Source organism: Nocardia seriolae NBRC 15557 (assembly GCF_007990715.1).
GTDB lineage: Bacteria > Actinomycetota > Actinomycetes > Mycobacteriales > Mycobacteriaceae > Nocardia > Nocardia seriolae.
On the sequence record NZ_BJWY01000055.1, the window covers coordinates 1 to 42,734 of the forward strand.

At 68.8% G+C, this 42,734-nt stretch carries 30 protein-coding genes, 1 tRNA gene, 1 other RNA gene and 2 pseudogenes; 14 read left to right on the plus strand and 20 right to left on the minus strand.

What is annotated here, in order from left to right:
- Positions 1–5: 5 nt before the first annotated feature.
- On the minus strand, positions 6–1,250 hold the full coding sequence (locus NS2_RS17945) for an ArsB/NhaD family transporter (RefSeq protein ID WP_147207221.1): 1,245 nt from the start codon (positions 1,248–1,250) through the stop codon (positions 6–8).
- A gap of 76 nt (positions 1,251–1,326) precedes the next feature.
- Between NS2_RS17945 and NS2_RS38470 the strand changes: the two are divergent.
- The 5 genes and pseudogenes from NS2_RS38470 to NS2_RS17970 all read left to right on the plus strand — a co-directional run.
- Positions 1,327–1,644, plus strand: a pseudogene (locus NS2_RS38470) (toll/interleukin-1 receptor domain-containing protein); the annotation flags it as partial.
- Between the two features lie 124 nt (positions 1,645–1,768).
- Positions 1,769–2,350, plus strand: coding sequence for a WD40 repeat domain-containing protein (locus NS2_RS17955; protein ID WP_033088641.1), 582 nt, complete (start codon positions 1,769–1,771; stop codon positions 2,348–2,350).
- Positions 2,305–3,243, plus strand: coding sequence for a WD40 repeat domain-containing protein (locus tag NS2_RS17960; RefSeq protein ID WP_036548963.1), 939 nt, complete (start codon positions 2,305–2,307; stop codon positions 3,241–3,243). Before NS2_RS17955 ends, NS2_RS17960 begins: the two co-directional genes overlap by 46 nt.
- Before the next feature lie 189 nt (positions 3,244–3,432).
- Entirely contained in the window at positions 3,433–4,863 is a 1,431-nt protein-coding gene (locus NS2_RS17965) for an FAD-binding oxidoreductase (protein WP_045438126.1), read from the plus strand.
- A complete protein-coding gene (locus tag NS2_RS17970; RefSeq protein WP_033088638.1) occupies positions 4,860–6,176 on the plus strand; it encodes a class I SAM-dependent methyltransferase in 1,317 nt (438 codons plus the stop codon). The genes NS2_RS17965 and NS2_RS17970 overlap by 4 nt, the downstream gene beginning before the upstream one ends.
- Positions 6,177–6,191: 15 nt before the next feature.
- Here NS2_RS17970 and NS2_RS17975 read toward each other — a convergent pair whose 3' ends face one another.
- The 5 genes from NS2_RS17975 to NS2_RS17995 form a co-directional block, all read right to left on the minus strand.
- Complete coding sequence (locus NS2_RS17975) at positions 6,192–7,691, minus strand: alpha/beta hydrolase (RefSeq protein ID WP_033088637.1); 1,500 nt, start codon at positions 7,689–7,691, stop codon at positions 6,192–6,194.
- 90 nt (positions 7,692–7,781) lie between these two features.
- Positions 7,782–11,300, minus strand: coding sequence for a serine/threonine-protein kinase (locus NS2_RS17980; protein ID WP_261772290.1), 3,519 nt, complete (start codon positions 11,298–11,300; stop codon positions 7,782–7,784).
- 351 nt (positions 11,301–11,651) lie between these two features.
- Positions 11,652–13,805, minus strand: a complete 2,154-nt coding sequence (locus tag NS2_RS17985) for a 3-hydroxyacyl-CoA dehydrogenase NAD-binding domain-containing protein (protein WP_036548973.1) — start codon at positions 13,803–13,805, stop codon at positions 11,652–11,654.
- Positions 13,806–13,916: 111 nt separating this feature from the next.
- On the minus strand, positions 13,917–15,128 hold the full coding sequence (locus NS2_RS17990) for an acetyl-CoA C-acetyltransferase (protein WP_033088635.1): 1,212 nt from the start codon (positions 15,126–15,128) through the stop codon (positions 13,917–13,919).
- A gap of 255 nt (positions 15,129–15,383) precedes the next feature.
- Positions 15,384–18,242: a DNA polymerase III subunit gamma and tau gene (locus NS2_RS17995; protein ID WP_033088634.1), complete on the minus strand. Its 2,859-nt coding sequence runs from the start codon at positions 18,240–18,242 to the stop codon at positions 15,384–15,386.
- Positions 18,243–18,635: 393 nt separating this feature from the next.
- Here NS2_RS17995 and NS2_RS18000 point away from each other — a divergent pair, with 393 nt between their 5' ends.
- Positions 18,636–19,469 carry a hypothetical protein gene (locus tag NS2_RS18000; RefSeq protein WP_033088633.1) on the plus strand — a complete coding sequence of 278 codons (834 nt, stop codon included), beginning with the start codon at positions 18,636–18,638 and terminating at the stop codon, positions 19,467–19,469.
- 105 nt (positions 19,470–19,574) lie between these two features.
- Positions 19,575–20,873, plus strand: coding sequence for an ammonium transporter (locus tag NS2_RS18005; RefSeq protein ID WP_033088632.1), 1,299 nt, complete (start codon positions 19,575–19,577; stop codon positions 20,871–20,873).
- 61 nt (positions 20,874–20,934) lie between these two features.
- On the opposite strand, the gene NS2_RS18010 is transcribed toward NS2_RS18005, so the two are convergent.
- Positions 20,935–21,984 carry a neutral zinc metallopeptidase gene (locus NS2_RS18010; RefSeq protein ID WP_261772291.1) on the minus strand — a complete coding sequence of 350 codons (1,050 nt, stop codon included), beginning with the start codon at positions 21,982–21,984 and terminating at the stop codon, positions 20,935–20,937.
- Positions 21,985–22,331: 347 nt separating this feature from the next.
- Here NS2_RS18010 and NS2_RS18015 point away from each other — a divergent pair, with 347 nt between their 5' ends.
- From NS2_RS18015 to NS2_RS18025, 3 genes are all read left to right on the plus strand, one after another.
- Positions 22,332–23,933, plus strand: a complete 1,602-nt coding sequence (locus NS2_RS18015; RefSeq protein ID WP_033088630.1) for a DUF2207 family protein — start codon at positions 22,332–22,334, stop codon at positions 23,931–23,933.
- Between the two features lie 117 nt (positions 23,934–24,050).
- Entirely contained in the window at positions 24,051–24,959 is a 909-nt protein-coding gene (locus NS2_RS18020) for an immunity 49 family protein (RefSeq protein WP_033088629.1), read from the plus strand.
- 251 nt (positions 24,960–25,210) lie between these two features.
- On the plus strand, positions 25,211–26,482 hold the full coding sequence (locus NS2_RS18025; protein ID WP_033088628.1) for an ROK family transcriptional regulator: 1,272 nt from the start codon (positions 25,211–25,213) through the stop codon (positions 26,480–26,482).
- 200 nt (positions 26,483–26,682) lie between these two features.
- Here NS2_RS18025 and NS2_RS18030 read toward each other — a convergent pair whose 3' ends face one another.
- The 10 genes from NS2_RS18030 to NS2_RS18075 form a co-directional block, all read right to left on the minus strand.
- On the minus strand, positions 26,683–27,834 hold the full coding sequence (locus tag NS2_RS18030) for an LLM class flavin-dependent oxidoreductase (RefSeq protein ID WP_033088627.1): 1,152 nt from the start codon (positions 27,832–27,834) through the stop codon (positions 26,683–26,685).
- On the minus strand, positions 27,834–29,492 hold the full coding sequence (locus NS2_RS18035) for a dipeptide ABC transporter ATP-binding protein (RefSeq protein WP_228102585.1): 1,659 nt from the start codon (positions 29,490–29,492) through the stop codon (positions 27,834–27,836). Before NS2_RS18035 ends, NS2_RS18030 begins: the two co-directional genes overlap by 1 nt.
- Complete coding sequence (locus tag NS2_RS18040) at positions 29,489–30,400, minus strand: ABC transporter permease (protein WP_036550592.1); 912 nt, start codon at positions 30,398–30,400, stop codon at positions 29,489–29,491. Before NS2_RS18040 ends, NS2_RS18035 begins: the two co-directional genes overlap by 4 nt.
- The gene (locus NS2_RS18045) at positions 30,393–30,596 is read right to left on the minus strand and encodes a hypothetical protein (RefSeq protein ID WP_143161507.1); all 204 of its coding nucleotides are present in this window, start codon (positions 30,594–30,596) and stop codon (positions 30,393–30,395) included. Before NS2_RS18045 ends, NS2_RS18040 begins: the two co-directional genes overlap by 8 nt.
- Positions 30,589–31,677: an ABC transporter permease subunit gene (locus NS2_RS18050; RefSeq protein WP_081986012.1), complete on the minus strand. Its 1,089-nt coding sequence runs from the start codon at positions 31,675–31,677 to the stop codon at positions 30,589–30,591. Before NS2_RS18050 ends, NS2_RS18045 begins: the two co-directional genes overlap by 8 nt.
- A complete protein-coding gene (locus NS2_RS18055; protein ID WP_045438129.1) occupies positions 31,674–32,552 on the minus strand; it encodes an amino acid ABC transporter permease in 879 nt (292 codons plus the stop codon). The genes NS2_RS18050 and NS2_RS18055 overlap by 4 nt, the downstream gene beginning before the upstream one ends.
- 45 nt (positions 32,553–32,597) lie before the next feature.
- A complete protein-coding gene (locus tag NS2_RS18060) occupies positions 32,598–33,146 on the minus strand; it encodes a flavin reductase family protein (protein WP_045438131.1) in 549 nt (182 codons plus the stop codon).
- A 141-nt stretch (positions 33,147–33,287) separates the two neighbouring features.
- Positions 33,288–34,019, minus strand: a complete 732-nt coding sequence (locus NS2_RS18065) for a DUF8020 domain-containing protein (RefSeq protein WP_033088623.1) — start codon at positions 34,017–34,019, stop codon at positions 33,288–33,290.
- Positions 34,020–34,172: 153 nt separating this feature from the next.
- Positions 34,173–34,889: a DUF8020 domain-containing protein gene (locus tag NS2_RS18070; protein ID WP_033088622.1), complete on the minus strand. Its 717-nt coding sequence runs from the start codon at positions 34,887–34,889 to the stop codon at positions 34,173–34,175.
- Between the two features lie 118 nt (positions 34,890–35,007).
- The gene (locus tag NS2_RS18075; protein WP_096490350.1) at positions 35,008–35,586 is read right to left on the minus strand and encodes an HhH-GPD-type base excision DNA repair protein; all 579 of its coding nucleotides are present in this window, start codon (positions 35,584–35,586) and stop codon (positions 35,008–35,010) included.
- A 73-nt stretch (positions 35,587–35,659) separates the two neighbouring features.
- On the opposite strand from NS2_RS18075, the gene NS2_RS18080 reads away from it, so the two are divergent.
- Entirely contained in the window at positions 35,660–36,535 is an 876-nt protein-coding gene (locus NS2_RS18080; protein WP_081986015.1) for a methyltransferase domain-containing protein, read from the plus strand.
- 78 nt (positions 36,536–36,613) lie between these two features.
- Here NS2_RS18080 and NS2_RS18085 read toward each other — a convergent pair whose 3' ends face one another.
- A complete protein-coding gene (locus NS2_RS18085; RefSeq protein ID WP_033088621.1) occupies positions 36,614–37,903 on the minus strand; it encodes an aspartate aminotransferase type Ic in 1,290 nt (429 codons plus the stop codon).
- Positions 37,904–38,038: 135 nt separating this feature from the next.
- Positions 38,039–38,133, minus strand: an RNA gene (gene ffs, locus NS2_RS18090) — signal recognition particle sRNA small type.
- Positions 38,134–38,233: 100 nt separating this feature from the next.
- Here ffs and NS2_RS18095 point away from each other — a divergent pair.
- Entirely contained in the window at positions 38,234–39,304 is a 1,071-nt protein-coding gene (locus NS2_RS18095; RefSeq protein WP_071812268.1) for a hypothetical protein, read from the plus strand.
- Between the two features lie 76 nt (positions 39,305–39,380).
- Positions 39,381–39,466: transfer RNA gene (locus NS2_RS18100), tRNA-Ser, on the plus strand.
- A 56-nt stretch (positions 39,467–39,522) separates the two neighbouring features.
- Here the strand turns inward: NS2_RS18100 and NS2_RS18105 are convergent.
- Positions 39,523–40,968, minus strand: a complete 1,446-nt coding sequence (locus tag NS2_RS18105; protein ID WP_052086596.1) for a WS/DGAT domain-containing protein — start codon at positions 40,966–40,968, stop codon at positions 39,523–39,525.
- Between the two features lie 97 nt (positions 40,969–41,065).
- Here NS2_RS18105 and qcrB point away from each other — a divergent pair.
- A pseudogene (gene qcrB / locus NS2_RS18110) lies at positions 41,066–42,731 on the plus strand (cytochrome bc1 complex cytochrome b subunit).
- Positions 42,732–42,734: the final 3 nt, after the last annotated feature.

Consider the following 42,734-nt stretch of genomic DNA (forward strand, 5'->3'; position numbering starts at 1 on the left):
CGACACTAGCCGGTGGCTAGCAGGCCCGCGGTGGCGGCGGCGGTCGCGGCCACCGCCGACACCAGACCCGTCAGCACGAACCGGCGCATGGGCACCTTCACCTCATGGGTGCGGCAGAACTCCAGGCACAGCAGGGTGGCCAGCGAGGCCCACGGCGTCACGATCGGGCCGATATTCGTCCCGATCAGCAAGGCCAGCAACTGATTCCGCTCCCCGTGCGGGATCACCGCCTCGCCGGCCGTGTACGCGGGCAGGTTGTTCACGAGATTGGACAGGCCCGCGCCCGCGCCCGCCGCCCGGAACGCGCCCAGCGCGCTCGAATCATCCCCGATGAGGCGATCCATCACACTCGACAGCCCGTGCGCGGACAGCGTGGGCACGACCAGGAACAGCCCGGAGACGAAGACCACTAGCTGCCAGGGGAACAGCGAGAACCGCAGCGCCGCGCGGTCGTAGCGCGCGAACGCCGCCACCGCGATGGCCGCGGCCACCGTGGCCGCGATCGCTATCCGATCCCCCACGAACGGAATCGCCAGCACGAACAGCACGCACGCGCCCCCGGACGCGTACAGCAGCACCCGCTCGCGCATATCCGCCGGTCGAATCGGCTCCGGCACCACATACCGCTCGACCCCGCGCTGCGACCTGCGCCAATACCACCACCACAGGCACACCATGGTCATGGCGATCGAAAGCAGTTGCGGCAGCCACATTCTCGCCGCGAACCCGGTCGCGTCCAGCGCCACCCGGTCGGCCGCCAGCAGATTGGTCAGATTCGACACCGGCAGCAGCAAACCGGCCGTATTCGCCAGCCACAGCGTCGTCATGGCCAGCGGCAGCGGCGGAATCCGCGCGGGCACCGCCAGCGCGAGCATGACGGGCGTCCGCAATACCGCCGTGGTGTCCAGGTTCAGGACGGTCGTGGTGGTAGCCGCGAACAACACGCAGAGCAGGAACAATCCGGCATAGTTCCCGCCCGCGACGATCGCCAGCCGATGCGCGATCACATCGAACACCTTCGCCCGCCGCGCCAGATTCGCCAGCACGGTCACACTGCCCAGGAACAACAGCAGCGGCGCGATCCGCCGCATATTCGCCGCCGCATCCGCCCGCGGCAGCAATCCGGTTGCCACACAGAGCAACCCGACCACCAGCAGACCGATCCGCACCGTGTCCAGGACGCTGAGCCGCCAGCGCAGGACGATACGAGCCCGAGCGGAGGACGGGCCGGACTCCTGCTCTTCGGGCATTGGGAAATCTTCGCATGCTCGGGCGGGTCACGGGATACTGGACGGCGTGACGCTGTGGGGTGGGCGGGCGGCGCGGGTGCTCTTCACGAGTTATTCGCCGGCCGATGAACGGTGGGCTATCTGGCTGGCCTGGCAGCTGGAGCATGAGGAGGGCCGGTACCGAACGGTCTTATCGTCTTGGGATTTCGATCCGGGGACGAATTACGGGGACTTCATGCATCGGGGGGTGCGGGAGGCCGATCTGGTGGTGGCGATGCTGACGCAGAACTATGTGTCCTCGCGGCACGCCAATCAAGAGTGGCAGTCCGCCTTGGATGTGGATCCGGGGAAGCTGCTGGCCATTCGGGTCAGTGACTGTTCGCTGGAGTGGCTGCCCTCCGGGGTCGGGTGCCTGGATCTGCTCGGTATCGGGGATGCGGGCGAGGTGCGGCGGCTGGTGCTGGACCGGGTCGAGCGCATGCTCTCGGAGCAGCGGCCGACTGCCCCGGCCGCTGGCCTTCAGCCCCGACGGCGGCACCGTGGCCATCGGCTGCGATTCCGGCAGCGTGGTGGTCTACGGCGCCGATACCGGCCGGACGCTGCGCACCCTGCACGGCCATCGGGACCGCACCTTCGCGGTGGCCTACACCGAGAAGGTGCTGGTCACCGGTTCGGCCGACGGCACCGTGCGGATCTGGGACGCCGCCAGCGGCGCGATCCGAAAAGTGCTGTCCGGACACGAGCGCTGGCCGTGGCCGCTCGAAACCGATACCGCGGGAACACTGCTCGCGACCGGTGACGCGGCGGGCACGCTGCGGCTGTGGGCGCTCCCCGACGGCGAGCAGGTGCACGAGTTCCCGCCGCCGGGCGGGGTGCCGCAACGCGTCTACAGCATCGCCTTCCACCGCGATCGGGTGGCCGCCGTGTATCACGATGGCGCGGTGCGGATCTGGCAGCTCGCCACCGGCGCCGAGGTCGGCGGCTTCCAGGGCGCGGCCGGGCCGGTCCGGCGCGTCTGCTGGGATCCGATGGGCGCCCTGCTGGCGGCCGGGGGCGCGGACGCCGCCCTGGGCCTGTGGGATCCGGTGTCTTCAGCCCGGCCGCTCCGACGCAGCTGGTGACCGTCGGCAATGCCGGGCGGCTGCGGGTTTTCGATATCGAGGCGGACACCGCGGAACGCGATATCACCGTCGATTCCGCCCCGGTCTGGGCCATCGCCTACGACCCCACCGCCCGCTTCATCGCCACCGCCAATGACGACGACACCGTCACCCTGTGGACCCGCGAGACCGGCGGCGAGCACGCGGTCTGCGCCGAGCATCGGGGGCGGGTGCGCTCCATCGCCTTCGACGCGACCGGCGCGCGCATGGCCACCGGCTGCGACGACGGCCATGTCCGGATCTGGTCGGTGGAATCCGGCGAGCTGGTCCGGACCCTGTCCGATCCGGATTATCGGGGCGGCCCGGGCGGTCATCGCGTCTACGGGGTGGTCTTCCACGACGAGCGGCTGGCCAGCATCTCCTGGGACGGCACGGTCCGCATCTGGAGTCTGGCGGGCGGCCCGCCGCTGCACCGGCTGGACCTGCATCGCGGGCGGCTGTGGTGCGTGGCCGTGGATCCGGGGTCGGGTCTGCTGGCCACGGCGGGCGACGATCTGGTGATCCGGCTGTGGGACGTCACCACCAGCAGGCACCTGCACACCCTGCACGGGCATCGAAACCGGGTGCGCTCGTTGACCTTCGACCCCGCCGGGCGGCTGCTGGCCAGTGGCGGCAACGACGGCTCGATCATGCTGTGGTCCCTGGCGGAACCAGGTACGGCGCCCCGCCTGCGCGCCACCCTGCTCGGGCTGCCCGAGGGCTGGGTGGCGTTCACGCCGGACGGCCGCTACAAGACCGAGGGGCTGACCGCGGGCCAGTTCTGGCACGTGATCGGCATGTGCCGCTTCGAACCCGGTGAACTGGACCCGTATCTGGCCGAGATCTGCCAGATCGAGCCGGACGAGCCCCTGTGATGGGTGGCGGCACACCGCAATTCAATTGTTAGCTGGAGTAACAATCATCACGACGACAGGGGGAATAGACTCGCAGGATGGCAGGTAAGGCTTGCCGACACGCATGCAAACTGTGCGTGAAAAACCGCCCCGCCGGTGCTCCCCTGCTGGCCGTACCGGTCGGTGCACGCTAGGTTTCCGAGGGTGGCAGTGAGTCTGTTGGGGAAGGCCGGCCGCGCACCGGCCGCACAGGAATCAGGTTTCGCCGCGCATCAGGCCGGAGTCGATCGGCTGCTGGCCTCGTACCGGGCCATCCCGCCCGATGCGAACGTCCGCCTGGCCAAGAAGACCTCGAATCTCTTCCGGGCTCGGGCGCGCACCACCGCGCCGGGCCTCGACGTCTCGGGATTGACGCAGGTCATCGCCGTGGACCCGAAGGCCCGCACGGCCGACGTGGCGGGCATGACCACCTACGAGGACCTGGTCGCCACCACCCTGCCCTACGGGCTGGCGCCGCTGGTGGTGCCGCAGTTGAAGACCATCACCCTGGGCGGCGCGGTCACCGGGCTGGGCATCGAGTCCACTTCCTTCCGCAACGGTCTGCCGCACGAATCGGTGCTGGAGATCGACGTGCTCACCGGGGCCGGGGAGATCATCACCGCGACCCGGGACGGCGAGCACGCCGATCTGTTCCGCGGATTCCCGAATTCGTACGGCACACTGGGGTATTCGACGCGGCTCAAGATCGAGTTGGAAAAGGTTCAGCCCTTTGTCGCGCTGCGGCACATCAGGTTTCACGACCTGCGGGAACTGGAAGCCGCCATGGTCGCGATCATCGCGGACCGCGCCTGGGACGGCGAACCGGTCGACTACCTCGACGGCGTGGTCTTCACCGCCGACGAGAGCTACCTGGTGCTGGGCCGCCAGACCGACGAGCCCGGCCCGGTCGGCGACTACACCGGCCAGGACATCTTCTACCGTTCCATCCAGCACGACGCGAAGCAGCCCAAGCGGGATCGGCTGACCATTCACGACTACCTGTGGCGCTGGGACACCGACTGGTTCTGGTGCTCACGGGCTTTCGGAGCGCAGAACCCGAAGATCCGGCGTTTCTGGCCCCAGCGGTACCGGCGCTCGAGCTTCTACTGGAAGCTCATCGCGCTGGATCACAAATACGCGATCGGCGACAAGATCGAAGCGCGGCACGGGAATCCGCCGCGCGAGCGGGTGGTGCAGGACATCGAGGTCCCCATCGAGCACACCGCGGATTTCGTGGAGTGGTTCCTGCGCGAGATCCCGATCGAGCCGATCTGGCTGTGCCCGTTGCGATTGCGGGACGGCGAGGGCGAACGCCCCTGGCCGCTGTATCCGCTGGAGCCCGGCCGCACCTACGTCAATCTTGGCTTCTGGTCGGCGGTTCCGACCGTGCCGGGACAGCCCGAGGGCGCGGCCAACCGCGCCATCGAGCGCAAAGTGTCCGAACTGGACGGTCACAAATCCCTGTATTCGGACGCCTACTACGACCAGGATGAGTTCGCCGCCCTCTACTACGGCGGCAGCACCTACTCCTCCCTCAAGAAACGCTACGACCCGGATTCTCGTCTACTGGATCTGTATTCGAAGGCGGTGCAACGCAAGTGACCACATTCAAGGATCGTTCCGAGGTGTTCGCGGAGCTCGGAACCAAACTCAGCATTGCCGAGATCTTCGAGACCCTGCTCGACGGCCCCGTGCCCATCCGGCTGAGCTGTTACGACGGCAGCACCGCCGGACCGCAGGACTCGGAGTTCGGGCTCGAGATCCTGACCCCGCGCGGGGTCAACTACATCGCCACCGCGCCGGGCGATCTCGGCATGGCCCGGGCCTACATCTCCGGCGATCTGGCCGTCACCGGCGTCGCCCTGGGCGACCCCTACGAGCTGCTGAAGGCCATGGCGGGCATGACGTTCCGCCGCCCCACCGCCATGCAGCTGGTCGTCATCGCCCGCTCGCTGGGCTGGGAGCTGCTCAAGCCGGTCGCCCCGCCGCCGCAGGAGGCCATGCCGCGCTGGCGGCGCATCGCCCTGGAAGGGCTGCGGCACAGCAAGACTCGCGACGCCGAGGCCATCCACCACCACTACGACGTCTCCAATACGTTCTACGAGTACGTGCTGGGCCCGTCCATGACCTACACCTGCGCGACCTACGAGGATCCGGCCTGGACCCTGGAAGAGGCCCAGGAGAACAAGTACCGCCTGGTCTTCGAGAAGCTGAATCTGAAGCCCGGCGACCGGCTGCTCGATATCGGCTGCGGCTGGGGCGGCATGGTGCGCTACGCCGCCAAGCAGGGTGTCAAGGTCATCGGCGCGACCCTGTCGGCCGAGCAGGCCGAGTGGGCACAGGCCAAGATCGCCGAGGAGGGCCTGTCCGACCTCGCCGAGGTGCGCCACTCCGACTACCGCGACGTGCGCGAGGGCGACTTCGACGCGGTGTCCTCCATCGGGCTCACCGAACACATCGGCGTGCACAACTACCCGGCCTACTTCGAGTTCATCAAATCGAAGCTGAAGGTCGGCGGGCTGTTCCTGAACCACTCCATCACCCGGCCGGACAACACCCGGATCACCAAGGCGGGCGACTTCATCGACCGCTACGTCTTCCCCGACGGTGAGCTGGCCGGCTCGGGCCGCATCATCACCGAGGTCCAGAACGTGGGTCTCGAGGTGCTGCACGAGGAGAACCTGCGCCAGCACTACGCGCTCACCCTCGCCGAGTGGTGCGACAACCTGGTGAAGAACTGGGACGCGGCCGTGGCCGAGGTCGGCGAGGGCACCGCCAAGGTGTGGGGGCTGTACATGGCGGGCTGTCAGCTCGGGTTCGAACGGAATGTGGTGCAGCTGCACCAGATTCTGGGCGTCAAGCTCGGTGCCGATCAAGTCTGGACGGCACCGCTGCGCCCGTGGTGGAAGGCATAACAACTCTCGTAGCTCTCAGGGGTTCCCCCTGAAACCCCCGAGGCCCACAACCGGAATGCCCAATCTGGCTGTCAGCCACGGGAATGAGGAGGTGAAGGCCGCAGCGGCGAACTGCCAGGTGTGCCCACCGACGGTGGTGTACACCGTGCAGTCGATGCCGACCTTGCGGCCCTCATCGCACAGCTGCCCGGCCGCGCCCTCCTCGTCGGTGTCCATGACGCCGTCGCGGCCGCCTTTGCCGATCCGTTCCTCGGCCACCTTCGGCTGGCCGGGATAGCGATTCTGCTGCCGGCCATTGGCATTGGCGTCATTGCCGTTGCTATTGCGCTTGGGCGCGGTCAGGTCGTCGAAGAGGCCGACGACATCGGTGTACGGCCCGTGCTGCGCCATCACCGTCTGCGGGTCGAATTGCGCCCAGGCGTCGGCGTTTCCGCCGTAGAGGCGCTTGATGGTCTGCTCCTTGGTGCCCGCCGTCGGCCCCAGGTCACCGGCGATATCGACGAAGGTGCCGAACTGCTCCGGGTGCATGACGGCCAGATCCACCGCGCAGGTGCCGCCCATGGACCAGCCGACCACGGCCCAGCGCGCCGGGTCCTTCGCCACCCCGAAGGCCGACTCCAGATAGGCCGGAACATCATTGACGAGGTGGTCGGCGGCATCACCGCGCGGGCCGTTCACGCACTCGGTGTCGTTGTTGAAGCTGCCCCCGGAGTCCACGAAGACCAGCACCGGTGTCACGCCATTGTTCTTCGCGGCGAAATCGTCCACGGCGGGCATGATCTGGCCGCTGCGCACCCAGTCCGCCGGGGTATTGAATTCGCCGCCGATCATCATGACCGTCGGCAGCGCGGGCGGCCGGTCGCCGGCGAACCAGGCGGGCGGCAGGTACACGTATTCGCTGCGATGGCGGAAGTCGCTGCCGGACTCCGGAATATCCACCTCGACGATCCGGCCGGAACCCACATCGGTATCGCGCAGCCCCGCCAGTTCGTCCTGATCCACCTGATGCGGCAGCGGATCGGCATTGGCCGCATCCCACGCCGCCTGCACCGTCGGGTAGTAGCCGACCCACTGATTGAGCACCACGCCCGTGTACAGCAGGGCCGCCGGCACGGCCAGGATCGCCGCCGTGCGCTGCCACCACGCCCCGGTCCACAGCCCGAGGATCGCGGCCGCCAGTCCGGCCCCCGTCGCACCCACGCAGGCCCACAGCAGCACCGGAGCCGGATCCGAGGCCAGCCCCTGATTGTCGGTGTAGGTCCACGCCGCCCAGGCTGCCGCGCCGCCCGCCGCCGCGCACACCGGCATCCACAGCAGCCACCACCGCCGGGTGAACCGCGCGAAAGCCAGCACCAGCAGCAGCACCGCCACGAATGCGGCCACCTGCGGCACCCACCCGTGCAGCAGTGAAATCCCGTGGTGGAAGCCCGGATACCCGGTCCGGGCCGCCGGGGCCCGCGGCGCGGGCGGCGGGCCGAGCGGCGGAGACTGCACCCCGAAGGGAAGCGACGGCATCGGCTCGCGGGGTGAGAACACGACGGCGATTGTCGCCGCTGTTCCTCGGGAAACGCTGTGAATCAGCTCCGCGAAGGCTGATCGACCGCGCTACAGCAGCGAGTCCAGGAACCGCCGCGGCACCTCCCGCCCTTCCACGTCCGCGCCCAGCGGCATCTCGTGCCGCAGTGTGCGCAGGATATTGAGCACGCCCGGCCCGGCATCCAGCAGCGGCCGCGACCAGCCCAGGGCCGCACAGCGAATCACCACCGGCGTCAGCACCGCGATGGATTCGCCCAGCCACCCCGAGACCGAGAGGCACTCAGCCAGCAGCAGCGCGGAGTCGAGTTCGGCGCGGGGCCGGTGCTGTTCGCGAATGCGTGAGTGCAGCGCCCGCGCCCGTTTGACGGCCGTGTCGTCGGTGCCCAGCGGAGCCAGATCGTCGGCGGCCCGGTCCTCGCCGCGGTAGTGGCGGGCCAGCAGCGCCCGAATGGTGGCGATCTCCTCGGCCTCGGCGGCCAGGGCGGCGGCGCCCGTGGCATGGCGCAGGGCGCGGACCGGGGGGTCGGTGACCAGTCCGGCGGTCAGCGGATCCGCGGGCAGGCCCAGCCGGAAACGCTCGGCGCGGACCTGGGCGGCCAGCCGGACGAGCTTGCGCTCGGCCGCGATTCGAGCGCCCTCGTCGAGCCGGGCGGCCGCGGTCTCCAGGTCGCCGCGCACCGCCTTCACCCGGGCGCCGCCCACGAAGATGGTGACCAGGAAGTCGACCGGACCGACCCGGGCGGTGAGTTCGTGGCTCTGGTCCAGCAGCCGCTCGGCCCGGTCCAGATCGCCGCGGCGGTAGGCCACCTCGCCCAGCAGCGCGGCCGCCACCCGCACCGAGTGCGATCGGGAGCCCGCGCGGTCGCGGGCGGTGCGCCAAGCCTGCTCGAAATACCCGGTGGCGGCGTCGATATCGAGCTGCTCGTAGGCGGCGTCACCCTGCGCGCACAGTCCGAAGACCTCGCCCAGCGGGTCGGCCGAGCGGGCGTGATACGGCGCGGCCCACTCCTGCATGCTGCGCGCGCCCTCGAAGTCGAAGTCGCACAGCCGCACGAACGAGGCCAGATTCGCGGCCGTGGACACCGTCCAGGGCGGCAGCTCGTCGGCCAGCTTCAGGCATTCGGCGATCGTGTCCAGCACCCCGTCGGTGCGATCCCGGGCCACCTGGTCGGCGGCGGCCAGCACAGCGGCCTGGCAGCGCTGGTGCACCGCCTCGGTGTCGTCGTTGGAACTGCGCGCCAGCATGTTCGACAACCGGCCCAGCGCGGTGCGCGCCGCGCCCGACTGCTGCAGGTTCACATTCGCCCGGGCTAGCGCCATCAGCAGCTTGGAACGCGAGGCCACCTGCTGCACCGGCAGTTTCGACACCGTCCCGAACAGCGTGGCCAGCCGGGAGCTGTCGATCAGGTCCATGCCGCCCTTCTCGACCAGATCCAGCGCGTAGTTCAGATCGGTGGCGGCCAGCGCGTGATCCACCGACTGGCGGATCAGATTGTGCGCGGCGAACCAGCGGGACGCCTTGCCGTGCAACTTCTTCAGCTGCCCGGCACGGTCCAGGCGGGCGCGCAGCTGCTCGGCCATGATCGGCTGCATGCGATACCAGCTCGGATCCTCGACGAGCCGGTGCACGAACAGCTCCCGCGCTTCGGCCTGATCCAGCAGCTCGGCGGCATCCTTCGCGCCGGTCAGCTCCTCGGCCAGGGAGGCGTTCACCCGCTCGGGAACCGCTATGGCACTGAGGAATTCGAGCATGCGCGGCTCGATGGTGTCGAACACGTTCTCGGTCAGGTACTCGCGGATCGCCTGGTTGTCGCCGGAGAGCCCGGCGATCAGCCGATCCACGTCGCCCTCCGCCGCGTCCCGCGCTACCCGGTTGCGCAACGACAGCCCGGCCAGCTGGATCGCCGCGGGCCAGCCGTCGGTGGCGGTGTGGATCTGCTCCACCTGGCGATCGCTGAGCGGCAGGCCCATGCGCTCGATGAGCATCTGCCGGGCCTCGGGCGCGGTCAGCCGCAACTGCGGGGACCCGATCTCCACCAGTTCGTCGGCCACCTGCAGGCGGCTCAACGGCAGCCCGGCCCGCTCCCGGCTGGTGATCACGAAACGCAAATGGTGCGAACAATTGTCGAGCAGCGACTCCATGGCCCGCTGCGCCCCGGCATCGGTGATGCGATGCCAGCCGTCCACCACCACGACCACCTCGTCGCCCGCGGCCTGCACCTCGTCGATGAGCGCCGACACCGCGTACGGCACCGCCTCGGCGGGCCGCTCCTCCAGCAGTTGCTCCAGCCCGGCGCCGATCTCCGGGCGCACCTTGCGGATGGCTGCGATGATGTGGGCCAGCAGCCACACCTCGTTGTCGTCGTCGCGGTCGATGCCGATCCAGGCCACCGCGACCCCGCGCGCGGTCAGCTCGGCGCACCACTGGGCGGCCAGGGTGCTCTTGCCGAATCCGGCCGGGCCGTGGATCACCGCCAGGCGGCGCGGCCCGCCCGCGCGCAGGATCTCCAGCAGCCGGGGACGCGGCACCGGCTCCCGCGCCGGGGTCGGCGGCCGGAATTTCGTGACGGCCGTGGGCGGCAAGGTATTTCCGGTGGGCAGCGCATGTCCGGTGGGCTGGGACCGGGTGCCCGGCGTTCCCATGGGTCGCAGCGTCAGCGACGGACTGCGCGGCGCGGTCACCACCGTATGCGTCCGCTGGCGCGTATACGCCTGCGTGGCAGCGGAATCCGAGCCCTCCCCGGCCTGCTCCTCGCCGTCCAGCAGCGCCATCTCGTCCGGCACGTGCCCGTGCTCGCCCTGCACGGTGCGCAACAGGTCGCCGAATTCCACGGCGCTGCCCGGCCGATCGCCCGGGTCCGGCGCCATGGCGGCCTCGATGGCCGCCGCCACATCTGGCGGAATATCCAGCTCCCGCGGGTCCGGAACCGGCTGGCTGGTAATGCGCAGGAACTGGGCGATGACCTTCTCCCCCGCCTGGCGTTCGTAGGCGGCGTGCCCGGTCAGCAGGGCGAACAGGGTGGAGCCCAGGCCGTAGATGTCGGAGCGCACCGTCGGCTCGTCGCCCTTGAGCACCTCGGGAGCGGTGAAGGCGGGCGAACCGGTGATCAGGCTGGTGGAGGTGCGGAAACCGCCTGGGATGCGGGCGATTCCGAAATCGGTGAGCTGCGGCTCGCCGTAGCGACTGAGCAGCACGTTGGCCGGTTTCACGTCCCGGTGCAGCACCTGCGCGCGATGCGCGGTCTCGATGGCCCCCGACAGTTTCACCCCGACCCGCAGCGAGTCCACCCAGGACAGCGGCCCGCTGTCGCGCACCACCTGTTCCAGCGATCCCCGTGTGGCATAGGGCATCACGATGAAGGGCCGCCCGCTCGGCGTCACGTCCACCTGCAGGATGTCGACGATATTCGGATGGCCCGACAACCGTCCCATGGCATGTTCCTCGCGCAGGAACCGCTCCAGGCCGTCCTCGTCTATCTCGGTGGACAGCACCTTGACCGCCACCACCCGATCCAGGGACCGCTGGGCACAGCGATACACCACCCCGAACCCGCCCCGCCCGATCTCCTCCGCGTCGAACAACCCCATCGCGTCGAGTTCATCGGTAATGGCGATGGGAAGGTATGCCTGCGTGGAGTTTTCGGGAGGGGTCTGCTCACTCCGCGAGCCCCCTGGGCGCGCCTGTGGGTTCATCTGGACCACCTCGAACTGCCACCGTCCAACCGGAACGAGCGCGTACCGAACGTACGGGCTGTTTCCGGTGTTCTACCCGCGCCTATTCCAACGTAGCGCGGACTCCGGCCACGTGTGCATGATTCCGCACCCTTGCGGGCCGCTCGCCCCACCCCGTTCATACCCCGTCTATCGCAAAGACCCGGGCCGCGATAACGCGACCCGGGTCCTCGATTTCAAAGCCTCAGCGGGGTGACCGCCTCCGGCCTACTTGCGCAGCGAGGCCGGAACCTCGAACCGGCTGCCGAACTTGGCGGCCAGCTCGTCGGCACGGGCCACGAAGGCCTCCTGGCCGCCCGGGTAGCCCACGATGAACTGGTGGGTGCCACCGGTCCAAGCCGGGAAGCCGATGCCGAAGATCGAGCCGATGTTGGCGTCGGCGGTCGAGGTCAGCACGTTCTCGTCGAAGCACTTCTGGGTCTCGATGGCCTCGGCGAACAGCATGCGGTCCTTGAGGTCCTGCAGGGTGACACCCTCGGGCAGCGCGGTGGAGGTCTTGAAGGTGGAGCGCAGCTCCGCCCACAGACCGGTCGCCTTGCCGTCGACGTAGTCGTAGAAGCCCGCGCCGCCGGCCTTGCCCTTGCGGTCGAACTCGCCCACCAGCTTGTCGAGGATCTGCGCGGTCGCGCCGGAGGCGGCGTCGATTTCGCCACCGGCGGCCACGATGGCCTCGGCGGTCTCCTTGTAGATCTTCTGCATGGTGGTGAAGTTCAGCTCGTCCGACAGCTTCAGCGGTGCCGCCGGGTAGCCCGCCTGCAGACCGGCCTGCTCGATGGTCTGCGGGTCGACGCCCTCACCGAGCATCATGATGGCTTCGTTGATGAACTTGCCGATCACGCGCGAGGTGTAGAAGCCGCGCGAGTCGTTCACCACGATCGGGGTCTTGCGGATGGCGAGGGTGTAGTCGTACACCCGGGCCAACGCCTCGTCGGAGGTCTTCTCGCCCTTGATGATCTCGACCAGCGGCATCTTGTCGACCGGCGAGAAGAAGTGGATGCCGATGAAGTCCTCGGCCCGCTTCACGCCATTGGCCAGCAGGGTGATGGGCAGGGTCGAGGTGTTGGAGCCGAGCAGCGCGTCGGCGTCCACGATGTCCTCGATCTCGCCGAAGACCTTGGCCTTGAGCTCCGGGTTCTCGAACACGGCCTCGATGACGAAGTCCACGCCCGCGAAGTCGGCCGCGTCGGCGGTCGGGGTGATGCGGTCCAGCAGGGTCTTGGACTTCTCCTCGGTGGTCTTGCCACGCGAGAGGGCCTTCTCCTCGAGCTTGACCGAGTAGTCCTTGCCGTGGTTGGCGGCCTCGATGGTGACGTCCTTGAGGACGACGTCGATGCCGGCCTTGGCGGTGACGTACGCGATGCCCGCGCCCATCATGCCCGCGCCGATCACGCCGACCTTCTTGATCTCACGCTTCGGCACGTCCTTGGGACGCGAACCGCCGTTGTTGATGTGCGACCGGTCGAAGAAGAACGCCTGGATCATGTTCTTGGCGACCGGGCCGGTCAGCAGGGACACGAAGTAGCGCGACTCGATCAGCGAGGCGTTGTCGAAGTCGACCTGGGCGCCCTCGACCGCGGCGGCCATGATGGCCTGCGGGGCCGGCATGTTCTGGCCCTTGAGCTGCTTGCGCAGGTTGGCCGGGAAGGCCGGGAGGTTGGCGGCCAGGGCCGGGCTGGACGGGGTGCCGCCCGGGATCTTGTAGCCCTTGACATCCCACGGCTGCACGCCGCCCTCGGGGTTGGCCTTGATCCACGCCTTGGCGGCCGGGACCAGCTCTTCCACGGAGGAGACGACCTCGTGGATGAGGCCGGTGGCCTTGGCCTTCTGCGCGTTGAACTTGTTGCCCTGCAGCAGAACACCCATCAGGCCGTTGGCGATGCCCAGCATGCGGGTGATGCGGGTGACGCCGCCACCGGCCGGGAGCAGGCCGAGGGAGACCTCGGGCAGACCCAGCTGCAGGCCCTTCACGTCGGCCGCGATGCGGTGGTGGGTGGCCAGGGTGATCTCCAGGCCGCCGCCCAGCGCCGCGCCGTTGATGGCCGAAACCACCGGCTTGCCAAGGGTTTCCAGGCGACGCAGGTCGCTCTTGATGAAGGTGAGCTCCTCCATGATGGCCGCGGCGTCCGCCTTGGTGGTCTGCATCATGTTCTTGAGGTCACCGCCGGCGAAGAAGGTCTTCTTCGCGGAGGTGATGACGACACCGGTGATGTCGTCCTTCTCGGCGACCAGGCGGTCCACGGTGGCCCGCATGGAGTCCTTGTAGAGCTGGTTCATGGTGTTGGCGCCCTGGTTCGGGTCGTCCATGGTCAGCACGACGATGCCGTCGGCGTCCTTTTCCCAGCCGATCATGTTCTCGGTCATAGTTTTTCGTGTCTCCCTTGAGAAAAGTCTCTGTCGAATTCGGCGTGAGCGGGGCCCTACGTGGTTACGCAGGCTGCCGCCTCCGGGCCCTGACGCTCGCGCCGCTGGGCGTCAGACGCGCTCGATGATGGTGGCGACACCCATGCCGCCGCCGATGCACAGGGTCAGCAGGGCGTAGCGGCCGTTGCGGCGCTCCAGCTCGTCGACCATGGTGCCGAGGATCATGGCGCCGGTGGCGCCCAGCGGGTGGCCCATGGCGATGGCGCCGCCGTTGACGTTCAGCTTCTCGTCCGGGATCTGCAGGTCCTTCTGGAACTTCAGCACGACGGAGGCGAAGGCCTCGTTGATCTCGTAGAGGTCGATGTCCTCCGGCTTCAGGCCGGCCTGCGCCAGGGCCTTGTGCGCGGCCGGGGTCGGACCGGTCAGCATGATGGTGGCGTCCGCGCCGGAGGTGGCGGCGGCGACGATGCGGGCGCGCGGCTTCAGGCCCGAGGCCTGGCCGGCGGCCTCGTTGCCGACCAGCACCAGGGCGGCGCCGTCGACGATGCCGGAGGAGTTACCGCCGGTGTGAATGTGGTTGATCTTCTCGACGTAGGTGTAGCGCTGCATGGCGACGGCGTCGAAACCGCCCATCTCGCCGATGCCCTCGAAGGCCGGCTTCAGCTTGCCCAGGTCGGCGGCGGTGGTGCCGCGGCGCATGTGCTCGTCGTTGTCCAGCACGGTCAGGCCGTTGATGTCCTTGACCGGGACGACCGAGCGGGAGAAGTAGCCGTTGTCCCAGGACTCGGCGGAGAGCTCCTGCGAGCGGACGGCGTAGGCGTCCACGTCGTCACGGGTGAAGCCCTCGATGGTGGCGATCAGGTCGGCCGAGATGCCCTGCGGGACGATGTAGGCGTCGTAGCTGGTCTTCGGGTCCATGAACATGGCACCGCCGTCGGAGCCCATCGGGACACGCGACATGGACTCGACGCCACCGGCGATGACCAGGTCGTCGAAGCCCGCGCGAATGCGCGCACCCGCGAGGTTCACGGCCTCGAGGCCCGAGGAGCAGAAACGGTTCAGCTGCACGCCGCCGACGGTGTCGGGCAGGCCCGCGGTCAGCACGGTGGTGCGGGCGATGTCCGCGCCCTGGTCACCGACCGGCGAGACGCAGCCAAGGATGATGTCCGAGATGCGATCCTCGTCCAGGTTCGGGAACCGGTTCCGCAGCTCCTCGACCAGACCGGTGGTCAGATCGATCGGCTTGACCGAGTGCAGCGCCCCGCCACGGTTCTTGCCGCGCGGGGTGCGGATGGCCTCGTAAATGTAGGCCTCTGTGGTCATATCGGAGTTTTCCTCTCTTGGGTGCGCCGTCACCGCGTTGTGCGGAGCGGCCGCGGGTAACCTCGCCGACCGGCCTTACGGTCCGATCGCCTAGACGCTGTACAAACAGCGTCCCGAGCAGGCTTGTTGACGCTCCAGTAGCCCGTACGCCTGGGCATACCCTAGAACCTCGCGAAACCGATACTCACGGCCACCCGATCATAGTACCGAACTATGCGAACTCCGGTTAACTTAATCTGCCCCGCAGGCGAACTGTCAACCCTCGAGAGGTGTGGCCCCCAACTCCGACCGCAAAAGCGCTAGGGCCACCTCATCCGGGTCGCGGCGCTCCTCCGGAGGCACCGGCTTGGCCGACTCCTCCAGCATCTCCCGCTCCTCCTCCGGCGTAGTAGCAGGTGGGACGCCGTCATAACCTACCGGCGAGTAGTCCCCCGGCCCCGGATCATCCGGAAGGTCCGGCCCGTCAGGCAGCGGAATATCGTCCTCCGGCGGCGCGAACCGCGCGGCACCGGAGTCGAACGGATCCCCGCCCGCCGGACCCGAATCCGCAGGCGGCGTCGCGGGCTGCGCGGGCGCCGCCGGCGCCGCGGGTGCGGGACTCCCCCACCCGCTCGGCGCGGGTTCGGCCACCGGGGCCGCCGCCGCGGCCTTGGCCTGACTCGGCCGCGAGAACTTCTGCGCCGCCTTCTTCGGCGCGGCAGGCGCGGGCGCGGCAGCGGCGGGCCCCCGACCGGCAGCCACCTGCACCGCACCACCCGACCCGGCCCCGCCGACCTCCCACTTCACCCCGTGCTCACGCCCCAGCACGGCCTTGACCGCCGACTGCACCGCCTCCAGGTACTGCGGCTGCGACAACCGCTGCGCCAGCGGCGCGTGCTGATGCGCGAAGACAATCGTCTCCCCTTCGACCCGAGCCACACTCGCCCCGGACAACAGCGCATGCACCGCCGCCCCGAACTCCCGCACCTTGGCCCGAATATCCGCCCACGCCGCCTCGATCTCCGCCAGCACGGCATCGCCCCCGGCGGCGGGGACCTCGACCGCAGCGACCGCGGGCTCGGCGGCGACGGGAGCGGCAGGCTCGGCGGCGACGGGAGCCACAGGCTCGGCGGCAACTGGATTCGGGTGGGAAACCGGCTGCACCGCAGCGGGTTCGAGCGACACTGGGGCGGACGGCTCCGATGCCGCGACAGGGGCGGAAACCTGCGGTGCCGCCTGTTCCACCGACGCCTCGGGCGATACCGGCTCGCGGTCCGCTGCCGTGGCACCGGCCGAAAGCTGTTGCGCGGCTGCCCGTTCCGCCGGATGCGCGGCGCTGACCTGGCGTACCGCGGCGGGAGCGGCGAGCCCCTGCGGCGATTCGATCATATCGGGCGCAGTAGCGGCTTCCGGCGCGGCGACCATCGGGGCAGCGGCCGGTTCGGCGCTCGGCTGGGCCACGAGCGCTGAGGCTTCCGCCGCAGGCGCTGAGGTTTCCGCAGCCGGAGCAGTTTCCACAGTCGGAGCGCCTGCGGTGGGACCGAGTTCCGGCGGCCGGACCGTGGTGTTACCCGATGCGGCTGAAGCCGCGGGAGCCGCGACATCGCTGGACGCCGCGGCCGATTCCGTTGCGGGCGGCACAGATTCGGTCGGTCGCACCGGAGGCTGCGAGGCGGAATTCGCTGCAGCCGACGCGGGCGGCACCTGAGTTACCGGCGCGGGCGCCTGATTTGCCGGTGTCGGTGCCTCAGTTACCGGGGCAGGTGCCTGAGCGACCTGCGCGGATGCCGTTTCGGCAACGGGAGACACTGGTGCGCCGGACTTTTCGGCGCGCATGGCGGCCAGAGCCGCAGCACCGCGACGGCCCTGAGGTGCGGCGGCGGCCGCGGAGGCGGCCGGGGTCGCGGGGGCCTGCTGCGGAGCGACCTGGGCATGCTGCTGGGCGGGTGCGGCCTGCCGCGGGGCGGAGGTGATTGTGCCGCCGGCGATTCCGCGTTCGAGTTGTTCGAGGCGTTGGAGGGTGGCGGTTTCGGCGGTGGAGGCTGCCGGGAGGAGCATGCGGGCGGCGATCACCTCGAGGAGGAGGCGGGGGTTTGTCGCGCCGCGCATGTCGCCGAGGCCCTCGTGCAGGAGTTCCGCGTGGCGGGCCAGGGTGGCGGGACCGAGGCGCTCGGCCTGGGCGTGCATGCGGTCGATGACGTCGCCGGGGCCGGTGACCAGGTTGCGGTCGGTGGCGTCGGGGACGGCGCGCAGCAGGATGAGGTCGCGGAGGCGTTCGAGGAGGTCGGTGGCGAAGCGGCGGGGGTCGTGGCCCGCCTCGACCACGTGGTCGATGGTGCTGAAGAGGGCCGCGCCGTCGGAGTCGGCGAGGGCGTCGATGGCGTCGTCGATGAGGGCGACGTCGGTGACGCCGAGCAGGGAGACCGCGCGGGGGTAGGTGACGCCCTCGGGGCCCGCGCCCGCCAGCAGCTGGTCGAGGACGCTGAGGCTGTCGCGCGGGGAACCGCCGCCCGCGCGAATCACCAAGGGGTACACCGACTCCTCGACCTGCACGTTCTCCTGATCGCAGATCTTGCCGAGCAGGCCGCGCATGGTGGCGGGCGGCAGCAGCCGGAAGGGGTAGTGGTGGGTGCGCGAGCGGATGGTGGGCAGCACCTTGTCCGGCTCGGTGGTGGCGAAGACGAAGATCAGGTGGGCGGGCGGCTCCTCGACAATCTTGAGCAGCGCGTTGAAGCCCGCGGTGGTGACCATGTGCGCCTCGTCGACGATGAAGACGCGGTAGCGGGACTCGGCCGGTGCGTAGAAGGCGCGGTCGCGCAGTTCGCGGGTGTCGTCCACACCGCCGTGGCTGGCGGCGTCGAGCTCGATGACATCGAGGTTGCCGGAACCGCCCGGGCCCAGCGCCACGCAGGACGAGCAGACCCCGCACGGCTTGGCGGTCGGGCCCTGCACACAGTTCAGCGAGCGCGCGAGAATGCGCGCGGACGAGGTCTTGCCGCATCCGCGCGGACCCGAGAACAGGTACGCATGACTGATCCGCCCGGTGTCGAGCGCGATACTCAGGGGATCGGTGACGTGCTCCTGACCCACCACTTCAGCGAACGTTGCCGGTCGGTACTTCCGGTACAGAGCCACGGGGGAAGGTTACCGGCCCCCACTGACACGCAGTGATTCGCTGTCGAGCCATCCGTATTGTGACGTAACTCACATGCAATCCGAGGCTCGGTAGATACCGACCGGACTGGACTCGAAACCCTGCCTGATCTTTTCAGCTAATTCTTAGCGTATTTTTAGAGAGGAATTGCCGAATGCGCCTCACCTGCAACATCACCAGATACAGACTTGCGTTCTGTTTCAACTCCACAGAGCGGACATAACGATCCGGCCAATCGATGCAGCAAGATCGCAATCGTTTAGCTACCGTGGACATCGGCAACTTCGGTAGCCAAACCTTCATCAGGTTGGTTGCCCCGGCCGGTCCCTCATCCCGACCGGGGCACAACCAAATCTCCCGGAGGAAATGCCCAAGTGCCGTCGCATGACCTCATCGCCACCGCCTGGCTCTCCAGTACCGAATTCGCCGGCGACAACGCCGCTGCCGGTCTGCTCAGCCGCGCCATCAGCCCGCACGATTACGACATCAAGCGCGATTCCCTACCGGTATCCGCCGCCGCCGATCCGGCCACCGCGGGCGCGATCCTGGAATTGCTGCAGCGCGGTCAGGTCCCGACCTTGGCCGCCATTCGCACCCTCATCGTGCAGAACGACATGCGAGCCGAGGCCGAGCGCATCGAGCGGCTGGGCCGCCGGGCGCAGCGCAGCATCGACGACTTCGGGCGGGCGCTGGCCAAGCTCACCGACGAATACTGGCTCGCGCACGGCACCGGACCCACGCGCCGCGACATTCTGCTCACCGAACCGATCATCGCGCTGATCCGCGACCGGGTGGGCGAGATTCCGCCGACCGCCATCAAGCATCTGTGGCTGATCGAGCGGGCCCAGCGCGCGGGCTGGATCGCCTACGACGCCACGCCCCGATCCCTGTGCGCCGGAAGGCGTTTCCATGCCGCGCGGTACGGAAACCGGGTGTCACTGCGGCCGGTGAACACCATCGGCACGCTGGTCGCGGCCTATCTGCGCGACCAGGTCGCCGAGCACGGACGGCCGCCGCGCTGGTCGGTGCTGGCCTACGAATTGCGCGACGACCGGGGTCGGCGCGTGTTCAACGACACAGCCGACGCCCGGGCCCAGCAGCAGTGGCTGGTGACCGCCGAGTGGATGGCGCTCGAGGACGGCAATCCGGTGCCCGGCCCGCGCGGATTGCGCGCCCTGGCCAAAAAGGTCAAGGAACGCCGCAGCTAGACGTGTTACGGGCAGGTGTCCGAACTCGAATATTTGTAACAGCGGCTTAACGTGAGGATTCGGTAACTTCCACGAAACGCGATCGCGCGTGGAAGGAGTTACCGAATGCCGACACCCCACCTCGACCCGGCGGCTACCGCCTGGCTGTTGGCCGCCACGGCGCTGGTGCTGTTGATGACCCCCGGGCTGGCGATCTTCTACGGCGGCATGGTGCGCTCCAGCGGTGTGCTCAACATGCTGATGATGAGCTTCATCTCGATTCCGCTGGTGACCGTGGCGTGGCTGCTGGGTGGATACAGCGCGGCGTTCGGAGATGACGCGGGCGGCGGAATCATCGGCGACCCGGGACATTTCGGGCTCGCCGGGATCGATCCGAACACACTGCACGTGGTCGATCAGAACAGCGGGGCCGCGGTGCCGGAGCTGTTGTTCGTCACCTTCCAGCTCACCTTCGCGATTCTGACCGTGGCCCTGATCAGCGGCGCGATCGCCGACCGCGCCAAGTTCTCGGCGTGGATGATCTTCGTGCCGGTGTGGGCGCTGATCGTGTACGCGCCGATCGCGCACTGGGTGTGGACGCCGGACGGCTGGCTCACCAAGCTGGGCGCGCTGGACTACGCGGGCGGCCTGGTGGTCGAGATCGCCTCGGGCGCTTCGGCGCTGGCCATGGCGCTGGTGCTGGGTCCGCGCGTGGGCTTCAAGACCGATGCCATGCGGCCGCACAATCTGCCCTTCGTGCTGCTGGGCGCGGGCCTGCTGTGGTTCGGCTGGTTCGGCTTCAATGCCGGTTCGGCCCTGGCCGCCAACGGCATTGCCGCGGCGGTGTTCCTGAAAACGCTGGTGGCGGGCTGCCTGGGCATGCTGGGCTGGCTGGTGGTCGAGGCGCGGCGCGACGGCAAGCCGACCACCTTCGGCGCGGCCTCGGGCGCGGTGGCCGGACTGGTGGCCATCACGCCGTCCTGCGGGTCGGTGACCACGATCGGCGCGGTGGTCGTGGGTCTGGTCGCGGGCGTGGTGTGTTCGTTCGCGGTGAGCTGGAAGTTCAAGGGCAACTACGACGATTCGCTCGACGTGGTGGGCGTGCACTTCATGGGCGGCATCATGGGCACGCTGCTGATCGGCCTGCTGGCCTCCGCGGTGATGACCGGCGGCGCCAAGGGCCTGTTCTACGGCGGCGGGCTGGGCCAGCTGGGCAAGCAGGCCGTCGGTGTGATCACGGTGGCGGCCTTCGCCTTCGGGGTGACCTACCTGCTGGGCAAGGTGCTGGACAAGACCATCGGTTTCCGGATCACCAAGGAGGACGAGGTCGGCGGTATCGACTTCGCACTGCACGCGGAGACCGCCTACGCCGAGGGCGTGCACGGGCACGCACCGCACCGGGCGGGCAAGCCGTTCGACCACTGAGCGGTTCCCCGAATGTCACGAGCCCCGTCGCGAAAGCGGCGGGGCTCGAGTTCCTTCCGGGTCAGTTCACCTTGCTCGCGGAAACGCTGAAGGTGTTGCACTGCATGGCGCGGTCCTTGTCGTAGCCGATCTCGACCCAGCCGCCCATGTTCTGCGCGGTGCCGTGATCGCGCATATCGCCGGGCGCGTCGCCGCGGTGGTAGGCGTCATTGCGGGCCACGCCGATCTGGGCGGTGGTGAGCGAGCCGCCGTTGTTCGAGGACGACAGGTACATGCCGTCGAAGCACTGGGCCTGAAGTTCGGTGCGGCGCGACAGTTCCAGGCCGAGATCGCTGCGCGCGCCCGCGTCCCGGCGCTGGTTGTGCACCTTGCCGAGAATGCCCGCCTGAGCCTGGACGTGGTGGCCGTATTCGTGGGCGAAGACCGACAGGTAGACCACCCAGTTGTTGCCGAACAGATCGGTCTGCAACTGGCTGATCGGCATATAGATGGTCGTATCGGCCGAGCAGTAGAAGGCCGCGAAGTTATTGCTGCTGCCCGTGCACAGGGTGGTGATGCCCTTGGTGTCGGCCGAGACCTTCAGCTTCGGTTCCTCGAACGGCAGATTCATCTTGTCGAACAGCGGTTTCCACGCCGAGTGCAGGCAGTCGGCGGCGGTTTCGAAGAATTTCCGCGCCACGTCGACCTGGGTACCCCATTGCGTATAGGCGCATTTGGCGGGCAGCAGGGTGTAATCGGCATTGGTGAGCAAGGGATTGTTCGCGGTCTCCTGCACGCCGCGATTCTCGCTGCCGGAATCACCGGAGTAAGTCGTCTTGACGTTCGAGCCCGCGGTGACCGTATGCAGCCCGGTCGTGATGGCCGAGCGCAACAGTACGGCGGCGACCACCAACACCAGGATCGTCAGCAGGGCCCCGACGCGGCCGCGGCGCGGCGGCGCGGGACGGACCATCGGAATGGCGCCGGTCGGCGGCGCGACCGCGGGCGGCGGCATCGGCGCGCGATAGCCGGGTGCGGCCTGGCCGTAACCGGACGGCGGCGGAAAGCCTTGCTGCGGTGGATAACCCGGTCGGGGTGCGGCACCGGGCTGTGGATAACCGGGGCGGGGCATACCGGGCTGCTGTGGATAACCGGGCTGCTGTGGATAACCGGGTCGCTGCGGTGGATACCCCGGCGGGTTTCCCTGCGGGCGCTGCGGCGGCACCGCCGGAAAGCCCTGCGGCGACGCCGGGAACTGCGGATTGCCTTGCGGCGGGTAGGGATTGCCCGGCGGCTGATGGGGATTGCCTTGCGGCGGCTGGTTTCCGCGCGGGCCCCGACCCGGGGGCGTCGATCCGTGATCGGACGGTGGGCGAGTCATCCCCCGCACCCCCTCGTTCCTCAGAGATAACCTGCCGGCTCCATAGACCTGCGACTTGCCGCTGAGGAAGGATAGCAAGCTGGCTAGAGTAGCCAGTCATGCAGATTTTTCGGGGGGCCGCTCTCGTCGCGCTGCTGCTCGCGATGGCGGGTGTGGCGGCGCCGGCCGCGCGGGCGCAGTCGGCCGGTGTGGATATCACCGCCGATGTGAATCTGGGCGATGACGGACTGCTGCGGGTCACCGAGACCGTGAAAGTGCCCGAGGGCGGCGAGTTTCGGCAGATCGTGCCGCTGCGGGTGCGGGTGGGCTCGGGGGTGCAGCGCAATTTCGAGGTCACCGAGGTGTCCGCCGACGGGGACGGCGAGGCGAAGGTGGCCGACGACCGGTTCAGCATTACGGCGCGGCCCGGTTCGGCGACCTTCAAGTACACAGTGCACAACACCGTCACCGATGCCACCGGCGCGCAGGTGTTCCAGTACACCGGGGTGCTGAACACCGATGTGGCGTCGATCAATGTGACGGTGTCGAGCCCGAGCTTCCGCATGGGCGTCACCAAGTGCACCATCGGCCCGCCGGGAAATCCCCAGGACTGCACCGATATTCGCGTCGAGCCGGACGGTTTCGCGCATCTGGAGAAGACGGATCTGCACAAGGGCGACATCCTGGATGTGACGCTGCAGCTGCCGCCGCACACAGTCAAGGCCAATGCCGATGTCCGCGATGACAACGCACCCGGCGTGTTCTCGCTGACCGCCCCGGTGTTCGCCGCCTTCGCGGCGCTGCTGGCGGCGCTGGCCGCGGCGGCCGGTTACGTGGTGTGGTCGCGGCGTTCGGGTCCGGCCGGGACCGAGGTGCTGGATCCGCTGGTGCGCACCGGTGATCGCGTCGAGTTCACCTCCCCGGACGGCATGCTGCCGAGCACGGCCGGGCTGTTGCTCGACGGCCACGCCGACGTGCCGGACATGGCGGCCACGGTGGTGGATCTGGCGGTGCGCAACTATCTCGGGGGGAGTGCGGCCGGCGAATCGGATTGGCGCTTCGCCCGGTTGAATCCGCCCGACGGCCAGTTGACCGCCTACGAGCGCACCGTCTACACGGCCCTGATCCCGGAGGGCGCGGATTCGGCGCTGCTGTCCGAGCGCCGGGGCCGGATCGATGCGCGGGCCGTGCGCACCGCGCTGATCGACGACGCGGTGGCGGCCGGGGTATTCGTCGACCGGACCCGCCGCGGTATCGAATTCTGGCTCGGGGCGGGCCTGATCGCGCTCGGTGTGATCGCGACCGTGGCGCTGGCGCTGGGCCCGCAGCGACACGCGCTGGTCGGGGTCGCCATTGCCCTGGGCGGGGTGGCGGCGGTACTGCTGCCCCGCTATCTGCCCGCCCGCACGGCGCTGGGCCGGGAGCTGACCGGGCAGGTGCGGGCCATGCAGCGCGGCCTGGACGCGATTGCGCCGCAGCGGGTTCCGGCCGCGGATCAGGAGCTGGTGTTCTCCCGGGCGCTGCCGTTCCTGGTGGCCGCGCGCCGGGGTGACCAGTGGGTGCGCACTTTCCGCGAACTGGATCCGACCGCGGACGGCAGTCCGGGCCTGTACTGGTTCGGCGGCTTCGAGGACGATCGCCGGTTACACCGATTCGGTGCGCACTTCCCGTATTTCATCACCGCCGTCGAGGGTCTGTTCCGACCCGCCGACCAGCGCTGAAAAGCGGGGACCGACCGATACACCGACCGATGTACGGGACGCGGAGGTCCGATATTGTCGCGTCGTGAGCAATCTCTCAGCAATAGAGCGGGCCACGCCAACATTCCCAGCGGTCCCATGATCGATCGCCATCTGACACTGAACGCCCAGAATCTCAGCTATCCAACAGCTATCCGCAATACCGATGCCGGATTCGGGCGGGCGGTCCGAGTGCGGACCACCGCGCTGCGCCAGGAGTTCCTGACGCAGCATCCGCAGGCGGTGCTGGCCGACGTGGCCTGGTGTTCGCGGGCCATCGCCGGTTATCTCAGCCTGGACGATCCGCACGGCGATTCCGCTCCGCTGCGGCAGGCGGCGGCGGATGCGGCCGCGGCGCAGACGGCCCGGCTGCGCTCGGTCGCGCGGCCCGCCGGGCAGGAGCCGATCGAGGTGACGCTCGACGGCACGGCGTGGGTGGTGCCCGCCGGGGGCGGTGCGGTCGTGCCGCCGACGGTGGCGGATCTGCTGAACGGATTGTGGCCCGCGCTCGTCACCCGCGACCGGGAACAGCTGGCCCTCCTGCTGGGCGCGCCCGGCGCTCCGGGCTACCCACTGGCGGCGACCGCCCGCACCGGGCACCCGGCCGAAGCCTGCCTGTACCTGTGGGCCGATGCCTGGCAACGGGTGTGGACCGGCGACCCGGCGGCGGAGACGGTCATCGTGGACGGCATCGAGGCCGCGGTCGACGCCCAATCCCTCGCCGCCGACGACTACGCGCTGACCATCGCCTACTCCGCGCTGTGTCTGCTGGACGCCGTATTGCGCGGCGAGGCAGCCGAATTCGAGACCGCACTGGTGGAGGGACTGGAGTTCCATCGGCGATTCTGGGACACTCCGCAGCGGTGGCTGGATCCGGAGGGCTTCATCGCCTGGCCGCTGCTCGCGGTCACCTGCCTGGCCGTGGATCGGGGCCTGCGCCCGAGCCTCACCCCCGCGTATCTGCCCCCGGGATTGCTGTACGGCTTCCATTCGGCGCGATCGCAATGATACTTTGATCCCATGTCTGCCAGTCGCCCACTCTCCGCGCCGCGGGTCACCTATGTGACCGTCGCGCTGGGCGTTCGGCTGCCGCGGCAACGGGAACTGTGTTGTCCCCGCCGTTCCGCAGCCGAGTTCTGAGCCCGATCCGTCAGGGGCCACCGCCCCGTTGTATCCGGGTTCCTCGCTGCACAGCTGATACCTCCGTGTAGGCATTCGTCCCCCTGTCGACAGGTGGGACCGCAGCAAGGATTCCAAAAGTGTCCAGCCCCACACTCGAACGTCCCCACAGTTCCGGCTCCGTCGCCGCCCGGCTGGCTCCGGCCCGCCCGGCCGTGCCGCCGGAGCTCCGCATCACCGACAATCCGGCGGCCGCGGTCCTGCGCGCCGCCACCCGCGGCCCGATCTTCCGCGATATCGCGGCGCAGGCCACGGGTCTGAGCATCGCGACCGTGAATCGCCAAGTGTCCGCGCTGCTTTCGGCCGGACTGCTGCGCGAGCGCGCCGACCTGACCGCGTCCGGCGCGGTGGGCCGCCCGCGCGTGCCGTTCGAGGTCGACACCGACTCGTACGTGACGCTGGGCGTGCACATCGGCTTCACCGTCACCCGCATCGTGGCCGCGGACCTGTCCGGCCGCATTCTCGGCGGGCTCGAGATCGCCACGCCCCAAACGACTCAGGACGCGGCGCTGACCATCGTGGCCCGCAGCGCCAAAGCGTTCCTGGACCGGCTGCCGCGGCGGCGGCCGCTGTGGACCGGCGTGGCGCTGGCCGGGCGGGTGGATCCGGCCGCGGGCGTGGTGGATCATCCGCGCCTGGGCTGGCAGGCCGCGCCGGTGGCGGCGGTCTTCAGCAGTGTGCTGGATCTGCCGGTCTCGGTGTCGACGCACGTCGAGGCGATGGCCGCGGCCGAGTTGCTGCTCACCCGGGAGCCGGGCGAGGAGGCGCGGCCGGGCAGCAGCCTGTTCGTGTACGCGCGCGAAACCGCCGGTGTGGCAGTGACTTTGCACGATCGGGTGCACACCCCCGCGAACGGCCCGGGTTCGATCGCGCACCTGCCGACCGGCTCGGACGCGGATTGCACCTGCGGCCGGCGCGGCTGCTTCGAGGCCGCGGTCGGAGAGCGCGCCCTGCTGGAGCGCGCGGTGCGCAAGGGCGTGCTGCCCAAGCCGGAGGCCCCGCGCCGCCCGGCCGTGACCGATCTGTACCGGGCCGCCGACTCCGGTAATGCCGCAGCCCGGGACCTGCTCCTCGAGCGGGCCGAAATCCTCGGGCGCACAGCGGCTCTGGTGCGAGACATGTTCAATCCGGACCGCGTGGTCCTGGGCGGTCAGGCCTTCACCGGCTGGCGGCCGGGGATGGAGCGGGTGGCCAAGGCGTTCGCGGAGTCGACCACGCTGCCCGCGGCCGACCTGCGGATCAGCCGATTCGGCGGCCGGGTGCAGGAATTCGCGGCGGCGGTGACCTCGATCAGCGTGTTCTACGCCGATCCGCTCTCGGCCATGCGCCGCGCCACCCGTACCACTCGCTGACGCGTCGAACGACGAAATCCCCGCCTGGTGTGTCCCGGCGGGGATTCTCTTGTGGCGCAGTGGTTCTCGCGTCGAAGAGGGCCGGGCCGGATAGTCCACGATCCGGCCCGGCCCCGGGTTCCGCCGCACGCGAGGCCCATTGCGTGCCGCGGGGTCCCGCCACCCGCCCCGGAGTCCCCTTCCGGGCGGGCGGCGGGGTCTCAGGCGGCGCGCACCTGCGGGGTCAGCCCCCACTCGCGAGCCAGCAGCCGGTGCGAGTTCAACCGGTCGGCGTGGTCGAAAGCGACACTGGTGATGAGGATTTCGTCCGCGCCGGTCAGCCTGCGCAGGGCGTGCAGGCGTTCGGTGACGGTGGCCGGGGAGCCGACGAACTGGGTGGTGACCCGGTCGTCGACGAGGCGGCGCTGCTGATCGGTCAGCGGCGGCGCGGTGGCGGGGTCGAGATATTCGGCGGCGCCCGCCCCGCTGCGAATGCTGTAGACCCAGTGGCCGTAGCTGGACGCCAGATGCTGTGCGGTGGCATCGTCCTCGGCCACCACCACGTCGGCGGAGACCACCAGATACGGCCGCGGGAATCGGGCCGACGGCCGGAACGCCGCCCGGTATGCCTCCACGGTTTCGACGATGGTGCCCGGGGAGACGTGGTAGTTGGCCGCGAAGGGCAGGCCCAATCGCCCTGCCAGCCGGGCGCTTTCGCCGCCGCTGCTGCCGAACAGCCAGAGCTGGATGTCGGCGTGCTCCCCCGGGACCGCGTGCAGCTCGACGCCCTCGGGGCTGACGTAGGTGCCGTCCAGCAGCGCGCCGATGTCCTCGACCTGGTCGGTGTAGGGCAGCGGCTGCGCGCCCGGCAGGTGCAGCGCCCCCAATCCCGCCTTCACCCTGGAGAAGTCGAGCAGCTGACCCGGGAAGAAGGGCGGCGGGATGATCACGCCGTCGCGCACCTCGGTGGGACGTTCGGGCGCGGGCACCGGCGGGACGCCCGCGGAACGCACCTGTTCCACTCGGTGCCCCGAGCGGCCCAGACCCAGATCCAGGCGACCCGGATAGAGGGCGTCGATGGTGCCGAACGCCTCCACCACCGAGACTGAGGTGTGGTGGCCCAGCTGCACGGCGGCGGAGCCGACCCGGATGGATTCGGTTGCCGCCGCGAGCAATCCGATGAGCGTGTTCGGCGCGGAGCTGGCGACCCGCACGAAGTGGTGCTCGGCGACCCAGAAGCGGTGGTAGCCGAGCCGTTCCGCGTGCCGGGCCAGGTCGACGCTGTTGCGCACCGCCTGCCCCGGCGTCGAGCCGGTGCTGATCGGGGCCAGGTCCAGGACCGAGAGTGGGATGGTGGGGGTGGGGTGCGGCATCAGGCTGTCCTTTCGAGTGGAACAGGCGCGCCGGGCGCGGTGGCCCGGGGTACGGCGGCGAGCAGCTCGCGGGTGTATTCGCTGCGTGGACTGCCGAAAAGTGCTGCGGTATCCGCTGTTTCGACAAGGTGTCCGTGGCGCATGACCGCCACCCGGTCGGCCAGGCGACGGACCACGGCCAGGTCGTGGGAGATGAACAGGTAGGCGAGATCCAGCTCGGCCTGCAGGCGTTCGAGCAGGTCGAGGATCTGCGCCTGCACCGACACGTCCAGGGCCGACACCGGTTCGTCGAGGACGAGCAGGTCGGGGCGCAGGGCCAGCGCGCGGGCGATGGCGACGCGCTGACGCTGTCCGCCGGAGAGTTCGGCGGGACGACGGTCCAGGTAGCCGCCCGGCAGCGCTACCTGTTCCAGCAGCTCGGCGACGGTGGCGCGGCGCGAACTCCGGTCACCGATTCCGAACGCCTGCAAGGGCTCCGCCACGATCTTGCCGACGGTCAGCTTGGGATTCAATGAGACATACGGGTTCTGGTACACGACCTGGATGCGGCGGCGCAGGGCGCGCAGCTGCGCTCCCCGCAGCGCGGTGATGTCCCGGCCGTCGAAGGTGACGGTGCCCGCGTCCGGTTCGGTCAGCCGGGCGATGATGCGGGCGGTGGTCGACTTGCCCGAGCCGGATTCGCCGACGACCGCGAGGGTTTCACCGCGATCGATCTCCAAGGAGACTTCGTCCACCGCGCTCAGCGTGAAATCCCGGGTGATGCGGAAGGATTTGCGCAGCCCCGTCGCCGAGAGCAGCAGTGCCGGGTGCTCGCGGCGCGGACGTTCGGCCCGGCCCGAGCGGGGGGCGGCCGCGATGAGGCGCTTGGTGTACTCGTGCCGTGGATTGCCGAGCACCTCGGCGGCCGTGCCGGTTTCGACGATCCGGCCCTCCCGCATGACCGCGATCCGGTCGGCGCGCTCGGCGGCCACGGCCAGATCGTGGGTGATGAGCAACACCGCCGTGCCGGACTCGGCGGTGCGCTGCGCCAGGTGGTCGAGAATCCGGCGCTGCACGGTGACGTCCAGCGCGCTGGTCGGCTCGTCGGCGATCACCAGTTCCGGGCCGCAGGCCAGGGCGATGCCGATCAGCACGCGCTGACGCTGTCCCCCGGACAGGTCCTGTGGATACTGCCGGGCCCGCAGTTCGGGGCGATCCAATCCGGCCTGCTCCAGGATTCGGACGGCTTCGATTGCGGCGGTGCGTCGATCGGCGCGCCCGTGGATCCGCAGCACCTCCCCCACCTGCGCGCCGATACGCAGCACCGGGTTCAGCGAGGTGCCCGGATCCTGGGGCACCAGGCCGATGCGCGCACCGCGGATCCGCCGCAAAGCCTGCGGCGCGGCCCCGTCGATGCGATCCCCCGCGAAGGTGATCTCACCCCCGGTGACGGTGCCCCCATCGAGCAGCCCGATCACCGCGTGCGCGAGAGTCGACTTCCCCGAGCCGGATTCGCCCACCAGTGCGACCGTCTCACCGCGCCGCACCTCGAGTGACGCGCCGCGCACGGCGACCGTGGTCCCGGTGCCGCCCCGGTACTCGACCTGTAGCCCCTCGATACGCAACAATGCCGCCGCGTCCTCCCACGGCATGGTTCGCTGGCTTCCACAGGTACTCATAGGGATTCTTCCTTCTGCAAGGCCCGCGCGACACGCTGGGTGGACAGCACCAGCACCACGATCACCACGCCCGGCAGCGTGGTCAGCCACCAGGCCGTGGCCAGGAATCCGCGGCCGTCGGAGACCAGCGATCCCCATTCCGGGGTCGGCGGCACCGCGCCGTAGCCGAGGAAGCCGAGCGTGGCCACGAACAACACCGCGACCCCGAAATCGACCGCGGCCAGCGCCGCCACCGGTAGATGCGCGTTGCGCAACACGTGCCGGAACAGCACCCTGTGCCACCGCACGCCCGCGGCGAAGGCCGCCTCCACGTACGGTGCCCGCCGCACCCGCAGCACCTCGCCGCGCATCACCCGGGCGAATCGCGCGATGAGCGAAACGCCCACGGCGATGGACACATTGCGGGTGCCCAGCCCCAGCACGGTAATCATGGCCAGGGCCACCAGCAGATCCGGAATGGACAGCAGCACGTCGACCACCCGCATGATCGCGGTATCCAGCGCGCCCCCGGCCCCGCCCGCCACCAACCCCAGCAGCGAGCCGACGGCCGATCCGAGCAGCACCGCGAAGACGGTGGCGCTCACCGAGAGCCCGGTCCCGTGCACCACCCGCGTGTACAGGTCCCTACCGAGATTGTCGGTGCCGAACCAGTGCTCCGTGCTCGGAGCACGCAGCTTCTGTGCGGGTATGCCGCGCAGCGGATCGCCGCTCGCGAACACCGACGGCGCGACCGCCCAGGCCAGCACGAGCAGCACCACGGTCCCCCCGGCGACGAGTCCGAGCCTGCGGCGCAACCACACCGCCGCCCGTCGCACCGGAATCGACCGGCGCTCCCGACCGCCCGGCAGCGGTTCGGGCGCCGGACCGGTTCGCGGCCGCTCGATCGCGGTCTCCAAAAACTCAGTCATCGGTCCACATTTCGCCCGCGGTGGGCCGCGCCGTGTCGTCGACCATCAAGGCCGTGTCGTCGACGACCCAGTAGGCGATGCCCGGGTCGAGCAGCGGGTGGGTCAGCGTGACGACCCGCAATCGGGAGCGGGGGCCGGAGGATACGCGCAGGCGTGCGCGCCAGCTCCGGAGCAGGTGGGCACGCAAGTCAGACATGAGCGCTTTCCTTCCTCGAATACCGCTGTGCCACTCGGGGATCCAGGAGTGGATAGGACAGATCGATGAGCAGGTTGACGGTGACGAAGACCAGCGCCGCGAACACCACGATGCCCTGCACCACCGGAATGTCCTGGTGCAGCACCGATTCCTGGGTCAGGCGACCCAGTCCCGGCCGGGAGAACACCGTCTCGGTGACCACCGATCCGGCCAGCACCTGCCCGACCCAGAGCCCGGCCACCGTGAGCGCGGGCGTCGCCGCCGGGCGCAGCACGTGACGCAGCTGCACCCACCAGCGCGACGCGCCTTTGGCGAAGGCGACCTCCACGAACGGCTGCCGCCAGGTGGCGACCAGACTGGTGTGGAGCACCTGGGCGATCACCGCTCCGACCGGCAGGGCCAGGGTGACGGCGGGCAGCACGGTACCCGCGAATCCGGTCCCGCCGAAGGCCGGGACCAGCCGCAGCCGGAACGAGAACAGTTGCAGCAGCAGCAATCCCACCCAGAACGCGGGCATGGACGCCCCGATCGGCGGCAGCGCGGTGAGCAGGCCGCGCAGCCACGGCCGCGAGGTGTAGGCGGCGGCCAGGGCGAGCCCGGTGCCGCCGATGACGGCCGGCAGCAGGCCGGACACGGCCAGGGCGAGCGTCGAGGGCAGGGCGTCGGCCAGGGCGCCGGTGACGGTCTGGCCGCTGAAGATGGAGTGGCCCTTGGCGCGGCGCTGGGCGGCGACGGGCGCGAGCGCCACATTCTCCCGGACCGTCAGGTGCGGAAAGAGATTGAAGTTCTGGAACACGAATCCGATCCGGGCGCGCTGTCGCAGGATCTCGCGCTCGTGCAGCTCGTAGAGCTTGTCACCCTTGCGGCGATAGCCGACGAGTTCTCCGCCCACCCGGACGGTGCCGCCGTCCACCTGCTCGAGGTGGTTGATGGTGCGCAGCAGCGTCGACTTGCCCGATCCCGACGGGCCCAGAATGACGGTGACTTCGCCGGGCCGCACCGTCAGATCGATCCCGGACAGCACCTCGTTCTTGCCGAAAGACTTTCGGATGCCGCGCAATTCGATCGCGAAGTCGCTCATCGGTTCCCCTTCGCGCTGTGCCCTTTGGAGAAATGCCGCTCGATATAGAACTGGATGATGCTCAGCAGGATGTACCAGACCGTCGCCACCATGAGCAGCGGCACCACCCAGCCATTGCGGCCGTAGATCACCTGCACCTGGTAGAACAGCTCGGCAATGGCCATGGTCGACACGATCGAGGTGCCCTTGAACAGGCTGATCACCTCGTTGGCGGCATTCGGCAGAATCCCGCGCATCGCCTGCGGGACGATAGTGGTGAAGAACTGCCGCCGCCACGGCAGGCCCAGCGACCGGGCCGCCTCCCACTGCCCCTGATCGACCGAAATGATCCCGGCCCGAACGATTTCCGCCGAATAGGCCGCCTGATGCAGCGCCAATCCGATGACGGCCGCGCTGCATCCGCTGATCACGCCATTGGTCTGGAAGTGCACGAACTCCGGTCCGAACGGAATACCCAGCGACAGCGTCTGGTACAGGTACGCCAGGTTGAACCAGAACAGCAACTGCACGATCAGCGGAATCGAGCGGAACGCCCAGATATAGGTCCACGAAATCGTCCGCAGCACCGGGCTGCTCGACAAGCGGGCCACCGCCAGCCAGATACCGATGAAGAAACCCAGCAGGGTGCCCCAGAACGTCAGTTCCAGAGTCACCCGCAGGGCCGACAACATCGACTTCGCGGTTATGTACTGCGCGAAAGTGCCCCAGTCCCAGCCCGGATTGGTGATCAGCCCGTGCGCGAACTGCGCCACCAGCACCAGCGCCACGGCGGCCGTCGCCCACCGCCACGGGTGCCGGGTGCGGACGATCGGCAGGTCGCCGTCATCGGGTCCGGCCGCCGCCACCGGCTGCTCGGATACCGCCAGGGTGCTCATGAATCCGACGATACGAATCCGGTCGCGCCCTGTCGCCGATCCCGATCACGCTGAATTCAATTGCCCCACAGCAGATTTCCCGTCGAACGCGCGGAAACCACTGCGATGGAACACCATCGGCTCGGACTCGGCCCGCACACTCACCCGATGCACCCGCAACAAGACCACCGCGTGGTCCCCCGCCGGCACCTGCTCGTGCACCGAGGTCTCCAGCCAGGCGGCCGCCCCGCCCACGAAGGCCGCGTTCTCATTCCCGGTGTGCAGCTCCACATTCCGGAACCTGTCCCCACGCCGCGAACCGATACTCCGCGCGGCGGGCTCCTGCTCGCTGCTGAGCAGGCTCAGCCCCAACCGGCCGGCCTGCTCCAACCTCGGCCAGGTCTGCGAGGTGTACTGAACACAGATCGACACCAGCGGCGGATCCAGCGATACCGGCACGAAGGTGCTGGCCACCAACCCGTACGGGGCTCCGCCGATGCGAGCGCACACCGCCACCACCCCGCTGGGAAAGTGCGCGAAGGTGCGCCGTAGGTCGGATCCGTCAACTGCGGCAAGCGCGGCAGCCGCGCCGTGAATCGAGGTCAGCTCGCCCATCGCCTCAGTGCAGCACCACAGCCCGGCCCGGCAACAGGATTGGGCTCACGCCGAATACAAAAGGCGAAACCCGCCCGGTCGTGATCGACCGGACGGGTTGTCCCGATGAGGTGATGCTGATTCCTCGAAGTCCCCTTGCTCCTACTTGGCCTGAACCTTCGGGCCGGTGATGGTGATGAAGTACTGCGCGGCAGCGGCGATCGCGACCGGAGCCGTGATGAACAGCTGGCCCGCGATGGTGCCGAGGAAGCCGACCGCGCCCGCACCGACGAGGCAGCCCGCACCGGCGGCGCCCAGCAGCGGCACGAACATGGCGAACAGGATGCCCGCCGAACCGATGGTGGCGAGGCTGGCCGCCACACCGCCGCCGATGATGCAGCCCAGCGCCGCACCACCGAGGCCACCGACCAGGGTGGCGATGGTGGCGCCCAGGCTGATCTCGTCCTTCATGCGGTTGAAGGCGGCCAGCTCACGGTCGTAGTCCGTCTTCCAGGGAGCCTGGTCCTCGTAGGGCAGCGCGACGTCCTTGGCGACCGGGGCGTAGGTCGCGTGCTCCATGTCGACCTGCGGGGTCAGGGTCGCGGTGCGGTCCTTGATCTCGGCGACGACCGGGAACTCGAAGTCGTCGATGCGCACCTTGAGCTCGGTACCGGCGACGGTGGTGCCGTCGGCAGCCTTGATCTTGAAGACGCCGTTGTCGTTCACCAGCGAACCGGCGTCGGTACGGATGACCGTGCCGGTCTCGGTGAGGCTGGCGGTGTAGTTGATCCCGTTATCGGCCGGGGCGGTCGGCGCGGCGTTGACGGTCCCGGCGGTAATGCCCAGCGAGGCGATCACCAGGGCCGAAGTCGCGGCGAATTTCTTGAGACGCATGTATTTGGAATTCCTCTTGAGATGAGCAGGTGCGCCCAGGGGATGGGGTCAGCCGTGTCCCGTCGGGCTCAGTGATCGAAACCGGCCACTACAAACGCAAAGTGGCACGCCGGTTCCCCATTGGTGAACTTTGCCCATCCGTTGCCAGTGCCACTATTTCGCGGGAGCGAAAGGCTGGTTGATGGTGGTGAAGTATTGCACCGCAGCGGCAATCGCGACCGGAGCCGTCACGAACAGCTGGCCCGCGATGGTGCCGAGGAAGCCGACCGCACCCGCGCCGATAACGCAGCCCGCGCCCGCCGCACCGAGCAGCGGCACGAAAAGGGCGGCCAGAATGCCCGCCGAACCGAGACCGACGAGCCCGGCGGCGGCACCCGCGCCGACGATGCAGCCGAGCGCCGCGCCACCCAGCCCGCCGGCCAGGGTGCCGATCGTCGCGCCCAGGCCGATGGTGTCGCGCAGCCGGTTCCAGGCCGCCTGCTCACGGTCGTACTGGGACTTCCATGGCGCCTGGCCCTCGTAGGGCAGAGCCACCGGCTTGTAGACCGCGTGCGCCTCATCGATGCGGGGAGTCAGAGTCGCGGTGCGGTCCTTGATCTCGGCCGCGATCGGGAACTCGAAATCATCCACCCGCAGCGTCAATTCGGAGCCCGCCACCACGGTGCCGTCCGGAGTCTTGATCTTGAAAACGCCGTTTTCGTTCACCAGCGAACCGGCGTCGGTACGAATCCTCGTGCCCGTATCGGTAACCTCGGCGGTGTAGTTGATACCGGTCTCGGATACGGCCGGAGCCGCGTTCACGGTGCCGGAGCTCACGCCGATCGCCACGATCGCCAAAGCCGCGATCCCGACGAATTTCCTCATCTTCATGCTGGTACTGCTTCCCACTGCCGCGAACTTGAACTGTCGGCGGCAAGCATCAAGCAACCCCGCGGATTTCTGGAGGGTAAAAACCAGCTTGATTCGATCGGGACAAAACAGGCAGGGGCTACTTCGCCTTGGCGGCGGCCTTCGCCTGTTTCTTGAATTCCCGTACCTGCGTGAGGGATTCGGCATCGGTGACGTCGGCGACCGAACGGCGGGAGCCGTCCTCGCCGTACGCGCCCGCCGCCTCGCGCCAGCCCTTCGCGTCCAAGCCGCGCTGTTTTCCCAAGAGCGCCAGGAAGATTCGGGCCTTCTGGTCGCCGAAGCCGGGGAGCTTTTTCAGGCGCTTCAGGACCTCTTTGCCGTCCGGATCGCCCTCGGTCCAGAGTCCGGCGGTATTGCCGTCGTAGTTCTCGACAATGTATCGAGCCAACTCCTGCACGCGGCGGCCCATGGATCGGCCGTAGCGGTGGATGGCGGGTGGGGTGGCGGCCAGCTCCTCGAATTCCTCGGGATCGGCGGCGGCGATCCGGTTGATATCGAAGCCGCCCATCCGGTCGGCGAGTTTCCAGGGGCCGCGGAATGCGTGCTCCATCGGAAACTGCTGATCCAGCATCATTCCGACCAACAGGGCGAAATCATCGTTCGAAAGCAGCTCGTCGGCATCGGATTCCTGCGCAATACACAGCGTGCGGCTCACCATGGATCGATCATCCCATTCATCTTGCGTTGCGGTGACGCGGGTCACGACTAGGCTCGGCCATATGCCCGACACCATGGCTAATTCTTCAGTACGAACCGCGTCGCAACCTGGCGCTGCCTCGCTGGAGCGCAGCGGAAGCGCATCGGACCCGGTCGGACTGCGACCGGACCGTTTCGACCGTGATGGACAAGATCAGCTCGTCGACGTCAACGATCTACAGGCGGCGCTGCCGGGTATCCGGCGCCTGCGGGCCTGGGCCCACGACGCCCTGGCGACCCGGCCCGGCGAGAGCGCCGTCGATGTCGGATCCGGCACCGGATCGGAGGTGCTGACCCTGGCCGAGCGGGTCGGACCCACCGGCACCGCGCTCGGCGTCGAACCCGATCCGGAGCTGCTCTTCGCCGCCGAACGCCGCGCCGCAGCCGCCGGTTCCACCGCCACCTTCATCAGCGGCGACGCCTACGGCCTGCCGGTCGGCAGCGAGAGCTTCGATGTGGCGCTGTGCGAGCGCGTCTTCGGACACCTCACCTCCCCCGCCCGGGCCGCCGGGGAGATCGCCCGCGTGCTGCGGCCGGGCGGTCGCGTGGTGGTCATGGACAGCGACTGGGGCACGGCCATCGTGCATCCCGGCGACCGCCACGTGGTGCACGAGGTGATCGAGACCATGATCGCGGGCACCACCAACCCGTTCGCGGGCCGCCGCCTGGCGGGACAGCTCACCGCGGCCGGACTGGTCGTCGACGACATCGCCTCGCACGCGCTCATCCAGGACGGTGGTGTCGGCGCGGGCGCGCTGGTGGCACGCGTCGCCGATCGAGCCGTCGCGCGCGGGTCCATCACCCAACGCCAGCGCGACCAGTTGCTCGCCGACCTGGAAGCCGGTGCGGCCAGCGGTGACATCCACCTGTCGGTGACCATCTTCGCGGTACTGGCGCACAAGCCGAACTGACGCGAAACCGGTATCGACGCGGAAACACAAGAGGCGCGCGCCCTTTCGAGGTGCGCGCCTCTCGTTTGGTTGTGTCCCTTACAGACTCAGCAGCTTCTCGGCCGAGGCCAGCAGCACGCAGGTGGCCAGGCCGTCCATCGCCTTCTCCAGCTCAGCCGTGGACGGGAAGCTGGGCGCGATGCGAATGTTCTTGTCCTCCGGGTCCTTTCCGTACGGGTAGGAGGCCCCGGCGGGCGTCAGCGCGATGCCCGCGTCCTTGGCCAGGGCCACCACCTTGCTCGCGGTGCCCTCCAGCACGTCCAGGCTGATGAAGTAGCCGCCCCTGGGCTCGGTCCAGGACGCCACCTTGGACGCGCCCAGACGATCCTCCAGAATCCGCAGCACCAGTTTGAACTTCGGCTCCAGGATCTCGCGGTGGCGCTGCATGTGCGCCCGCACGCCCTCGGCGTCCTTGAAGAAGCGCAGGTGGCGCAGCTGGTTCACCTTGTCCGGGCCGATCGTCTTCTTGCCCAGGTGCTTCAGATACCACTCCAGGTTGGCGGTCGAGGAGCCGAAGAAGCTCACACCCGCCCCCGCGAAGGTGATCTTGGAGGTGGAGGCCAGCACGAACGGGCGATTCGGGTGCCCGGCCCGCTCGGCCATGCCCAGCACGTCCAGCACCGGGTCGGCGGTCTCGGTGAGCGGGTGCACGGCGTAGGCGTTGTCCCACATCAGACGGAAGTCCGGTGCCGCGGTCGGCATCGAAACCAGTTCCTGGACAACGGCTTCGGAATAGGTGACGCCGGTCGGGTTGGAGTAGTTCGGGACCACCCACATGCCCTTGATGCCGGGATCGGAGGCCACCAGCTCCGCGATCAGGTGGACGTCCGGGCCGTCGCCGTTCATCGGGATCGGGATCATCTCGAAGCCGAGCGACTCGGTGATGGCGAAGTGGCGGTCGTAACCCGGCACCGGGCACAGGAACTTGAGCACCGGCTCATCGGCCCAGCGGCGCACCGAATCCGCGGTGCCGTGCAGCACCGAGAAGACCAGCAGGTCGTGCATGATCTCCAGGCTGGCATTGTTGCCGGCCACCAGATTCGACACCGGAATGTTCAGCAGCTCACCGAAAATGACGCGCAGCTCCGGCAGGCCGTGCAGGCCACCGTAATTGCGCACGTCGGTGCCGTTGGCATCGCGGTAGTCGGCGGCACCCGGCAGCTCCAGGAGTTCCTGGGAGAGGTCCAGCTGCTCGGGCGAGGGCTTACCCCTCGTAATGTCCAGCGTCAGCTTCTCGGTCTTGAGCTTCGCGTAGTTCGCGGTCTGCGTCTCGTGTTCCGTCGCGAGTTCCGCATGGCTCATCAAACCGAATTGCGTCTGCCGAGGCATCTGACAGCCTTTCCAATGGCGTGGATGTGTGTCCAGGGTTACGCGCATCGCGAACCCAACCGCCCAGGTTACTAGGACGGCTCGCCGAATCGACAGGGATATCGGGACTCCGGAGCGGACGGAACCCCCGGAAACGAAAGGGGACCCAGCGCACCCGGCAGAGCCCGTTGACCCTTGCTGCCTTCCGGCCCTGGGGGAGTTCACAGGATGCGCGCCGCGCTGGATCCGTCGGCCAGTGTAGCGGCTCACCGCGACCGCTGCCGCCCGGGGTCGATACGATGCCTGCGACACGCGGGGTCCCCCGCTCATTTCCGGAGGGGTAAGAAGCACATGACGAGTTCCGAGCCAGGACCGGGCGGGCCGCAGGACCCGCAGAAAGCCCAGGAGACCGCGCAATGGTGGGCCACCCCGCCCACCGGAACCGATCCCGGCCAACCGTTGCAGGGCGCGGATCCGACCATGCTCAACTACGCGGCCGGCGGCGGGACGTACACGCCGCCCGCGCAGCCGATTCCGCCCTCGCAGTCCGGCGGCGGCTACCCGCAGCAGCCGCCCGTGACCGGCGGCGGCTACCAACAGCCGGTGCCGCCCATGCAGTCCGGCGGCTTCCCGCAGCAGCAGTACGCCCAGCCGCAGTACGCCGCGCCGCAGCAGTTCACCCCGCCGCCCCCGGTGCCGCCCGGCGCACCGGGTTACGGCTACGCGCCGCAGCCGCCGCGCTCGGGCGGCAACAAGAACGGCTGGATCATCGGCGGTGTCATCGGCCTGGTGGTGATCGTCGGCGCGATCATCGGCGTGGTCGCGCTCTCGGGCAGCGACTCCTCGCCGCTCGGCGGTGACAAGAAGAAGAATGCCGGGAAGTACACCATGGACGGTGTCACCAACGGCTGCACCGTGATCGACACCTCGGTGCTGAGCAAGTGGGCCGCCAACTCCAAGGGCACCCCCGAGCACTCCGAGACCAAGCCCACCGATTACTCGGGCGGCCGCTTCGAATGCCGCGCAGGCAACGAGGAGACCAGCAAGACCGACAAGTACTCCTCCTCCACCAATACCGCCGATCTCACCCTCGACGTGGCCTTCCTGAGCGGGTCCTCGAGCGCGTACAACCGCCCCGAATACGACCTGTGGAAGACCTCCGACACCGGCACCACCGGCAGCGGCCGCACCTCGGGTGACGTGAGCGGCATCGGCGAGGCGGGCTACTGGACCTCCAAGGTCGACGACTACACCTACTTCACCTCCACCGACTACACCTGCGCGGTCAAGGACGACAACGCCTCGGTCAAGGTGGAATTCCGCCTGACCATGTACAAGGGCAAGGACGTCAGCAAGGACGATCTCGCCACGGCCTGCAAGGAGCAGGTCCGCAAGGCACTCCAGAACATCAAGAAGAAGTAGCCGCAACATCGGGCAGAAGTGGCCGCCGACCACTGCATTTGCTTCCACCAGGGGTGCACCCGGTATATTGCTCGGCGGAGGATTCGCCTAGTGGCCTATGGCGCTCGCCTGGAACGCGGGTTGGGTTAACAGCCCTCAGGGGTTCAAATCCCCTATCCTCCGCTTGCGAAGGCCCCGGCCGGACTCAGTCCGGCCGGGGCCTTCCGTATTTCGCGGTGTCACGCGGTGTCCTCGGTATTGCGCAATGCGTCGGCAACCTCGTCCAGGGCCGAATCCAGCAGCAGTGCGTACCGGTCGGGATCGGGGAGGACGAGCGGGTCGGCGTGGATCGAAACGGTGACGGTGTCGCCGAGGCCGTGGATGCCGTGGGTCAGGTGCATGACCGCGCCCAGCGCCGGGAAGCCCGCTGTGAATCGCACCGCACCGCCGCCGAACTCGAGATCCGCGGCACCCCGGTCGACACTGGAGACCACGGTGTGACCCGAAACTCGTTCGGGGAGCGCGTCGATGGGGGCACGCATCACCTCGCGGTGCAGCAGCGGGGCGGGGAGGACGGCGGTCACGGCGTCCTGCGCGTCCTGGAGGGGGTGCGCGGCGCGTTCACGGCGGGCGGCCAGCTCGGCGGCGATGCGGGCCGCCCGGGCGTGCGGCATCGGTTCGGAGACGGCCAGATCCACCGACAGGTCGCGGTAGCCATTTCTGCCGGAAGAGTCATCGCGGTCACCGGAGCCATGGCGGCCGGTTTCGGCGGCGGGCCGCGCCATGGGGACCTGGGCGCGCAATTCGGGCACCGCGTCGCCGCGTTCCCGGAGGTGGTGCTCGAGCGCCAGGGAGATGGCGGTGAGCGCCACCACCGTCACCGAGTACCCCGGTGCGAGGAACCGGTTCTTGTCGCACACCAGCATTCGCACGGCATGCGCGGCCGGGATCGCGCCGCCGCCGTTCAGGACAGTCGGTTCGGCATCCGGCGCGGGCGGCGGGAGCTCGCCGGTCGCGGTGAGCTCCGCCAGCCGCCGCTGGGCCCGCGCGGCAGCCAGTCCGCGGACGACGGTGCGCGCCATACCGATCGGGATCCCGGGTAGGGCCACGGTAGCGGCGAGAGCGCTCAGCATCGTCTCGCCGATCTTGCCCGGCAGCACTCGGCGAATAACCGGGGAAGACGCCCATCCGGCATCGGGTGCCGGAAATTCGCTGTGTCCGAACAGGGCTCGCGCGATGACCGCGGCCCGGCGGCCGTCGGCCAGGGCGTGGGATAGCTGGAGCACCGCTACGAGCGCCGACTCACCGGTAGCGAATCCCGGGACGCCCGAGACGTTCCGGAAGACGTGCAGCCGCCACGGGCGCTCGTCGGCATGCAGACCGGCGCCCAGCAGCCCGCCCACGGCCGCGGTGACCTTCGCCCATGTCGCCGTGCCGAGGTCGTGATCGACGAACTGAGCATTCGTGAATTCGCAAGCCGCCCAAATCGGATACGCAATGTTTGCAGGAGTATCCAGCACGTGTATCAGCAAATCCGGAATATGCGTGACCCGCTCCGCCACGCCCGCCCGCAGCTCCGCCACGCCGCACCCGGTGTCGGCGAAGCCGTAGAGCAGGAACAGATCGTTGCGGGTGCGCGCGGACAGCCAGTACATGGTCGCGTCCCGGGCGGCCAGGGAATTCACCCGACGACCATAACGAAACTCCATACAGCGCAGCCCCTCTGGGTGCTACCGTTCGTAGTAGAAGCCTTTTCACTGTCCCGGGGGCGGGGTGACCGCAATGGCAACCACGGTACATCGATCCAAGACCGCCGATCGGCTGGCGGCGCAGGCCGACGCTGCGGATGAGCGGTACCGAGCTGCCGCATTCCTGAAAAGATCGATCAACAAGGTCTTTCCGACCCACTGGTCGTTCCTGCTCGGAGAAATAGCGCTCTACAGCTTCATCATTCTGCTGCTCTCCGGCGTCTATTTGACCTTGTATTTCGATCCGTCCATGCAGGACGTGACCTACAACGGGTCCTATCAGCCGCTGCGCGGGGTCACCATGTCCCGCGCCTACGAGACCGCGCTGAATATCTCCTTCGACGTCCGCGGCGGACTGTTCGTGCGGCAGGTGCACCACTGGGCCGCACTGCTTTTCACCGCGTCCATGATCATCCACATGTGCCGGGTGTTCTTCACCGGCGCGTTCCGCAAGCCGCGCGAGGCCAACTGGGTGATCGGCGCGCTGCTGTTCATCATGGCCATGTTCGAGGGCTTCTTCGGCTACTCGCTGCCCGACGACCTGCTCTCGGGCACCGGCCTGCGCGCCGCCTTCGCCGGCATCACGCTGGGCAGCCCGGTCATCGGCACCTGGTTGCACTGGCTCATGTTCGGCGGGGACTTCCCCGGCACCATCATCATTCCGCGGCTCTACATCGCGCACGTCCTGCTGCTGCCCGAAATCATGCTGGCGCTCATCGGGGTTCACATCGCGCTGGTCTGGTATCAGAAGCACACCCAGTACCCGGGGCCGGGCCGCAGCGAGAAGAACGTGATCGGCACCCGCATCGTGCCGGTGTTCTCGCTGGACCAGGGCGCCTACTTCGCCTTCACCCTGGGCGTGCTGGCCATCATGGGCGGGCTGCTGCAGATCAATCCGATCTGGAACCTGGGGCCCTACAACCCCTCCCAGGTGTCGGCCGGCACCCAGCCCGACTTCTACATGATGTGGACCGACGGCTTCCTGCGCCTGTTCCCGGCCTGGGAGGCCTACCCCTTCGGGCACACCGTCCCGGGCGCGTTCTCGGTGGCGCTGTTCATGCCGCTGATCTTCACGCTGATCATCGCCTACCCGTGGATAGAGAAGCGGCCTCACCGGTGATCGGGCCCGGCACAATCTGCTGCAGCGCCCGCGCGATGTGCCGGTGCGCACCGCAATCGGGGCCATGTCGCTGAGCTTCTATCTGATCCTCACGCTGGCCTGCGTCAACGACATCATCGCCTTCAAGTTCGACATCTCGCTCAATGCCACCACCTGGGCCTTCCGCATCGGCCTGCTGACCATCCCGCCGCTGGTTTACACCGCCGCCTACCGGCTGTGCCTGGGCCTGCAGCGCAGCGACCGCTCGATCCTCGAGCACGGCATCGAAACCGGTGTGGTGCGGCGGCTTCCGCACGGCGAGTACATCGAAGTGCATCAGCCGCTGGGTCCGGCCGACGAGCACGGGCATCCGATTCCCCTGGAGTACCAGGGCGCGCACGTGCCCCGGAAGATGAACGAACTGGGCATCGCGGGGCGGCCGGGCACGGGCGCGTTCTTCCGCGCGGATCCGGAGGCGGAGCGGGAGGTCAACGCCGCCAACGACCGCGAGGCCGAGCACGCCCAGTTGGCGGTGCTACGCCGGGCGCAGCAGGACGCCGCGGGCAACGGCCGGTCCGGCAACGGACACCAACCGATCTAGTAC

Coding starts and splice junctions, on each gene's coding strand:
- NS2_RS17945 (WP_147207221.1), bottom strand. CDS start 1,250: ATGCCCGAAGAGCAGGAGTCCGGCCCGTCCTCCGCTCGGGCTCGTATC.
- NS2_RS17975 (WP_033088637.1), bottom strand. CDS start 7,691: ATGCCGTCGCTTCCCTTCGGGGTGCAGTCTCCGCCGCTCGGCCCGCCG.
- NS2_RS17980 (WP_261772290.1), bottom strand. CDS start 11,300: ATGGGGTTGTTCGACGCGGAGGAGATCGGGCGGGGCGGGTTCGGGGTG.
- NS2_RS17985 (WP_036548973.1), bottom strand. CDS start 13,805: ATGACCGAGAACATGATCGGCTGGGAAAAGGACGCCGACGGCATCGTC.
- NS2_RS17990 (WP_033088635.1), bottom strand. CDS start 15,128: ATGACCACAGAGGCCTACATTTACGAGGCCATCCGCACCCCGCGCGGC.
- NS2_RS18005 (WP_033088632.1), top strand. CDS start 19,575: ATGCCGACACCCCACCTCGACCCGGCGGCTACCGCCTGGCTGTTGGCC.
- NS2_RS18010 (WP_261772291.1), bottom strand. CDS start 21,984: ATGCCCCGCCCCGGTTATCCACAGCCCGGTGCCGCACCCCGACCGGGT.
- NS2_RS18015 (WP_033088630.1), top strand. CDS start 22,332: ATGCAGATTTTTCGGGGGGCCGCTCTCGTCGCGCTGCTGCTCGCGATG.
- NS2_RS18020 (WP_033088629.1), top strand. CDS start 24,051: ATGATCGATCGCCATCTGACACTGAACGCCCAGAATCTCAGCTATCCA.
- NS2_RS18030 (WP_033088627.1), bottom strand. CDS start 27,834: ATGCCGCACCCCACCCCCACCATCCCACTCTCGGTCCTGGACCTGGCC.
- NS2_RS18035 (WP_228102585.1), bottom strand. CDS start 29,492: ATGAGTACCTGTGGAAGCCAGCGAACCATGCCGTGGGAGGACGCGGCG.
- NS2_RS18040 (WP_036550592.1), bottom strand. CDS start 30,400: ATGACTGAGTTTTTGGAGACCGCGATCGAGCGGCCGCGAACCGGTCCG.
- NS2_RS18045 (WP_143161507.1), bottom strand. CDS start 30,596: ATGTCTGACTTGCGTGCCCACCTGCTCCGGAGCTGGCGCGCACGCCTG.
- NS2_RS18050 (WP_081986012.1), bottom strand. CDS start 31,677: ATGAGCGACTTCGCGATCGAATTGCGCGGCATCCGAAAGTCTTTCGGC.
- NS2_RS18055 (WP_045438129.1), bottom strand. CDS start 32,552: ATGAGCACCCTGGCGGTATCCGAGCAGCCGGTGGCGGCGGCCGGACCC.
- NS2_RS18060 (WP_045438131.1), bottom strand. CDS start 33,146: ATGGGCGAGCTGACCTCGATTCACGGCGCGGCTGCCGCGCTTGCCGCA.
- NS2_RS18065 (WP_033088623.1), bottom strand. CDS start 34,019: ATGCGTCTCAAGAAATTCGCCGCGACTTCGGCCCTGGTGATCGCCTCG.
- NS2_RS18070 (WP_033088622.1), bottom strand. CDS start 34,889: ATGAAGATGAGGAAATTCGTCGGGATCGCGGCTTTGGCGATCGTGGCG.
- NS2_RS18075 (WP_096490350.1), bottom strand. CDS start 35,586: ATGGTGAGCCGCACGCTGTGTATTGCGCAGGAATCCGATGCCGACGAG.
- NS2_RS18080 (WP_081986015.1), top strand. CDS start 35,660: ATGGCTAATTCTTCAGTACGAACCGCGTCGCAACCTGGCGCTGCCTCG.
- NS2_RS18085 (WP_033088621.1), bottom strand. CDS start 37,903: ATGCCTCGGCAGACGCAATTCGGTTTGATGAGCCATGCGGAACTCGCG.
- NS2_RS18095 (WP_071812268.1), top strand. CDS start 38,234: ATGACGAGTTCCGAGCCAGGACCGGGCGGGCCGCAGGACCCGCAGAAA.